The 57,671-nt window shown below is 56.6% G+C and carries 44 protein-coding genes and 9 pseudogenes (1 of these 53 running past the window's edge); 22 read left to right on the forward strand and 31 right to left on the reverse strand.

Annotation, left to right across the window (positions count from 1 at the left end):
- The 3 genes from L0U81_RS32240 to L0U81_RS32250 form a co-directional block, all read right to left on the reverse strand.
- On the reverse strand, positions 1-929 hold a 929-nt coding region (locus tag L0U81_RS32240), incomplete at its 3' end, for a hypothetical protein (protein WP_233810131.1).
- A complete protein-coding gene (locus L0U81_RS32245; RefSeq protein ID WP_233810133.1) occupies positions 929-2,389 on the reverse strand; it encodes an acyl-CoA reductase in 1,461 nt (486 codons plus the stop codon). The genes L0U81_RS32245 and L0U81_RS32240, both read right to left, overlap by 1 nt.
- A gap of 77 nt (positions 2,390-2,466) precedes the next feature.
- Positions 2,467-2,964 carry a MarR family winged helix-turn-helix transcriptional regulator gene (locus tag L0U81_RS32250; protein ID WP_233810135.1) on the reverse strand — a complete coding sequence of 166 codons (498 nt, stop codon included), beginning with the start codon at positions 2,962-2,964 and terminating at the stop codon, positions 2,467-2,469.
- A 189-nt stretch (positions 2,965-3,153) separates the two neighbouring features.
- Here L0U81_RS32250 and L0U81_RS32255 point away from each other — a divergent pair, with 189 nt between their 5' ends.
- The 16 genes from L0U81_RS32255 to L0U81_RS32325 all read left to right on the forward strand — a co-directional run bounded on the left by L0U81_RS32255 (position 3,154) and on the right by L0U81_RS32325 (position 20,173).
- Entirely contained in the window at positions 3,154-4,215 is a 1,062-nt protein-coding gene (locus tag L0U81_RS32255; protein ID WP_233810137.1) for an ecdysteroid 22-kinase family protein, read from the forward strand.
- Positions 4,216-4,373: 158 nt separating this feature from the next.
- Positions 4,374-5,192, forward strand: coding sequence for an SDR family NAD(P)-dependent oxidoreductase (locus L0U81_RS32260; protein WP_233810139.1), 819 nt, complete (start codon positions 4,374-4,376; stop codon positions 5,190-5,192).
- Between the two features lie 84 nt (positions 5,193-5,276).
- A complete protein-coding gene (locus tag L0U81_RS32265; protein WP_233810141.1) occupies positions 5,277-6,233 on the forward strand; it encodes a MarR family transcriptional regulator in 957 nt (318 codons plus the stop codon).
- A 418-nt stretch (positions 6,234-6,651) separates the two neighbouring features.
- The gene (locus L0U81_RS32270) at positions 6,652-7,590 is read left to right on the forward strand and encodes an alcohol dehydrogenase catalytic domain-containing protein (protein WP_233810143.1); all 939 of its coding nucleotides are present in this window, start codon (positions 6,652-6,654) and stop codon (positions 7,588-7,590) included.
- On the forward strand, positions 7,578-8,744 hold the full coding sequence (locus tag L0U81_RS32275) for a DUF1214 domain-containing protein (RefSeq protein ID WP_233810145.1): 1,167 nt from the start codon (positions 7,578-7,580) through the stop codon (positions 8,742-8,744). The genes L0U81_RS32270 and L0U81_RS32275 overlap by 13 nt, the downstream gene beginning before the upstream one ends.
- Positions 8,745-8,772: 28 nt before the next feature.
- Positions 8,773-9,942 carry a sulfotransferase family protein gene (locus tag L0U81_RS32280; protein WP_233810147.1) on the forward strand — a complete coding sequence of 390 codons (1,170 nt, stop codon included), beginning with the start codon at positions 8,773-8,775 and terminating at the stop codon, positions 9,940-9,942.
- Complete coding sequence (locus tag L0U81_RS32285; protein WP_233810149.1) at positions 9,942-10,451, forward strand: VOC family protein; 510 nt, start codon at positions 9,942-9,944, stop codon at positions 10,449-10,451. Before L0U81_RS32280 ends, L0U81_RS32285 begins: the two co-directional genes overlap by 1 nt.
- A complete protein-coding gene (locus L0U81_RS32290) occupies positions 10,448-11,221 on the forward strand; it encodes a 3'(2'),5'-bisphosphate nucleotidase CysQ (RefSeq protein ID WP_233810151.1) in 774 nt (257 codons plus the stop codon). Before L0U81_RS32285 ends, L0U81_RS32290 begins: the two co-directional genes overlap by 4 nt.
- A gap of 24 nt (positions 11,222-11,245) precedes the next feature.
- A complete protein-coding gene (cysD, locus tag L0U81_RS32295) occupies positions 11,246-12,148 on the forward strand; it encodes a sulfate adenylyltransferase subunit CysD (protein WP_233810153.1) in 903 nt (300 codons plus the stop codon).
- Positions 12,148-14,073 (forward strand): sulfate adenylyltransferase subunit CysN, encoded by a 1,926-nt coding sequence (gene cysN, locus L0U81_RS32300; RefSeq protein WP_233810155.1) that lies wholly within the window; start codon positions 12,148-12,150, stop codon positions 14,071-14,073. The genes cysD and cysN overlap by 1 nt, the downstream gene beginning before the upstream one ends.
- Before the next feature lie 207 nt (positions 14,074-14,280).
- Positions 14,281-15,951 (forward strand): electron transfer flavoprotein-ubiquinone oxidoreductase, encoded by a 1,671-nt coding sequence (locus tag L0U81_RS32305; protein ID WP_233810557.1) that lies wholly within the window; start codon positions 14,281-14,283, stop codon positions 15,949-15,951.
- Positions 15,952-15,987: 36 nt separating this feature from the next.
- Positions 15,988-16,824, forward strand: coding sequence for a pantoate--beta-alanine ligase (gene panC, locus L0U81_RS32310; protein WP_233810157.1), 837 nt, complete (start codon positions 15,988-15,990; stop codon positions 16,822-16,824).
- A 99-nt stretch (positions 16,825-16,923) separates the two neighbouring features.
- On the forward strand, positions 16,924-17,778 hold the full coding sequence (locus L0U81_RS32315) for an SDR family oxidoreductase (protein WP_233810159.1): 855 nt from the start codon (positions 16,924-16,926) through the stop codon (positions 17,776-17,778).
- 106 nt (positions 17,779-17,884) lie between these two features.
- Complete coding sequence (locus tag L0U81_RS33920) at positions 17,885-18,208, forward strand: TetR family transcriptional regulator (RefSeq protein ID WP_442793488.1); 324 nt, start codon at positions 17,885-17,887, stop codon at positions 18,206-18,208.
- 340 nt (positions 18,209-18,548) lie between these two features.
- Entirely contained in the window at positions 18,549-18,935 is a 387-nt protein-coding gene (gene panD / locus L0U81_RS32320) for an aspartate 1-decarboxylase (protein ID WP_233810161.1), read from the forward strand.
- Between the two features lie 389 nt (positions 18,936-19,324).
- Positions 19,325-20,173: a 3-hydroxybutyryl-CoA dehydrogenase gene (locus tag L0U81_RS32325; RefSeq protein ID WP_233810559.1), complete on the forward strand. Its 849-nt coding sequence runs from the start codon at positions 19,325-19,327 to the stop codon at positions 20,171-20,173.
- A 776-nt stretch (positions 20,174-20,949) separates the two neighbouring features.
- Here the strand turns inward: L0U81_RS32325 and L0U81_RS32335 are convergent.
- The 4 genes and pseudogenes from L0U81_RS32335 to L0U81_RS32350 all read right to left on the reverse strand — a co-directional run.
- Positions 20,950-21,637 (reverse strand): annotated as a pseudogene (locus L0U81_RS32335) (purine-nucleoside phosphorylase); the annotation flags it as partial.
- A gap of 219 nt (positions 21,638-21,856) precedes the next feature.
- The gene (locus tag L0U81_RS32340) at positions 21,857-22,141 is read right to left on the reverse strand and encodes a type II toxin-antitoxin system Phd/YefM family antitoxin (protein WP_233810561.1); all 285 of its coding nucleotides are present in this window, start codon (positions 22,139-22,141) and stop codon (positions 21,857-21,859) included.
- A gap of 582 nt (positions 22,142-22,723) precedes the next feature.
- Positions 22,724-23,934 (reverse strand): IS3 family transposase gene (locus L0U81_RS32345; RefSeq protein ID WP_233810563.1). Its coding sequence is split into 2 segments (ribosomal slippage): positions 22,724-23,628 and positions 23,628-23,934, totalling 1,212 coding nucleotides; the frame shifts between segments, so codons are not numbered across the junction.
- 47 nt (positions 23,935-23,981) lie between these two features.
- Positions 23,982-25,376, reverse strand: a pseudogene (locus tag L0U81_RS32350) (IS30 family transposase).
- Between the two features lie 92 nt (positions 25,377-25,468).
- Here L0U81_RS32350 and L0U81_RS32355 point away from each other — a divergent pair.
- Positions 25,469-25,779 (forward strand): annotated as a pseudogene (locus tag L0U81_RS32355) (integrase core domain-containing protein); the annotation flags it as partial.
- Positions 25,780-25,819: 40 nt separating this feature from the next.
- On the opposite strand, the pseudogene L0U81_RS32360 reads toward L0U81_RS32355, so the two are convergent.
- From L0U81_RS32360 to L0U81_RS32390, 7 genes and pseudogenes are all read right to left on the reverse strand, one after another.
- Positions 25,820-26,044, reverse strand: a pseudogene (locus L0U81_RS32360) (ISKra4-like element ISBusp5 family transposase); the annotation flags it as partial.
- A 210-nt stretch (positions 26,045-26,254) separates the two neighbouring features.
- A complete protein-coding gene (locus L0U81_RS32365) occupies positions 26,255-27,997 on the reverse strand; it encodes a ClcB-like voltage-gated chloride channel protein (RefSeq protein ID WP_233810163.1) in 1,743 nt (580 codons plus the stop codon).
- Positions 27,998-28,053: 56 nt separating this feature from the next.
- On the reverse strand, positions 28,054-28,869 hold the full coding sequence (locus L0U81_RS32370) for a porin (protein WP_267957419.1): 816 nt from the start codon (positions 28,867-28,869) through the stop codon (positions 28,054-28,056).
- 11 nt (positions 28,870-28,880) lie between these two features.
- Positions 28,881-30,782, reverse strand: coding sequence for a glycosyl hydrolase family 79 C-terminal domain-containing protein (locus tag L0U81_RS32375; RefSeq protein WP_233810167.1), 1,902 nt, complete (start codon positions 30,780-30,782; stop codon positions 28,881-28,883).
- A 218-nt stretch (positions 30,783-31,000) separates the two neighbouring features.
- Positions 31,001-32,170 (reverse strand): porin, encoded by a 1,170-nt coding sequence (locus tag L0U81_RS32380; RefSeq protein WP_233810169.1) that lies wholly within the window; start codon positions 32,168-32,170, stop codon positions 31,001-31,003.
- A gap of 56 nt (positions 32,171-32,226) precedes the next feature.
- Complete coding sequence (locus tag L0U81_RS32385; protein ID WP_233810171.1) at positions 32,227-33,510, reverse strand: MFS transporter; 1,284 nt, start codon at positions 33,508-33,510, stop codon at positions 32,227-32,229.
- 240 nt (positions 33,511-33,750) lie between these two features.
- Positions 33,751-35,232, reverse strand: coding sequence for a sulfatase-like hydrolase/transferase (locus L0U81_RS32390; RefSeq protein ID WP_233810173.1), 1,482 nt, complete (start codon positions 35,230-35,232; stop codon positions 33,751-33,753).
- A gap of 118 nt (positions 35,233-35,350) precedes the next feature.
- On the opposite strand from L0U81_RS32390, the gene L0U81_RS32395 reads away from it, so the two are divergent.
- Entirely contained in the window at positions 35,351-36,259 is a 909-nt protein-coding gene (locus L0U81_RS32395; protein ID WP_233810175.1) for a LysR family transcriptional regulator, read from the forward strand.
- Between the two features lie 321 nt (positions 36,260-36,580).
- Positions 36,581-37,606, forward strand: coding sequence for an IS110 family transposase (locus L0U81_RS32400; RefSeq protein ID WP_233810177.1), 1,026 nt, complete (start codon positions 36,581-36,583; stop codon positions 37,604-37,606).
- Positions 37,607-38,137: 531 nt separating this feature from the next.
- Here the strand turns inward: L0U81_RS32400 and L0U81_RS32405 are convergent.
- The 5 genes and pseudogenes from L0U81_RS32405 to L0U81_RS32430 all read right to left on the reverse strand — a co-directional run.
- Positions 38,138-38,425, reverse strand: a pseudogene (locus L0U81_RS32405) (DUF2827 family protein); the annotation flags it as partial.
- Positions 38,426-38,588: 163 nt separating this feature from the next.
- Positions 38,589-40,154: a methyl-accepting chemotaxis protein gene (locus tag L0U81_RS32410; RefSeq protein WP_233810179.1), complete on the reverse strand. Its 1,566-nt coding sequence runs from the start codon at positions 40,152-40,154 to the stop codon at positions 38,589-38,591.
- A gap of 236 nt (positions 40,155-40,390) precedes the next feature.
- A complete protein-coding gene (locus L0U81_RS32415; protein WP_233810181.1) occupies positions 40,391-40,930 on the reverse strand; it encodes a MarR family winged helix-turn-helix transcriptional regulator in 540 nt (179 codons plus the stop codon).
- A gap of 672 nt (positions 40,931-41,602) precedes the next feature.
- Positions 41,603-41,925 (reverse strand): annotated as a pseudogene (locus tag L0U81_RS32425) (IS701 family transposase); the annotation flags it as partial.
- Positions 41,926-42,001: 76 nt separating this feature from the next.
- The gene (locus L0U81_RS32430; protein WP_233810185.1) at positions 42,002-42,265 is read right to left on the reverse strand and encodes a DUF4148 domain-containing protein; all 264 of its coding nucleotides are present in this window, start codon (positions 42,263-42,265) and stop codon (positions 42,002-42,004) included.
- Positions 42,266-42,782: 517 nt separating this feature from the next.
- On the opposite strand from L0U81_RS32430, the pseudogene L0U81_RS33925 reads away from it, so the two are divergent.
- Positions 42,783-43,013 (forward strand): annotated as a pseudogene (locus tag L0U81_RS33925) (helix-turn-helix domain-containing protein); the annotation flags it as partial.
- A gap of 217 nt (positions 43,014-43,230) precedes the next feature.
- Here L0U81_RS33925 and L0U81_RS32435 read toward each other — a convergent pair.
- The 6 genes and pseudogenes from L0U81_RS32435 to L0U81_RS32460 form a co-directional block, all read right to left on the reverse strand.
- Positions 43,231-43,932 carry a GntR family transcriptional regulator gene (locus L0U81_RS32435; protein WP_233810187.1) on the reverse strand — a complete coding sequence of 234 codons (702 nt, stop codon included), beginning with the start codon at positions 43,930-43,932 and terminating at the stop codon, positions 43,231-43,233.
- 887 nt (positions 43,933-44,819) lie between these two features.
- A pseudogene (locus L0U81_RS32440) lies at positions 44,820-44,957 on the reverse strand (integrase core domain-containing protein); the annotation flags it as partial.
- Positions 44,958-45,348: 391 nt separating this feature from the next.
- On the reverse strand, positions 45,349-46,785 hold the full coding sequence (locus L0U81_RS32445; protein ID WP_233810189.1) for a DHA2 family efflux MFS transporter permease subunit: 1,437 nt from the start codon (positions 46,783-46,785) through the stop codon (positions 45,349-45,351).
- Positions 46,782-47,855: a DctP family TRAP transporter solute-binding subunit gene (locus L0U81_RS32450; protein ID WP_233810191.1), complete on the reverse strand. Its 1,074-nt coding sequence runs from the start codon at positions 47,853-47,855 to the stop codon at positions 46,782-46,784. Before L0U81_RS32450 ends, L0U81_RS32445 begins: the two co-directional genes overlap by 4 nt.
- 802 nt (positions 47,856-48,657) lie before the next feature.
- The gene (locus tag L0U81_RS32455) at positions 48,658-49,167 is read right to left on the reverse strand and encodes a DoxX family membrane protein (protein WP_233810193.1); all 510 of its coding nucleotides are present in this window, start codon (positions 49,165-49,167) and stop codon (positions 48,658-48,660) included.
- 19 nt (positions 49,168-49,186) lie between these two features.
- The gene (locus tag L0U81_RS32460) at positions 49,187-49,711 is read right to left on the reverse strand and encodes a hypothetical protein (RefSeq protein WP_233810195.1); all 525 of its coding nucleotides are present in this window, start codon (positions 49,709-49,711) and stop codon (positions 49,187-49,189) included.
- A gap of 590 nt (positions 49,712-50,301) precedes the next feature.
- On the opposite strand from L0U81_RS32460, the gene L0U81_RS32465 reads away from it, so the two are divergent.
- Both L0U81_RS32465 and L0U81_RS32470 read left to right on the forward strand, forming a co-directional pair.
- Complete coding sequence (locus L0U81_RS32465; RefSeq protein ID WP_233810197.1) at positions 50,302-51,396, forward strand: porin; 1,095 nt, start codon at positions 50,302-50,304, stop codon at positions 51,394-51,396.
- A gap of 87 nt (positions 51,397-51,483) precedes the next feature.
- Positions 51,484-52,576: pseudogene (locus L0U81_RS32470) on the forward strand (IS3 family transposase).
- Positions 52,577-53,097: 521 nt separating this feature from the next.
- Here L0U81_RS32470 and L0U81_RS32475 read toward each other — a convergent pair.
- The 6 genes from L0U81_RS32475 to L0U81_RS32500 all read right to left on the reverse strand — a co-directional run.
- Positions 53,098-53,286: a hypothetical protein gene (locus tag L0U81_RS32475; protein ID WP_233810199.1), complete on the reverse strand. Its 189-nt coding sequence runs from the start codon at positions 53,284-53,286 to the stop codon at positions 53,098-53,100.
- Positions 53,287-53,297: 11 nt separating this feature from the next.
- Complete coding sequence (locus L0U81_RS32480; RefSeq protein ID WP_233810201.1) at positions 53,298-53,816, reverse strand: hypothetical protein; 519 nt, start codon at positions 53,814-53,816, stop codon at positions 53,298-53,300.
- A gap of 307 nt (positions 53,817-54,123) precedes the next feature.
- Positions 54,124-54,636, reverse strand: coding sequence for a hypothetical protein (locus L0U81_RS32485; protein WP_233810203.1), 513 nt, complete (start codon positions 54,634-54,636; stop codon positions 54,124-54,126).
- A 70-nt stretch (positions 54,637-54,706) separates the two neighbouring features.
- The gene (locus L0U81_RS32490) at positions 54,707-55,879 is read right to left on the reverse strand and encodes a mandelate racemase/muconate lactonizing enzyme family protein (RefSeq protein WP_233810205.1); all 1,173 of its coding nucleotides are present in this window, start codon (positions 55,877-55,879) and stop codon (positions 54,707-54,709) included.
- A 66-nt stretch (positions 55,880-55,945) separates the two neighbouring features.
- On the reverse strand, positions 55,946-57,283 hold the full coding sequence (locus tag L0U81_RS32495) for an MFS transporter (protein WP_233810207.1): 1,338 nt from the start codon (positions 57,281-57,283) through the stop codon (positions 55,946-55,948).
- A gap of 34 nt (positions 57,284-57,317) precedes the next feature.
- Positions 57,318-57,671, reverse strand: partial view of an FAD-dependent oxidoreductase gene (locus L0U81_RS32500; RefSeq protein WP_233810209.1) — the 3' portion only. It continues 1,209 nt past the right edge of the window; the window shows 354 of its 1,563 coding nt (coding positions 1,210-1,563); the start codon falls outside the window, past its right edge; the stop codon is at positions 57,318-57,320.

Genomic DNA, 57,671 nt, shown 5'->3' on the forward strand with positions numbered 1-57,671 from the left:
GCGCCTTTTTTCCCGCCTCCGATACTGATGATGGTATCGGGATGAAAGTCGCCGTCGGCAATGCCTCGTTCGCGGCCTGTGGCCACGATCTGGTACAACATGCCCAGCATGCCCATGATAAACATGGGCTCGTGGCGCCGATCGAGCAATTGGTCGATGAACCGGCCGAAATCGGCTTGTACGCGTTCGCTCCGTTCGCGGCTTTCGTTCTGAAACGCCTCGATTTCGCTTGGCAGCGCGGTGCCGTCTGCGATCGCTCGTCGCATCCGTCCCATGCGCGTCATTTGCGCAGCACTCTGAGGCACATCCGACATATAGTGAAGGTCGCCCGGCATCGCAATCGATTCAGCAAACTTGGCCATTCGTTCCGTGCCGGTATAAGAGCCGGAAGAAGGCGTCAAGAGGAACACGGGATAACGCCGTGACGGATCACGCATACCGCTCGCGGCCCACCGAATGCCCTGCGCGAGCAGCCGCCATCCAAGTTCCCGGTCAACTTCACTTTGGTAAATGAACGATTGTTTGCCCGACGTTCCGCTCGAACTCATAACGTAGTGCCCATTGCGGCGCAGCTCGTTGATCCAGTCGTCGAGATCGCGAATCGCGTCATAGTCGAGTCCGTCGATCTTGCGCGTCGTGAGCGTCTGCAGCCACGCAGTGAGATGGCGCCATTTGCCCTGCTCGATGAATGAATCCGGATAGCTCTTATATACGGCGTCAGCGAAGAGCAATGGAACTGCATCGCTCATGCTCTGCACCTCGACGACGCCAGCTTCGCTGGCCCGTTTGTCCAGGATGCGGATCTGCTGCCTTCGCTGTGCGAAGCGCTCGCCGACCGCCTGCAGTTGCATTGCATGGAGGTTTTCGGGGACATTGCGGAAAGGATCTGCAACGTCTGTGAGCGGTAGTAGCGCAGAAAGGGCTTGCATCACCGTGTCTCCTCCAGATTCGGACCGGCTTCTTCCGATACCCATTTCATGAAGCGATGGATTGGGAACATGCCGTCATGGGGATAGCCGCCGACACCGTCGGAGATCGACTCGCCCAGCGCCACCATGCGCTGGACGCCGGCACATGCCAGCGCATCGCGTACCTCGGTCACCCGGTGGGGCGGATAAATCCCGACCGTCTGCGTGGCGACGGTCGCGTGCCGGGCGCCATCGCGCAGACTTGTCACAGGAACAACGTTGACGGTCTTGCAAATGGGGTGGAAATCCACCATTTCGTCAGAACGAATGACGAGCCCCTTGCCGTTATAACCCCCGAATACACGATAAAGCGGCTCCATTTCACGCAGCACGTCCACGGCCTCGCGAATGTCGGCGGGCACGAGCGGACCTTGACCGTCGCCGTACCGATAGTCTTCGCCAAGTGCGAGCGCGAGGTGCTCGCAGTAGCGGTCGGCATCGTCTTCATCGCCTTCGACGAATTGATACCGGCTCGCATTGCACGCGTCCTGATTGAACGACAGTACGTCGGCTGCACCCGCGCGTGCGACCTCGCGCAGTACTTCATCGGATGCAAATGCTTCACGGCCGATCAGCGAGATCGATACCTTTGGGTCGAACGCAACCAGTTCAAGGCCGGGTCCAGCGTAGCGCATCGCATGCCGAACTGCGCTCTCGCCGCCCCATACAACAATTTTGTCGAAGTACTGCGGACGATAAAGGATCGACTCGACGTTTTCATCCCCACCGCGCCAGTATGCGGCGGAAAACGATCTGGTGACCGGATGATCCGGGTCGATTTCGGCCATGGTGCGCAGGATTGCAGTGGCTGTGAAAAGATCGTTCGAAGGCAGCTTGAGCAGGTGAACGCCTTTCGTAAGCGCTGAGCGCATGACGGTCATGGCTGCCACCATCGGCGAATTGCCTGCGAGGATGTGGACGAGGCGCGGTGGAAACGCGCGCAGGCGACTCGGGCGTCCACGCAGAGTGCGTGCCACCCAACCGTCGACAAGGCGCGCGTCTCCAAGACTCACGCGCAGTTCGTCCTCGATCACCTCACGTGCGAAAAGATTGGGAATGTCGCGATAGCAGTTTTCGAGGATCCGTCGCCCTAGCGGACTAACCTTGATCATCGATTCAAGCGCGGCCTGCATCAGCGGATTGACATCGAGGTGCAAACGCGGCCCGAGCTCAACGAGAAAGTCGATGATCTTCGAGACAGGAACATCGAAAGCAGGGCCGGACTCAGCGCGCGGCCACACAAGATCGTCCAATTCGATCCTGGGCGTGCAAAAACCTTGCCCCAGATCACGCGAAACGTGTCTGATGGCGCATCCTGTGACGGTGCGCCCGCGGTACACGTGAGGAACCGGCAGTGGTGCGAGGTCGGACTCCGGCGCAGGTATCGCGCTTTGCTTTACCGTTGTTTCGGTGTGCTCCATGAACAACTCCTTTTCAGTAGCAGGTACCCGTCGACTTCGGCGCCGACGTTGTTCGATTCGGAGGTTGATATCGCCAGTCAGCTCAGGTTGGCGACCATCCGATCGAGCAGGGTTCGGACAGTGTCAACTTCATCGACCGCGAAGCCGCGAAGCTGGCGATTGCTCGTTTCGACGATGAGCGGCAGAGTCTCTCGCAGCAACTGGCGGCCACTTGCCGTCAGTGCGAGCTCGACAGAACGTCTATCGGAAGTGCTACGGATCCGCTCGATCAATCCTCTTTTTTCGAGCGAATCGAGCTTGCGGGTCATGATGCTGCCGTCAGCGAGAAGTATTCGGCACAAGGCGGTGGGTGTACGAGCACGCTCGTCGAACAGCGCTTTCAAAATTCCCCACTGTATTGCTGAAAGTTTGCTCGCAGCGAGCTTACGGTCGATTTCCGCGCCAAGCAGAAGATGAACCATGTTCATCTTGAACGCGACGCTCTCTTCAGTACGGTATTCGTTCGGAGCGAGCGTATGTGCGGGTTCGGCGCCAGCGATGGCCCTCTCAAGCGTGGGGAATTCGGGTAGGTTCATCGATTACCTGCAAAAGGAATTTTTGCGTTTGCAAGCAACTATATGCACGTCATTCAAAATATGCAACGCACGGATAGGTGTGGTTTTCCCCATGTTGCGACCTGAAGGCCGTCTGCGCGACGATGCGCACGCGTGCTTTATCCGCAATCTTCGGGAGGAACCTTGTCTGAATCTGGTGTGATAAGTGACATGAGCTTGCCTGTCACTGTCGAGGCAGTGACGGCAGAGTGGCTTACTTCGGCGCTCGGATTCCGATTCCCCCGCGTCGAAGTGCGCTCGTGCAAGCACGTGGATGTACTACCGGGCACGTCGACCAAGGTCCGCGTGGCTCTGGAGTACAACGACGCGGGTCATACGATGGGGCTGCCGTCGCGAATGATCGTGAAGGGCGGCTTTGAGGAACATAGTCCGTCGATGAAGGAGATGTATCGCAATGAAATGCGCTTTTATCGCGACATACTCCCGTTCGTAAACATGAACGCACCGAAATGTTTTTATGCCGGCGCTGATCCTGACGCCTGGCAGGCCGTCGTGGTGATGGAAGACCTGACCGAACGTAACGTTCAGTTTTGCCGTGCTCAACAATCTCAGCGTTACGAACAGGTGGCCTTGCGTCTGAGTGCGATGGCGCGATACCACGCGCAAACGTGGAATAGCCGGGAATTCGACACTGGTGGTCGGCTTGAATGGGTCGGAGGGCGCTTTTCGGACTGGTCGTTGGAATACCAGAACCGCTACCTCGAGCCGGATGTCTGGGCGCATTACGTATCGTTGCCAAGAGGAGCGGCAGTAAGCCGGTATCTGCACGATCGGGACTGGATGGTGGCGGCGCTCGGACGCATTGCGCGCGAACATAAGCACAAACCGGTGTGTCTCATTCACGGCGATACGCACCTTGGAAATCTCTACGTCGAAGCTGACGGAGCACCAGGCTTTTTCGATGCTCAGGTTAGCCGCGCGCCCTGGAGCCTCGAGGTCGCTTACCACATAGGGTGCGCGCTCGATATCGAGGACCGCCGTTTGTGGGAGCGGTCGCTGCTTGAACACTATCTTTCGCAGTTGGCACTTAACGGCGTCAAAGCACCGGATTGGGACGAGGCGTGGGTCGACTATCGACGCGATCTCGCGTACGGATACTTCATTTTTTCGATCAACGAAACGCGTTTCCAGACGGAGGCGGTGAACACGGCATATGCGGCACGCTTTGGTGCCGCATTGGTGGATCATGGCGCGGTGGGCAAATCAATCTGATCCAAAGCCTATAATGCAACTAAAAGTTGCATTATAGGCTTGACAAGACTAAGCTCGACTATCAGCAGCGTCCTGGCGAGTGACGGATTGAACGGTAACGCGTATCTGCTCGCTCGGCCGCTCCAGATGACGTTCGACATAAATCAACCAATTACAGCATGCCCGCTCCGAGAATATTTCACCAACGTTTAAGCGGCAAGATCGCGATCGTGACCGGCGCAGGGTCGCTCGGTCAGGGTTTTGGCACGGGCAAGGCAATTGCCTGTCTTTTTGCGGCGGAGGGCGCGTCTGTCTGTCTCGTCGATCAGCAATACGAGCGGGCAGCGGAAACGCTCGCGCTGATCACGGAAGCGGGCGGCAGCGCGTTCGTATCTACCGGCGATATCACTGACGGCGCTATCTGTGCGCGCATTGTCGAAGAAACCGTTGAGCGGTATGGTGGTCTGGACATTCTCGTCAACAACGTCGGGGTCTCAGGCGCGCCGGGTCGGTTGCAGGATGTCGACGAGGTGTCCTGGGATCGCGTGATCGACGTCAATCTGAAGAGTGCGTTTTTGATGAGCCGAAGTGCGGTGTCGAAGATCGTGGCACGCGGAGGCGGGGCAATCGTCAATATCAGTTCGGTCGCGGGCATCCGCAGCCACGGGTCGGCGGCATATGGCTCGTCAAAGGCCGGAATGGTCGGTTTTACGCGTGAACTCGCGGTGATGTACGGCCGCGATCATGTTCGCGCCAACGCCATTGCTCCGGGGCATATTTTTACGCCGATGGTGCAGAGTATGCTTAGCGATAATGCTCGCGAACGCCGCCGCAAGATCGCACCACTTCCGTTGGAGGGGGATGCGTGGGACGTCGCAGCCGCCGCGCTGTTTCTCTCCAGCGATGAATCGCGATTCATTACCGGCACGTGCCTACCCGTGGACGGTGGTGTGACGGAAGTCGCGGCACTCGCGGCATACGATCTGGTTCAACAATAGCGGTCGATCTGTCGAATGTGTGCCTGGTCACCCGAAGCGGCTATTTGCGCGGAGCGTTCGGGGCGTCTTTTCTGGTAACTTAGCGTGGCTGAATTGACCCGCGTTACAGGAAACGGCACCTGTTTGGCGCTGGCACGGACCGTGAAGTTGCGCTCCATGCCAATCGCCGATTCGCTCGGCAACGCGTTTTTGCTATCCGACGAGCGGGGGTCTGAACCGATCGATAATCGCATGGGTGCTCGCAAGACTGCAGATTCGCTATTTGCCGCGTTAGCGGATGCTTCCCGACGACAACTGTTGACTCTGCTGAACGCGGGTGCGCGAAGCACAGCGGTACTGGCGCGTGAACTGAATATATCGCGTGCAGGAGTGACGGGGCACGTGAATGCGCTCGTCGAGGCTGGGTGGCTCGATGTCGCTTATGACGAGAATGGCGAGGCGTTCTATTCGAAGCGTTCTCAGGCCGAAGCCCAACTCCTGGCGGAATGCGTAGCGTTGCAGAAGCCCGAAGGTTCCGGGGCTTGCGATGCGTTGGACGAGAAGGCGGAGGCTTGGGCGCGCGAGTGGCCAACGGAAGACCCGAACGTCTATCTCATAGGGCAACGACTTCTACGACTGTCCGCCCACATCGATCGCGCACTCAAGGAAGCCGCCGCGAGTCAGGGCCTGCTTGCGGCCGAGCTGTTGCTGTTGGACACGCTTCTGGTTTCTGGGCCGCCGTACACCCAGTCTCCAACACAACTACAAAAACCACTGGCGATGACGCTCGGCGGCATCACGAAGTGTGTCAGCAGACTTGAACAGATGGGCTTAGTTGAGCGCATGCCGGATCCGGCGGATGGGCGTGGAATTCTTGTGCGAATGAAGTCGCACGCGCGCAAAGTTTTAAGGAATATTCTTCGTGAGAAGGAGTATGGAACCGACTGGGTCGCATCTAGTCACATGGCGCCTGAGCGGCGTGCGGCGCTCTCGATTTTGCTGCGAGAACTCCATCTCTTTGCGGACGCGGAAGCCGCACGTCGGTGTGTAGAGCGCGGCTGATCTAGTTTCGGCGATCACCGCTGCGTTGACACAGACTGACTCATCGCATCGCAGCTAGCAATAAGCGCGCAAGACACACGACCAGTCTCCGGCCAGCGTTCTCAACCGGCCCTCTTCTCCCCATTTGTTGCCTCGGACGCATCCGGTGGCAATCGACCACTCCAGAACAACGATGTGCTTCGGAGCGATAGCTCCGCGCCAACGCAATGGAGCGGGTGCTTTCTAGTGCTCTCTCGGTACAAATACCTGGACGAGCCACGATACTTTCCTAGTAAAGTATATTTCAGGTGCTTGATGACGACCAGGACATTCACGTCAAACGGAGATCCGAGCGATGAGGGCCGCATATTTCACGAGGGTAGGTTTGCCGATAGAAGTTAGGAGTGTTGCCGATCCTACTCCGGCATCTGGAGAAGTTGTGCTGAAGATTCACCGCTGCGGTATTTGCGGATCGGATCTTCACATGACGGATGGACACGCGCCACATTTCACGCTCCCGGAAAATTCGACACTCGGTCACGAATTCGCCGGCGAGGTGATTGCCGTGGGAAAGGGTGTAGAGAAGCTGAAGATGGGCGATGCTGTTACGGCGCTGCCGTTCGTCGGATGTGGGCATTGTGCGACCTGTCTTTCAGGGAAGCCCAACTTTTGCGCGGAGTTCAAAGGTGCCGCCGCCGGTTTCGCGCAGTATGCAGTCGTTGCCGAGCGTGTAACGACCCGGCTCCCCAAGACGCTGAGCATGGAGGACGGCGCACTGATCGAACCGATGGCGGTTGGCTTGCACGGCGTTGCGCTGGCAAAACTCCGGCCGGGCGCGAAAGTACTCGTGATTGGCGCGGGTCCAGTCGGGCTTGCAGCGACGTTCTGGGCTCGCCGCCTCGGTGCCGGACGCATCGTCGCGACCGCATCCTCCCGGCGTCGTGAAGCGCTTGCGCGGCAGATGGGCGCAGATGAGTTCGTGGTTCCGGAACAGGGGCAGGATCTTGCGGCGCTGGCTGGCGACGCTCTTAAAGGCCCACCAGACGTCGTTTTCGAGTGCGCAGGGCAGAAGGATCTGATTGCGCGGGCGATTCATTGCGTTAAGCCGCAGGGTGACGTCATAGTGCTCGGCTTCTGTACGGTGCTGGACCAATTTGTTCCCGCGGTTGCGGTGTGGAAGGAAGTGCGAATAAAGTTCGCTGTCACCTACAGCATGCACGAGTTCACTCACGTCGCAGACGTGTTCGACGCGGGTTGTGTCGAACCTCGGGCGATGATTACCGATCGCGTCTCTCTCGACGCGTTACCCGACGTGTTTGAAGCGCTGCGTGATCGCTCGACGCAATGCAAGGTAATGGTGAATCCGTGGCTGAGCTGAAATCCTGGCGCGACTATCTCTCCCAATTGGCAAACGCCGAGAGTCTGCTGGACTTGACAGAGACACCCAGCGATCCACAAACGCGCGCGGAGCTGTACCGGCAGTTCCAGATGAATCTCTCGCTTGCCTACTTCATCTACTTCCAATCCGATCCGCTTCATCCAGACTGGCTGCCTTTCCTCAATTCGGTCTTCATGTTGCAGCCGAATCCGGACGATACCTATTTCGTCGCACCTTTGCGAGGAGATCTGCGATACCGGCTAGTTGGAGAACGCGGCAGCGTGCATCTGCTGACGCTTGACATCGGCCGCGGCATCATGGGAACTACCGACGAAATTCACCCGCCCCTCGGTCAATTCGATTTCGATGATCTCGAGATTGGGGACGACGGCAGCTTCGAGATCCTGTTGAGCGCGCAGCGTCCTGCCGGGCACGACGGCAACTGGCTTGAACTGCACCCCGAAGCAGACTTCGCAATGCTGCGCCAGCGCTCTTATGCATGGGGAGCGGAGCGGGACGCACGAATCGCCATCGAGTGCCTCGATGCTCCTCTGATGAAGCCGCGGATGGACCACGAGAAGATCGCGACACGTACCAGCGAGCTGATGGACTACGCTGCGCGCTTGTCACGCCGATGGCTCGCGCATATGCAACAACTGCGCTCGCGAATCAATATAAACGAGTTCGAGTTTTTCGCCTTCGGTGGCGGTCTAGCGAAGCAGGCGTACTGGCAGGCCATTTTCGACTTCGATGGTGAAGAAGCGCTCATTCTCGAAACCGCGTTGCCGCAAACTCGCCGCTATTGGAATGTCCAGTTGAACGACGCTCTGTTCAACGCGCTTGACTATATCGATCACCAAAGCAGCCTCAATGGAGTACAGGCGCACGTCGACGAAGACGGTCATTTTCGCGCGGTGATTGCTCATCGGGATCCCGGTGTTATCAACTGGCTGGACACATGCGGGGTCAATCGCGGGACTGCGATAGGCAGATGGTATGGGTGCAGTTCCGAGCCAGTTCCGACGCTCAAGCGCGTGCCGCTTTCCGAGTTGCGCGATCACTTACCGGCCGGCACTCGCTTCGTAGAGGCAGGCGAGCGCGAGCGACTTCTGCGCGCGAGGCGCATAGGTGCGCAGCTACGACGGCGTTGGTAAGGACCGAATGGTTTTCAGGAGACAATAGATGTCACTACCAAAACGATTCACGGGCGCGGAAGAGGAGCTCCACGAGAGCGCGAGTGGGGCTGCTGGTTTAAGCGATTTCGGCTCGAGCGCTCAGTACATGCCGGGTCTGACGCAGCTTTTGAACGCCCTCGACGAGGACGGGCCGCGCTTTGCGCCGGGCGGACGCGAATTTGCATGGAATGCCGTTGTCGGCGCTTTAGTCTCGCGGCTGATGCTTGTAGAGGGCCTGCGCAAACATGCCGATGTTTGTTTGCAGACGCCGCGACGTCCGCTCGTCATCACTGGCATACCGAGAACGGGTACAACCGCTCTGCACAAGCTGCTTTCGGTGGATCCGCAATTTCAAGGCCTGGAAAAATGGCTCACTGTTTTTCCGCAACCACGGCCGCCGCGGGATACTTGGGCCGGCCATGCTCACTTTCGGGCGACCGAAGCCGGGCTCCAGGCCTTTTTCAAGTCGGCGCCAGAGATGCGAGCAGCGCACAACATCGTAGCCGACGAGGTAGATGAATGCCTCGAAATACTGAAGCAGGGCTTTTGCAGCAATCTGTGGGGCTCATCGTTCCGCGTACCTCAATATGACCGCTGGTGGCGCGAACAGAGCGAATTGCCGGCATATCACTATCTCGCAAAGACGATTAGTCTGATTGGCGTGTCCGACAGCGGAAAGACGTGGCTTTTGAAAAACCCAGGCCATCTGATGCAGTTGCCCGCGTTGTTCGAAGTCTTTCCCGATGCATGCGTCGTGCAGACTCATCGTGATCCAGTGGAGGCGCTGCCTTCGCTCGCTAGCGTGCTGGCGATGGCGCGTCGCGTTTCTGAGGGCGATCAGGTCGACAGGCAAGAGATCGGCAGGCGTGAACTCGATAACTGGGCGAGCGCCAGCGAAGCGGCGATTGCGGCGCGCGCATCGTTGCCGAAGAAGCAGTTCATCGATGTCAAGCAGGCCGACCTGCACGCCGACCCGATTGGCACAGTGAGGCGTATCTACGGTTACTTCGGCTTCCGATTGACCCCCGAAACGGTGGACGCGATGCGCCGACGCATTGAGGAGAGTCCTGAACGTGCCTATGGTGCGCATAAATATGCGGAGGACGAGTTCGGCCTTGCACCCGCTGCGGTCAGGGAACGCTTTTCCTGCTACATGACTACCTATGGGCTGCACTGATGAAAACGCTCTCGCTTTCGCCGTTCTCCGGTTTTCTACAGATTGCGTACGTCACAACAGATGTGGACGAGGCAATTGACCGATTCCGCACGCAGCAGAACGTGCCAATGTGGGCGCGTTTACCGGGCATTGAAATCGAGTCCATCGTGGGACGCCGCTGCAAGCTGAACATCGCTCTTGCGTTTGTCGGATCGATTCAGCTGGAATTGATTGAGCCGCTTTCGGGCGACGACCGCGTTTATCGTGATGCGCTGCCTCAAGACGGCTTCGCGATCCGCCATCATCACATAGCGCAGTTGATTGAGAGCGAAGCCGCTTTCGATACACAGCGTGAGGAAATGGCCGCCGCCGGTGTGCCGATCGTCGTCGACGGTCAGGCACCGGGCTCCGCTCGCTACTTCTACACAGATCATCGGGCGACGTTGGGGCACTATGTCGAGCATATCTGGTACACGCCTGCCGGGCTTGCTGCGATGGAACAGGTGCCCCGCAATGGAGTAGTCCAATGAACACTGTCAGCACCGCGCATTGGGTCGACGATGATCACCGCCTTGCGGTGCACATCGCTACGGTGGCTGGCAGCGCCTTAAATGCGATACGTGCGTCGGCAATCCTCACGGGCACACCGTTGGGAGCAGTTGGCGATGCAACCGCGAACGAACTCATTGCACACATTCTCGCTCAGACCCGGCCGGAAGACGGCTTTCTGTCGGAAGAGTCCGCGCCGGATCCAAAGCGATTAACCCTCGATCGTGTATGGGTGATCGACCCGCTCGATGGAACGCGCGAGTATGGCGAACGCATCGAGGGGCGCGAAGACTGGGCGGTTCATGTGGCGCTGACAGTTTGCGGCGAGCCTCGCGCTTGCGCCGTGGCGCTTCCGGCTCGTGGCGTGACATTTGGGACGCTGTCGCCGCCTGCGGTGCCGACACCGCCTGAAGGGCGGCTGAAAATTCTCGTGAGCCGTTCGCGCGCTCCGGAGCTGGCAAAGAGGGTTGTGCAACGCCTGGACGCTGAACTTATACCGATGGGCTCCGCAGGCGCAAAGGCAATGGCAGTACTGCGTGGCGAGGCTCACGCGTATCTTCATGCCGGTGGGCAGTACGAATGGGATTCGTGCGCACCGGTTGGCGTCGCGCTTGCGGCTGGCCTTCACGCCAGCCGCATTGACGGCAGCTCATGCATCTATAACGGGACTGACGTCGCGATGCCCGATCTACTGATTTGTCGTCGGGAAATTGCCAAAGTGATGCTCGGTGCCATCGCTGCCGCGCAGTGAAACTCCCTTGTACAAGGATTTTCCATGCCTTCATTGACTCATCTGCGGCGGCTGGAAGCCGAGAGCATTCATATTTTGCGAGAAGTCGTCGCCGAGGCGCAACGTCCAGTGATGCTCTACTCGATCGGCAAGGACAGCGCCTGCATGCTGCATCTGGCAAAAAAGGCGTTTTATCCGGCGTTCCCACCGTTTCCGCTTCTCCACGTCGATACCACCTGGAAATTCCGAGACATGTACGCGATGCGTGACCGCGTGGCTCAGGAGAGTGGGATGGAGCTGATCGTCCATCAGAACCCGGAAGCGAAGGAATTGGGGATCAACCCGTTCGATCACGGTTCGCAGGTTCACACCGACATGTGGAAGACGCAAGGCTTGAAGCAGGCGCTTGCCAAACACGGCTTCGATGCCGCCTTCGGAGGGGCTCGCAGAGACGAAGAGAAATCGCGTGCGAAAGAGCGAATCTTCTCGTTCCGTACGGCTACCCACCAGTGGGATCCGAAGAACCAGCGACCCGAATTGTGGCGTCTGTACAACGCGCGAAAGAGTAATGGCGAGTCAATTCGAGTGTTTCCTATCTCTAACTGGACCGAACTGGACGTCTGGCAGTACATCTACCTCGAAAGTATCCCCATCGTGCCGCTGTATTTCGCGGCGAGACGAACTGTGGTGAATCGGGACGGCACGCTGGTGATGGTGGACGATGACCGCATGCCGCTCAAGCCACGCGAGAGGGTCGAGGAAAAAATGGTGCGCTTCCGCACGCTTGGTTGCTATCCGTTGACCGGAGCGGTCGAGTCGAACGCCACAACCTTGCCGCAGATTATTCAGGAAATGCTGTTGACGACGACCTCCGAGCGACAGGGCCGCCTGATCGATCATGACGGCGCCGCATCGATGGAGAGGAAGAAACAGGAGGGGTACTTCTAATGGCACACGTCTCTGAACTGATCGGGACCGACATTGAACGGTATCTGACGCAGCACGAAACAAAAGGTCTTTTGCGTTTCATCACATGCGGGAGTGTGGATGACGGAAAAAGCACGCTGATTGGCCGATTACTCTACGAATCCAAGATGCTATTCGAGGACCAGCTCGCCGCGCTCGAAGCCGATTCGAAAACGGTCGGTACGCGTGGCGGAGAAATAGACTACGCGCTGCTGCTGGACGGCCTTGCCGCAGAGCGCGAGCAGGGCATCACCATCGACGTTGCCTACTGGTTTTTCTCGACCGACCGCCGCAAGTTCATCGTGGCCGATACGCCCGGGCACGTGCAATATACCCGGAACATGATAACCGGGGCCTCCACGGCCGATCTGGCCGTCCTCCTGGTGGATGCACGCAAAGGCGTGTTGCAGCAGACCCGCCGGCACAGCTACCTTTTGTCGCTGATCGGCATCCGCAACGTTGTTCTCGCGGTCAATAAAATGGACCTCGTCGCTTACTCGCGGGAACGATTCGACGAAATTTCGCGCGAATATGACGAATTTGCCGGAAAGATCGGCATACCAGGCGTGGTCGCAATTCCGATCTCGGGCGTGAATGGTGACAACATTGTTAAAAGAAGCACGAAGACGGCATGGTATGACGGGCCGTGTTTGATGCATCACCTCGAGACGGTCGAGATCGACGAAGCGCACTTGCAGACACAGCCATTGCGTTTCCCAGTGCAGTGGGTTAACCGCCCCGATCTTGATTTCCGCGGGTTTGCCGGAACAATTGCGTCCGGCGCGATGCGTGTCGGACAGCGTGTACAAGTACAGCCCTCGGGCTGGGAAAGCACTGTGGCAAGAATCGTGACGGCCGATGGTGATCTTGACGAGGCGTTCGCGCAACAGTCCGTGACGCTTGTGCTCGCTGACGAAGTGGATGTATCTCGCGGAGATCTTATCTCTCCGTCCGATTCGCCGGCACAGATTGCAGACCAGTTCGAAGCAGCCCTCGTGTGGATGAGCGACCAGCCCATGCTCCGTGGACGCAGTTACTTGCTGAAGATCGGCACCCGCACCGTTACGGCAACGATATTGCCGCTGAAATACAAGCTGAACATTGATACGCTCGACCATGTGGCTAGCGAGACGCTGGCCTTAAACGAAATCGGCGTCGCAGAATTAGAGTTTGACCGCCCGATAGCCTTCGATCCATACGAGCAGAACCACGAAACGGGCGGGTTCATCGTGATTGACCGTATGACGAACATCACGGTCGGTGCCGGCATGCTGCGTTTCGCACTGCGTCGTGCCAGCAATATTTGCTGGCAGACCCTCGCGGTCGATAAACGCGCGCGCCAGGTGCTGAATGGGCACCAGAGCGGCGTTGTCTGGCTGACCGGACTTTCTGGCGCGGGTAAATCAACAATTGCCAACTTCCTTGAAAAGCGTTTGCATGCGATGGGAAAGCGAACCTATCTTCTCGATGGCGACAATGTTCGGCACGGATTGAACAAGGATCTCGGATTTACAGCCGAGGATCGGGTGGAAAATGTCCGCCGCATTGCCGAGGTGGCGAAGTTGATGGCCGATGCGGGGGTGATCGTCATTACGGCCTTCATTTCACCATTTCGTGCAGAACGGGCGCTAGCGCGCGAGCTCATGGAGGACGGTGAATTCATCGAAGTCTTCGTCGACACGCCACTGGAGGTGGCCGAGGAGCGCGATCCGAAGGGGCTGTACAAGAAGGCGCGCAGCGGGGAGTTGAAAAACTTCACAGGAATCGATTCGCCCTATGAGCCTCCGCAGGCTCCTGAAGTTCACATTAATACCACGACTGTTTTCCCCGAAACGGCTGTTGAGGTGATCTTCGAGAAACTTCAAGCCGTGGGATTCTTTGACGTCTCGAGGGGAGCGCCGCTCTGAGATGGCTGTGGGGCGCTGGTTTCCGTCGAGCGATACGGTCCCATCGCCAAACGTACGGCGTTCATATTGTTATACGACATTCATTTATGTATACTCCTTGCTGTTGGCTACGGGAGATGCCGAGCGCAATTCCCGGGTCGGCGGCGCCCTCGACGGGCGGCAGTCCAACGAGTATGGCGACGTTACGAGGCCAAGGAGACAGCGGGGATGGTGGAAGAGAATCAGCAAGGGCACGGTCCGCGCGAGTCGATGGAATACGACGTGGTGATCGTCGGCGGTGGTCCTGCGGGGCTCTCTGCGGCGATTCGCCTGAAACAGCGGGCGGCAGAAAAGGGCGCCGAGATTGGCGTCTGCGTTCTGGAAAAGGGTTCAGAAATTGGGGCGCATATCCTCTCGGGTGCGGTCATGGACCCGCGTGCGTTGAATGAGCTGATTCCCAACTGGAAAGAAGAGGGCGCGCCGCTAAACGTGCCTGTGAGCAAAGACCGCTTCCTCTTTCTTTCGGAGACAAGCGCGAGGGCGGTGCCAAACTGGGCATTGCCGGGCAACTTCAAAAACCACGGCAACTACGTGATCAGCCTCGCGAACGTCACGCGCTGGCTCGGCCAGCAAGCGGAGGCGCTGGGGGTCGAGATCTTCCCGGGCTTCCCGGCCGCAGAGATTCTTTACAACGACGACGGCTCGGTAAAAGGTGTTGCCACCGGCAATGTGGGCATAGGCAAGGATGGAGAGCCCACCGAGAACTTTCAGCTCGGCATGGAGCTGCACGCGAAATACACGCTGTTCTGCGAAGGCTGTCGCGGTCACCTTGGCCGCCAGCTCAACGCGAATTTCAAGCTCGGCAAGAACGCCGACCCCCAAGTTTACGGCATCGGCATCAAGGAACTGTGGGAGATCGATCCTGCGAAACACCAGCCGGGGCTGGTGATTCACACGGCTGGCTGGCCGCTGCAGTCGGACACCTACGGCGGATCATTCCTGTACCACATCGACAACAATCAGGTGATGGTGGGCTTCGTTGTGGGTCTCGCGTATCAGAACCCCTACCTTTCGCCGTTCGAGGAGTTCCAGCGCTACAAGACACACCCCGAAATTCGGAAAATCCTGGAAGGCGGCAAGCGCGTGTCGTATGGTGCGCGCGCGATTACGGCCGGCGGCCTGATGTCGCTGCCGAACCTCGTCTTTCCTGGCGGCGCGCTTGTGGGTGACGATGCCGGCTTCCTGAACGCATCGCGCATCAAAGGCAGCCACGCGGCGATCAAGACCGGCATGCTGGCCGCGGATGCAGCGTTCGAGGCGTTGCAGGCTGGCCGGCAACACGACGAACTCGCGGCTTACCCGGAAGCGTTCAAGCAGTCGTGGCTCTACAGGGAGTTGTACAAGGCGCGCAACTTCAAGCAGTGGATGAGCAAGGGCCTGCACATCGGCACACTGATGGTGGGAATCGAGCAGAAGGTGCTCGGCGGCAATGTGCCTTGGACGCTGCATCACCAGCATTGCGATCACGAAATGCTGAAACCCGCGTCGCATTGTAAGCCGATCGAGTATCCAAAGCCTGACGGTAAACTCACATTCGATCGTCTGTCGTCCGTTTTCATTTCGAATACGAACCACGAAGAAAATCAGCCGGCGCACCTTACGCTCAGGGACGCGAGTGTGCCGGTGAACGTGAACCTTCGAACTTATGCCGGTCCGGAATCCCGCTTCTGTCCCGCCGGCGTCTACGAGTATGTGAAGGACGATCAGGAAAAGGACCGTCTGCAAATCAACGCGCAGAATTGCGTGCACTGCAAGACCTGCGATATCAAGGATCCGACACAGAACATCGTGTGGGTCACGCCGGAAGGCGGCGGCGGGCCGAACTATCCAAACATGTGAGTAGACGATAGCCAAGTCTTAGAGGTAAGTCTCAGAATGAAGCTGATTCGGTCCATCGACGAACTGCGCGCGCAGCTGCGCGGGCAAAACCGTACCGCATTCGTGCCGACCATGGGCAATTTGCACGAAGGGCATTTGTCGCTTATCCGCCTCGCCCGGCAGCATGGGGATCCCGTCGTCACGAGCATCTTTGTAAATCCGCTGCAGTTCGGGCCGGGGGAAGATTTTGCGCGCTATCCGAGAACGCTGGAGGCAGACGTTGAGAAGCTTCAGAAGGAGAACGTTTATGTCGTGTTTGCCCCCACAGAACAGGATCTATACCCGCAGCCGCAAGAATATCGAGTGCGGCCACCGGGCGGCATGGGCGACATGCTGGAGGGTGAGTTTCGGCCCGGTTTTTTCCAGGGCGTATGCACAGTGGTGATGAAACTGATGTTGTGCGCGCAACCGCGTGTAGCAGTCTTCGGAAAGAAGGACTACCAGCAATTGATGATTGTTCGCGAGATGTGCAAGCAGTTCGCGATGCCAACCGACGTTGTGGCGGGTGAAACCATCCGCGATTGCGACGGCCTTGCCTTGTCCTCTCGCAATCGCTTCCTGACACCCGAAGAGCGAGTTGAGGCGCCAATGTTATATCGGCTCATGAACCAGGCCCGCGACAAGATCTTGAGCGGAGAGAAAGATATTCAGGGAATCGAACGACGCGCATTTTCCATGTTGATCGAACGAGGTTGGCAGCCGGACTACATTTCGGTGCGCAAGCAGGCCGACTTGCGGTCACCAACCGAGCAGGAGGTCAGTAATGGCAAGCTGGTTGTCGTCGCGGCTGCGCGCCTCGGGAACACCCGACTGATCGATAACCTGGAAGTTTGATTTTCCCATGCTTAGCGTTGCCGCCGAGCTTTCGGACAAGCAGGGTAGCGTGCCAAATCCGAAGGCTTGCCAAGCGGCTTCCCAATTCGACCGTTGGAAATGATCAAATCAGCCTCGGATCACGGCGGGTCGTCCCGCCCCGCTGTACTCGTAACAGGAGCCGCTAAACGGATCGGACGGGCGCTTGCCCTCGGCTTCGCCGCGCGAGGATGGGATGTCGCGGTGCATTATCACAAATCAAAGGACGAAGCCCGAGCGGTAGTCGATCACATCAAATCTCAGGGGCGCAGATCAGTCGCGCTGTGCGCGGACTTGGCGATCGAGGAACAAGTTCGGCAACTGGTACCAGCGTGCGTGAAGACCTTCGATCGACTTGATTGCGTCCTCAACTGTGCATCACGATTCGATGAGGACACCGCGCAAACATTTGGTTATACGCGGCTCCTGGAACTTATGGCGATCAACGTCGCCGCGCCTCTCGCGTTGGCACGAGGCCTTTTCGAGGTGGTGCCAGACAGCGCGGTATCGGACGAAGCGAAGCGTGGCGTAGTCGTGAACGTGCTTGACCAGAAGCTTTTCAACATGAACCCCGACTACATCTCATACACGGCGACCAAGGCTGCGCTGGCCAACGCGACCATCGCGCTCGCACAAGCTCTCGCACCGAAAGTCAGAGTGGTGGGGCTGGCTCCTGGATTGACGCTAGTGTCTGGCGATCAGACACAGGAACAATTCGATACCGTCCACAAGATGACACCGCTTCTGCGGGGTTCGCGGACTAGCGATATCGTCGAAGCTGCTGCGTACCTTGCCAATGCGCATGGCATCACTGGGACGACATTGGTTGTCGATGGAGGGCAGCACCTTGTATCGAGCCGCCGCGACGTATTGTTTCTGAACTCGGAGGTCACAAGCCATCCGGCGGTCGCATGTCTCTCCGCAGACGGACGGTGAATAGTCGATGACGAGAGAAACGTACATTCTCCGACTATCGAGGGTAAGCAATGAAGCGGAAATTTCAAGGGATTGTTACTTGCGAGAAGCTTCTCGATAGTGCGGAATCTATTTTTTTGAGCGTAGCGTCGCGTCGACGACCCTTGAGGACATTGCTCGTGCGAGCGGTATGACTCGCGGTGCTATCTGCGGTCACTTCACGAACAAATGGTCGATCGTAAGTGCCCTATTCGAACGATCGGCGCTTCCGCTTGAACCATTCGCTGTCTCGACCGAAGAAGTGGCAACGGCAACCGTCGACGCGTCGCGTGGCGAGTTCGAACAGCGGTTAGCTGATGTGCTACGGCCAGGCACGAAGCGGCGTCTGGATTCGATTGTGCCGTCCACTCCGAAAATTCAAGGCGACTGCATTTTGTCGGCAAGATGTTGAGGGAGTCGGCGCTACTTGCGCAGTCTTCGATCGAGGCAGCACTGGCTCTCTTCGCGAAACCTAAAGCTATATCTGAGCATCTCGACTACGGGCTGGAGGCGATCTTCATTTACGCGTGCCTGACAGGGTACTTCCGCCGCAGCTTGATCCTGTCGCCTCCAGCCGGCGCCGAAAAACTACTTGCTCGGGAGATAGTGCGAAAGACATTTTTCAACAATGTTTATAGAAGACCATCGATCGCCCCGAGACATCTTGATGTGCACTGACCCCAGCAGTGTCATGGCTCATCATCTTGGTGCAAAAGCCTCACGTCTAATCCGTATCGCGAAAGGGAAATCACATGCAACGTCATATGCTCAGGTCAAAGATTCATCGCGCGGTTGTCACCCACTGCGAACTTCACTATGAAGGATCGTGCGCGATCGATGAGGACCTGCTGGATGCTGCGGCGATCGTTGAAAACGAGCGAATCAATGTCTGGAACATCGACAACGGCGAACGCTTTTCCACATACGCGATCAAAGGCGAGCGAGGAAGCGGCATGGTGTCGCTCAATGGCTCAGCCGCAAGACGCGCACACACCGGAGATCTCGTGATTATTGCGGCATTTGCATCAGTCGATGAGACGGAGCTCGCGGCGGGTTGGCGTCCGAAGCTGGTATTCGCCGACGATAGGAACATGATTAAGGGTTGCCGCGATCAAGTGCCAACGCAAAACTTGTCCTGAAGTTCCTCTTCAAATCCGTGTGACAATCTCCGGGTGAAAAACCATAACGCACGCCGAATGAGATTCGATTACATATTTTAGAGTCTGCGGGACACACGATTGGATACGAAGAAATACCATAAACGGCGCAATTTTTTCTGGATTTATTGACATGTTCAATATCTATTTGTCCGTCATTGTTATTCACCCCGAAAATTCGCTGTTCTTTCCGAGCACTGCGTAAATTGAGGCCGCTGAAAGCGCTGATTGGTCATGGATGAAAGGTAGTCCACACCAAGATTCGATGGGCAACGAGGCGCCGTTGGTTGACCGCGTACAACTCGTGCACGCAATGTTAGTTTGACGCTGGACTTCGGTAACTTTCGCCAATCTGTTGAAGAGGGAGCATGATGATTTTCAAAACGCTAGGCGTAGTCGGTGCCGGAACCATGGGCAATGGCATCGCGCAAGTCGCCGCGGTAGCAGGTCTGAACGTGGTTATGATCGATGTCAATGAGGCGGCGCTCTCAAAGGGCCTAGCAACGCTAACAGCGAACCTGTGTCGTCTCGTCGACAGGGAAAAGCTTGATACAACATCGCGTGATCGTGCCCTTGCTCGCCTCGACATTTCCACTGACTACCAACGCGTTTCAACTGCGGACATCATTATCGAAGCAGCAACCGAGAACGTTGAACTGAAGGCTCGCATCCTGAAGCAGATCGAGTCGGTGGCGCGCGCGGATGCGATCATCGCCTCAAACACGTCGTCGATTTCGATTACCGCACTCGGTGCCGTGCTCTCTGATCCAACCCGCTTCATCGGCATGCACTTTTTCAACCCCGTACCGATTATGTCGCTTGTGGAGGTCATCCGTGGGCTACAAACAAACGATACCACCGTCAGTGCCGTGCGCGAGTTGACTGAGCGGCTCGGCAAGTCGCCGATCGGCGTGACCAACTCGCCAGGTTTCGTAGTCAACCGGATCCTCGTACCGATGATCAATGAGGCATTCTTCGTGTTGGCAGAAGGTATTGCAACCGCAGAAGAGATCGACGCCGGCATGAAGCTTGGTGCGAATCACCCGATCGGCCCACTTGCGCTCGCGGATCTCGTGGGGCTTGACGTTTGCCTTTCCGTTATGGATGTCTATCTAAAAGACTTCGGCGATTCGAAATACCGTCCTTGTCCGTTACTGCGAGAGTTGGTGTCAGCCGGGCGCCTGGGACGAAAAACGGGTTGGGGCGTCTATAGATACTAGGGCAGACTCCCAACATTAGATGCCTCTAGGGCAGGCTGGGTGCGTTTCCCGTGGCTGTTTGCGGTAACTCCAATGCCAATGGCAGCTGGAGCAAAGACGTCCTAGTGTACTGCGTTATAAATTGATCGAGTGATTTGCTGTCTGTAGTGCCGTGTAGTGGGAGCCACGGACACCAAGGGGCGGTGATAAGCGGAAGACCCAAGGTGGAACTCGTGTTGAGCGAAGCCGAACGCGAGTAGCTCAAGGCTCTGACTATGCGCCGTAAGACAACGCAGGCGGTGGCATTTCGAGCGCGGATCGTACTGGCCTGCGTCTATAGGTCTATAGCATCGACAACAAGACGGTCGCGGCGAGACCGCGGGTCACCGAGCAATCGGTATCGAAGCGGCATGCAAGCTACGCATCGACGCGATGGCCTGCTCGATGCATCCGTCCCGGTGCGCCCAGAACGATCGAAGATCCGCGTGTAGATGCCGCTATTGTGAAGACGCCCGAATCGGCACCTGGGGAGCGAGGCGCCGGAGTACGCGCACCATGGCTCGGCAGCTGGACCTCTCACAGGCACGTCCTTAGCGGGCGCCCTCGGGCCTCGCGAATTTACACGGGCGATGGAGGAAGGCGGCTGCAGTCATTGGAGCGAGCGCGCCCGAATCGCGTTGCTGACCCGCCGGTGTGCGTTGGCGTATGCGTTGCCACGGCAGCTGAGGACAACGGTGGACACGATCCGATCGCCGGCCAGACCGGTACGCGGTAGGCTTCACCCCGCCGCAAACGCGCTACCGCTGGGGTACGCCGTCGCGCCACTCGCCCCAATGCGTGACAATGTCCTGTACGAGCGGATTGCCCGTGAGAGACAGATTGTCGATCGCGATCGCGAAGCCGCCCTGCGAAGAGTAGTTGAGCAGGTTGTCGGCACTTGATTGGCCCGCGTACGGGCGGTCGAAGTCCGAGCCAGCGCGCAGCACCGCAACACGGTTCAGGTCGACGCGATGCACGGTCGCCCCGCGCGTCAGCGCCTCGAAGGTGGCGTTGTCTTCCTGCTGCGTCGTGCAATAGGTGCCCTTGCCGTCGGTCAGGATCTTCGTCCATTGCCGCGCGCGCGCCAAGGTCGGTGCCCGACCACCAGGTATCGCCCGCCAGGGTGTCGCATTGGATCACGGTCGGCGGGCGGTTCGCAGGCGCATAGCTGTATTTGGCGCGGGCGGCCTGCGCCAGGGCGTCGTCGGTCAGCGTCACGTTGCGCGATAGCGCGAATGCCGCGTTCGAGAGCGCCGGATTGAGCTGGAACACTTCAGTGCGATAGTCGAGCGGCGGCTTCTGCGTCGGGCCTGTCGTGTTGATGCCGAGATAGCCGGTGTTCCAACCCGGCGGAATTTCGCGCCCGTCAATTTCCCACTGAATGCCGAAGTCGACGAGCCAGTTTGCCCAGGCAGCGGAACCGACGGTCCCTTGCTGTCGACTGACGTCGTGGTTCCTTGTCGGCGTGCAGCGTGGGGCCCGGGCGCTAGCCGTTCAGGCGACAGTGAGTATAAGCGCAAAGAAACGGGTATTGACTAGCGGTAGCAATCTTCGACACGGACGACACGACGAGGTGCGGCGGGAATATTGGCGGGTCGCTGACGATCCGACTTCCTTTGCGCGCCGGCTAGCTGAACGTGCTGTATTTCAGCGGCGGTCCCGCCATCAGCGGAGCTTTTCCTGGCGGTCGAGCTCGTTGAGCTCCGCAAAGAACGCGTCGCCATCGACGTGATCCCCCCGCTCGATCTGCTTCTGGCCGATAGCCAGGATTTTCAGGAGCGCGATGGTCTGCTGCGTCGATTCGTAGGTTCGCACATCCTGGACGACGAGCTTCGCCTCGCCGTTCTGCGTGATGATGAGCGGCTTTCCCGACTCAATCAGGTCCTTGACGATTTGCGCCGCTTCGCTTTTAAGGTAGCTGATCGGCTTCACATGGTCGGCGAGACGCATCAGGCGCTTCATACAGGGCCAAATTTAAACCATTAACGGTTCAACGCCGACCGTCGGTGCAAGTAATTTTGTTACCACTAGGCGGCCGGATTTAGCGGCAGACACGTCCATCGGGAACAAGATTGCTTGCACACAATTCAAGCAAATTTGTTCCTTCGGCCGACAGTTCAAGCAATCTTGTATCCTTTTCGTCACCGTGGCCGATCTTTGCCCTGCACTCCTGCGAAAGACGCTCAATGGTTTTATAGGCATCTGCCCTTGGCTATGTCCGTTGTCGGTCCCCCGGACGGGGCACCTCGCAGTGGGCCGCCCCGATCGACGAGCACGACGCACCGGAAAGCGCATCCCTGGTCAACGGCTTAGGGGCCTGGGAACAAAATTGCTTGCAAAACGGGAACAAAATTACCTGAACCAACGGTTGGCGTCCGATCCAGGTAGATCGGAATCCCACATTTGACATAATTAAGTTTATCACCTGTTATGTATGTAGATAAAACAGTTGTCAATTAGGATTATGTAAAATTTCAGCCAGGTGAGGGCGGATTCAACCGTGGATTTGCCCCCGTACCTCCGGACACCGCCTCACACTTGAGTTGATGAACCGGTCCTACGCCTGAACTCGCGTGGCGAGCGATATTTCAGTGCGCTATGAGGATGCTGCTCGTTGTAGTGCTCGAACGCGACGGCAAGGTTGCGCGCAGCGGTGGCCGCATCGGGTTTCGGCATGAAGGCGACATAATCCCGCTTCATCGTCTTCACGAAGCTTTCGGCCATCCCGTTACTTTGCGGGCTGCACACCGGTGTGGTCAATGGCTTCAGTCCAATGTCAGACGCGAAGGCTTTGGTCTTCGCCGCCGTGTACCCCGAGCCATTGTCGGTTAGCCATTCGATTTCAGCCGGCGCCTTACTGACGTCACCGAACCGGTTCTCGACGGCTGCCAGCATCACATCGCGCACGACATCGCCGCTGTGACCGCCTGTCGTTGCGGCCCAGCTCATCGCTTCCCGGTCACAGCAATCCAGTGCGAACGTCACGCGCAACGGCTCGCCGTTGTCGCAACGAAACTCAAAGCCATCAGAACACCAGCGTTGATTGCTCTTCGCCACTGCGACCTTGCCATCGTGCCGGCGCTGCGGCCGTGGCGGAGAGGGTCTGCGTTGTAGCAGCAGGCCGTGAACGCGCATTACCCGATATACGCGTTTGGCGTTGACCGAAGCGATGCCTCGATCCTCCCGCTGACGACGCAACATTCCCCAGACCCGGCGATAGCCATAGCTCGGCAGGTCAGTGACGGTCAGCCGTATCTCTTCGACCAGCCCGGCATCGTCCGTCTTCCTGGCACTGCGTCCATCCTGCCAGTCGGCTGGACGGGCAAGCCTTGCCGCCACGTTTGAGCGCGCTACACCGAGAACGTCGCAGACCTGCTTCACTGCTCGTCCCCCGGCAATGAGGGTGAGCGCGCAATCCATTTTCGCGACTTCGCCACCTCCACCGCTTCACGAAGAATCTCGTTCTCCATGGTCTTTTTACCGAGCAGCCGCTGAAGCTCCCGGATTTGCTTCAGCGCATCGCTCAGCTCCGACGCTGGTACGACTTCCTCGCCGGCACTGACTGCCGAGAGGCTGCCATCCTGATACAGCTTGCGCCAATGGAACAGCTGGTTCGGATTGACGCCGTGCTGGCGTGCAACCATCGAAACCGATTTGCCCGGCTCGAAACTCTCTCGCACCATTGCCAGCTTCTCATCGGCTGACCATCGCCGCCGGCGCTCCGGCCCCGTCAACACTTCCATCACTTCTTGCTTGTTGTTAGTCAGAAACACAGTCGTATGCCTACCCGCTATTTTAAGTGGGAGACCGTGTCCGGTGATTCAGGGGGCCGTTCCAAACCGGTCGTCGCAACACTAGATTGTTGAACAGATTTTAGATATTCGTCCAGGGATTCGGCAAGAGTCTTCCATCCAAGCGTTTTCCGGGGCCTGGTATTCAGTGAATTGGCAACGGCCTGGATCTCTCGAGCACTTCAACGGGATAGGTCTGTGCCCTTTGGAAAGTATTGTCGCAGAAGGCCGTTCGCGTTCTCGTTCGTGCCGCGCTGCCATGGACTGTGCGGGTCGGCGAAGAATACCTTTACCCCGGACTCGACGGTAAAGCGGGCGTGATCGGATAGCTCCTTGCCACGATCCCAGGTCAATGACCGCCACCACTGTGCAGGCATGTCAGTCACGGCCTTCTTGAGCGCATTGGCCATCGTGAAAGCTCCGTAGCCAGCCAGCGCGGGGCCGTTCTTCGTCCGGGGAGTCAACCCATAGCCTTTCTCCCGAGGCAGGTGTACGAGCATGGTGAAACGGCTTGATCTCTCCGCCAGCGTGCCAATAGCAGATCGGTTCAGGCCGATGATGAGGTCACCCTCCCAATGCCCTGGCACAGCACGATCCTGCGCTTCTGCAGGCCGGCTGGAGATCATCACATCCTCGCTAACGTGCGCCCAGGCCGTGGCTTGTGCCCTAGCCCTCGGTACGCGCAACGCCCGCCCAGTGCGCAGACAGCTGACCAGCTCGCGCTTGAGAGCACCGCGGCCCTGGATATAGAGCGCTTGGTAAATGGCTTCGTGAGATATGCGCATGGATTCGTCATCCGGGAAGTCGATCTGCAGCCGGTTGGAAATCTGTTCGGGCGACCAGCCATTGACCCATTTGCGGTCACCGCGATGCGGTTTGTTTCTTCCTTTGAACGGCGCTTGCCGAGGCCCAGAAATCTCACGGCCATCAGCGTCGCGAACCTTGCCCTCCAAACGGTCTTGCACGTGGTGGCGCAGCCGTGGGTTAGTCACCAGTTTCGGCGGTTCGGGTCTTTTGGCAACCAGTTCCGCCTTCCACTGCGCAACCGAAGCCCGATACTCAAGCTGGCCGCTACGAGTTGCAGCGTTACGTGTCAGTTCCCGGGAGACCGTTGACGGGCTGCGTCCGATACGGCGAGCGATCTCGCGTACTCCGTCGCCTTGGAGCGAAAGTAGCCCAATCTCTTCTCGCTCCGCGAGCGACAAGTACCTACCAGATATAGGGTTCGACATGAAAAGTGGCATGCCGCCACGATAGCGGAACCAGCGCGCGCCCACCGCCTGAGATACGCCAACCGCCTCTGCTGCTCTCTCGCTCGTGATACCGGTGGCGATCTGCTTCCAAAATAGACGCTCGATCTCACGCCGATGCGACGGTGCACCTGGCGAGCGCATCGCTCATCGCCCTGTCAACTTATGCATCCACCCCGCTGGTCGTCCCATAAACACCTCCTCGATTAAAGGTGTTGCGACGACCGGTTGAATCCGCCCAATACGTCAGCATTCGCTACAGCGAGCGGCTGGCAGAGGCTGGCATCGAGCCGTCGGTCGGCCGCCGGTGCGACAGCTATGACAATGCGCTGGCTGAAACGATCAACGGCCTGTACAAGACGGAACTGATTCATCGGCGCGCCGCTTGGAAAACGAGGGAATCCGTCGAGCTGGCAACGCTGGAATGGGTGGCCTGGTACAACCATCATCGGCTGATGGAACCGCTCGGCTATATCCCGCCCGCGGAGGCTGAGGCAAACTACTACAGGCAACTTAGAAAACCGCTGACATACCCATATTAACTTAAACCAACCAGCCTCCACGATTCCCGGTGCGGTTCAATGCTATACGCCGCAATCCACACAAGATCTACGCGACGCGCAAAAACGTTCGATCTGCTCAACAACGAACTCCTGCTGCACACAATTGAGCAAAGACTTGCCTTCAGTGAGTGACAGTCCCACGTCTCCGGGCGTCTGGTCTTCGATGGACCTGTGGAACCGCATGACCTCAACCCGCTTCACCACACTCCCATCGCCGCTATCGAACTCAAGAACGATCGTGTATCGCATGGTGGCTCCTGATCTCGTCGTTAGGGATACGATACCCCGCCGTGCGCTCGCCTCCCCGCCTTTTTGACGGCTTCCGTCAACAACAGTCCGCCGTCATCTGCATCGGCGACAGAAGGAGCCTCACGTTATTCGCAACTTGTTCAAGGAAAGGCATGTCCGTTACGCCGCCGAATAAACAGGGAAATATTTGATGCACCCGTCAGTATCTGGCTAGACCAGCGATTCGATTGTCGAAAGAAGATCAGCCTTTGAAACTACGCCGAGAAACTTCTTTTTGCCGCTACGGCATACAACGGGTAATCGCTCTCCCTCGTGCCTGAGGAAGGCCTGTAAAGCCCGGAAAATCTCGTCATCCGGGTAGAGCACGGGAATGTCGTGGTGAGCGATCAGACTTGCCGGCTGGCGTCCCATATCAATGCCATCCACAACCAACTGGTTGTAGTCCGACAGCGCGATGCAGCCAACCAACTGTTCTGCATTATCTAGTAGATAAATGTATTTGACCGTTGTCGATAGAAAGAGCCGGCCCGCCTCTTCGACAGTGGCCGTCGACGACAACGTCTGTCGCGTCGACGTCAGGATATCGCGAACACGGGTTCTTCGCGCCCTGTCCGCCAAAGCTCGTTTTTCGTTGATCCTTCGTGTTGCGTCGTACATTGGACGGGTAACAACTGATCGGCTGCAGACAAACGCGACGACCGTACAAAGCATGAGCGGCAACATGACTTCATAGTTGAGCGTCATCTCGAAAATCATCAGGATCGCCATCAAGGGTGCCTGGGTGGCGGCGCCCAGAAATGCTCCCATACCGACGATAACGAAAAGCACCCGAAACTGGCCAATATCTACGTGCAGCAAGGTCGCGAGATCTGTATAGAGCGCGCCAAGGGCTGCACCCACAAAGATCGTCGGAGTGAACACCCCACCGACAGCACCGGAGCCCGTCGAAATTGCAGTCGCAATCACCTTGAATATTAGGACCGCTGTGACGAACGACCATCCGGCGGGTTGTCGTATCAAGTCGTTGACTACGCTGTACCCGTTGCCAAGTGTTTCGGGCAGAATGATTGAAATAATGCCAACACAAAGTCCCCCTACGCCAAGGGCGAGTGGATACGGCATGCCCATTTCCGATATTCTCTTCTTCCCAAATTGCAGCAGTGCAAGATAAAGCGGAGCACTAAGCCCCAATACCACGCCGAGCGCCGCGAACATCATCATATCAAGCGGACCCAGCGCATTGATCGCATCCTCTGCGTGCAACATATAAGGGGGGTGATAGCCAGGCAACATACGCATCGTCAGGTTGGCCACAACCGACGATATGATGAGAGGCGCCATTCGCTCGGCTACGACCGAACCGAGCACGATTTCTGCGACAAAAAAGGCGCTGGCAATCGGCGCGCTGTAGGCTGATGCGATGCCGGCAGCGGCCCCGCACGCCACCATTGTTCTCACATCGACCAGCGGCCACGACCTAGCTCTACCCATAAGCGAGGCGGCAAGTGCTGCGAGCTGCACCATCGGTCCCTCCCGTCCGATCGAACTCCCCGAAGCGATGGAGCTCAAGGCAGACAGGGATCGAATGAGCGTCACGCTAACGGGAATTTTTCCGTCACCGATCGTAATCGCCTCCATGTATTCTGGATGGTCAATTCCCGACACTCTTCGTGACGACGTCCAGAGTAGCGCCCCCGCCATCACGCCACCAGCCGTCGGCACGAGCAACCTTATGTACCACGCGCAATGACGTGCAATCTCGACCGGATCGCCAGACCGGGAGAAGATCAACGCTTGGGCGATTTCGATTGCCTCACGAAATGCCACGGTCGCAAGCGCACCCGCGAAACCGATGGGCACCGCCCAAAGCAATGCCCAGTAGCCGTCCTCAGGACGTAGCCGTTCTGCTAGCCACAGTCTGAATTTTTGGATCGTCGTAAGTGTGTTGGTCAAGACGGTTTCACCACCGCTATCAGGAGAGAGCCCCCTCTCCCAATGCGGCTGCTCCTTCAAAACTTGTGGCGGATACCGATGCGGGCTACGGCCTGCTTCGCGCTACCCGGCGACTGGATCGACGTCGACCCATTGCCATAGATGTAAGCGAAAGTGGCGTCACCAGCGGCCTTCTGGAATGCACCCAGCAGGAAAACGTCAGTACGCTTTGAGAGTGCGTCATACAGCATCAGGTTGACCTGATGCCACTTCGGATCCGTCGTGGCGCTTCCCGTGGTCTGCCGGCCGTCGGTGAACGTGTAACCGCCCGCCAAAAAGAGAGCTGGTTTGATGTCATATCGCGCATTGATCTCGTAGTTGTCCCGTCGCAGATAGTTTGCGACGATCGGGCCGGACGTGACGCCGTCGATGACCATGCGTGTCCACTCGAGACCTACTTTCAACGGGCCAATCGCATAGGTGCCGCCGACGCCGAAGATGCGCTGACGTCCTGCCACGAACAAGGCATCTGCCGTCGACGAAACCGCACCATCCGTGTTCGCATCCGGAATATTGAACTGCTCATAGGCAGCCCCAACACTCACGGGCCCGTTTTTGTATCTGGCCCCGACGCTCCGCGCCTCGCTCTTGTTCGTCGCCCCCGCCTGATTGCTGAAACCGTACAGGGCGCTCATCGAGAAGCCGCCGTAGTTCACGCTCTTGAACTTGACCGAGCTGTCGACGCGCAGGTTGTTGTCGCTGTCGAACATGTGGGACAAGTAACCGCCACTGTACGTGCCGTTCGCCGTTGCGGGAGCAAGGTAGTCGTCGGTGCTCCTTAACTGGCCGTGCCGCGCGACGTGCCTCGCAGATTGCCACCGAACCGGCGGCAATCCACCCTTCCCTATTTCGACAAGGTAACCAGAACTGCACTAGTAGGCTCAATCGCAACATTGAAGGTGCTACTTTGCTCAGTCAGTACCTCTGCGTATTTTGTGCCGACAGGGGTGCCATCCACGCTGCCATCGAACGTCTGCCCACCAAGCGTGATCCCGCTCTTTGACGTAAAGGCAGGCGCACGCATCCGCTCAATTGCAGCACTCTTGAATCCTGGTACGGTTACGCTGATGTTTCCGTAGTCTTGCTGATCCTTGTTGATGACCAGGACGTTGACCTTGCCCGTCGTCGGGTCTAGTGTCGACCACGCCTTCAGATTTGCAGAAGTATTCAGCGTCACGGGTAGCAAACTAGACCCGTTCTCCGCAGCTTCTGCGAACAGGAGCATGCCATAGTACAGCGCCTGGATTGTCCGGATCGAGTAGCCATTCGACCATTGGATACCTGCGGGGGGCGTCCACGTCTTGACTGCAATATTCGCCAGGTTGTCGTACTGGCTCTGCGGCAAATTGAAGTTGAACGCACCATACACATCCCAAGCACTGAACTTATTCCAGTTCTTCGAGATCATGTTCACTCCAGTTGCACCCGCTTTGGCGTATTCAAACATCACATCGGGCGCCCAAAGAGCCTCCTCGAACGCGTTGCTGACGCCATCCTGCCCCTCGCAGGAGATCGAATTCATCTCGTCTATCCGGTACGGCTTGTTTGCGGCCTTTGCTACTGCCGCAAACGGTACAGCATATGACGGATCGGAAGTTGATGAAGACGGCTTAAGAAGCAAACCCGAGGCGGCCGATCCTCCACAGGCTGTTCCTGTAGTGATGTAGGAATGTTGACTTACATTGGCAATGACCGAGCCGGACTGGCTCAGCAAATTCGTCAGCCCTCCGACAGACAGGAATGGTGGCAGGAGCGCGCCTGTTGCCGGGTCCTGAGGATAGAACGCCGCGGAAGGTCCCGTAAATAGCGGACTATTCGGTACTTTGCTCAAAATTGCCTGTGTAATCGTCTGGACCTCGGTTGTGTACTGGTCAAACGAGTAGGGTGAGGGTCGAACCTTCTGTAACACATATAAATCTGGCTCGTTACCCAGTTCGATCGACTGCAACGCGCCCGCAGGCATATCACTTGCGTACTCGCTGACTTGGTCTGACGCGAGCGTCGCATTCTTGGCCGCGAAATTGATGCCGAGGATAAATGTCGCGCCATATCCCGCCGCCGACAGATCATTCGCAAGTTGCGCGAATGGGCGCACGGTACCCGAGTTTGGCTCGGTCGTCGAGTCACTCACGGTTCCACCTATTCGGATTGATACGGGTCCACCGCCGAATTTCGTTATGTTTTTCAACAGCTGCCGATAGATCGGATTTACACCGATTGCAGGGTCGCCCATCAATAGTTGAGCTTGTCCCCACGGATGTGAGAAGCCGATGTAACCACTCGGGATTTGTGTGCCCGGATTAGTTGGGTCGACTGTGACTGTCGCCATCGGGGTGGAGCTGGCGACGCTCACGGTTATCGTCTTCGTAAATACTCCGCCAGACGAATTGGTCGCGGTCAGGGTATAGGTGGTGCTTTGCGCTGGTACGACGACTGCCGAGGATGCCGGGGTTGCTGACACGCCACTTAGCGTGACGCTTTGGGCGTTGGGGGCGCTCCACGAGAGCGTGACTGCTTGTCCTTGGCTAACGGTGGTTTTGTCTGCGGAAAACTGAGCTATAGGATCGGTTTCGATATCCGAGCCACCGCAAGCAGTCAAGAGGGTCGACGCGACAGAAATTGCAAAAAACCACGGGTACGGCCCCCACCTTTCGAGTGAAAGTCCGGCGCGCATAGAAGCAGCCGTGAGCTTGGCCTCGCATGAGGCAAGCTGACAATTTGAGACTGATGTTTTCGCGTTCCTCATAGAATCCTCCTGAGTTAATTTGATTTTCTGTCTGTCTCGAAAATTTTTTTTTGCACCTTACCGCCCGCCTTATCTGTGACTGTGGTAAGACAAATCTTCTGTCTTTCTGGGAATAAATTGAAAAATTCCCCACTGAGATTCATAACGGAACGGGCGGAGTCGGTGGTGAGGTTTCCACCCATTAAATTTATTGTGTAGGTGTACTATTAATTTAAGTCCTAAAATTTACTTGCGATACCGATCATAACTACGACCTGATTCGGTGTCGACGATGGTGTGAGATTTTGAGAATCGCCGACAACTGGAGCAGCGGTCACAATTGTCTTGATACCGCTGACACCGAGGGTCTTTCCGGTCGCGTGAGTGAACCCTTCGAGCGCATAGAGCGTCGTTCTTTTGGAAAGCAAATAGGCCTGCTTAAGGGAAAACTGAAGATATTTTGCGGGATCTTGAATAGTGTTGGCCCTCGAAGCGACCGTATAGCTCACTGCAGCGGCCGACTCCAGGTCCGGACGAATGCGATAAGTTCCGAAGATGCCGTAATTATTAAAGACCACGGTGTCAAGGAATGCCGACTGGTTACCCGCGAGATACCGAACGTTCGCATAGACAGCTCCGAGTCGGAGAGCTCCGATGGTGTAGTTTGCCGCGATCGCCGCATCCTCAATCCGGCTGGCCGTAAGGTAACCTTGATTGACGACCGTAGTTCCCAATGATGCACTTGAAGTTGATCCGAACACGACGCCCGGCTGTGCATTCTCCATTCGCAAGTAGCCCGCTGCGACTCCAAGCGGGCCGGACGAATACTGTAGTGCAGCGCTGATAGTCTGTCCGCTACCGATGCTACCGGGGTTCCCGCCAAAGCCATACATTGCGCTAGCCTGAAGGCCGCGAAGGACCGGCGAGGTGTAGGTCACAGAGCTATTGGCGCGCGTGGTCTTGTCCAGGCTGTCGATGTCGCCTGGGCGCGCTCCCACCGCACCAGCCATGGTCGCAGCGGGTGCAAGAGGACCGACGAGCAAAAAATAGGGGGTGTACTGACGTCCCATCGTGACAGTCCCGTATTTCCGGTCCCTCAGCCCCATGTACGCTTGTCGATTGAAGATGAGGCCAGATGTCGTCGCAGCACCAGAATTCATGTCAAAACTCGACTCGACCTGGAAGATCGTTGCCAAGCCACCGCCGAGGTCCTCTACCCCATTTAATCCCCAGACTGAGGTCGTGAGATTTCCCGAGCGCATGTAAACGTTGGAATGGCCTTTCTGATTGTTCACATACGTGACTGCATCATCTACCGCACCGTAAAGCGTTACGCTACTCTGGGCGAACACATTGGTGCCGTACATCGTTGCTAACAGCACAGCGTGGCTCAGTGTCTTGCTTTTCATCTACTCGTCTCTCGTTCTATGGATAATTAATTATCGAAAGTGTCTTGTGTGCTGAGTCAAGTCTGCTGGCCTAGCCCGTTGATCTGAATCTCGTTATTTCTCTTGGAAGGAACCATTAGCCAGAGGACAATGGCCCCGAGCACGTCGAACATTACGAGACAGGCGAACAACGGGTTGTATCCAATCTTTGTCGCGAGCGCCCCGATGATCAGGGAGAAGACAGAGCTTCCTAACCACGCAGCCGTGCCTGTCCATCCGCTGGCCGTCGCAACTTCTTCGCGCGGGAAGACGTCAGCAGGAAGTGTAAGAAGTGCCCCGGAAAGGGCTTGGTGCGCAAAACCGCCGACACAGAACAGGAGAACTGCTACATATTTATCGGCAGCCAAGCCGATGCACGCGGGTCCGATCATCAGGAGCGCGCCAAAGACCACCACCAGCTTGCGCGAGGTCACAAGATGAACGTTAAACCACTTCTGAAAACTCGGGCAGAGGTATCCCCCCACGATGCTACCCAAATCTGCCGCAAGGAACGGCAACCACGCAAACATGCCGATCTCCTTGAGGCTCATGTGCCGAACGGATGAGAGGTAGATTGGAATCCAGAAGCTGAAGGTCGCCCAGGCCGGTGCTGCGAGAAACCTTGAAATCATGATTCCCCACAGGACCCTAGAACGCAGCATGACGGTCCAGTGGGCTTTTACCTTGCGAACGATCGCTTGCCCTCCGATGATGGTCGAGCGCTCGCCGGAGCTAAGCCATTTGTGCTGTTGGGGAACGTTGTAAACTGCGAGCCATACGACGACCCAAATCAAGCTCAGCCCTCCGGTGACGATGAACGCCATTTGCCAGTTGTAGTGGAGGATGCACCACACGACCAACGGTGGTGCGAACATGGCTCCGAGAGATGTTCCTGAGTTAAACCATCCCGTCGCAATCGACTTCTCCTTGTCGGGAAACCACTCAGACACGACCTTGACCGATGCTGGAATCACTGCAGATTCTGTGGCACCAAGGAGTCCGCGGAAGAACGCAAAAGAGATCCAACCCGTCGCCAGACCATGGAGCATGTTCGCCAGTGACCACGCAACTGCGAATATGGCGAAGCCAATTTTTGTCCCGACGATATCGAGCACGTATCCGCATAGAGGCTGAACAATCATGTATGCCCCTTGGAATGCGGAAACGACATAGGAATACTGCTCAGTCGAAATGCTGAAATGCTTGTTAAGCTCCGGAATGGCCACGGACAACGAACTCCGTGAGAGGTAATTCAGCGTTATGCCCGCCGATACTAATCCTATGATCCACCATCTAAGCCCTGAAACCATTCGCTGCTTCATTCGTAGTCTCCGTTCTCTCTTGATTTGAGTTCTTTTGGCTCGATCAAGCATCCGACGGTTAGCAAGGGCAACCTCACTAATTTTGTCTGGGTGTCGTCGAACCTCATATGTCTTGGTACGGCTTCCCCTAGGTATAGGTCGCCGTCGTGTCAGAGGTCGGTTTGTTCGCTGAGGTCGATGCCGTGACTTCTCTATCCGCTGCCCGCCAACTAGTGGGCTCCCTAGTGCACACAAAGCAGCCTACTTGGCCATTGCTCCGCTCTTCTCGGGGTTGACCAGCGGCGGCGGCGGATAATGAAGGCCCCGCTGGTTCGCGAAAGTGCGCGAAGCCTCTGGCGTGTATTCGTCCGGCTGATATCCGATGAGGCGCCCATCTGTGGCCCACGCTTCGTCGCATCCGTACAGGCTTTTTGCGAGTTCATGCTCGAGTCTTGTTCGAACTTTGACATACGCCGGATCACTCGATAAATCGACCATTTCAGTTGGGTCCGCGGTGAGATCAAAAAGCTGTATATGGTTCCCCGCGGGATACCAGATCAACTTGTGTCGCCCGTCGTGCATCATGCGGGTCGCGCTTCGCATCTCTCGGCATTCACCATAGAGAAAGTCGCGGCGCTCGGCGCCGACGGCTGACATACCGTCGAGCGTTCCCGGAATTGGAATGCCGGCAACATCGAGCAAGGTCGGCATGATGTCCTGAAGGGCAACGAGACGGTCGTCGGTAACACCGCGGCCGATCCGCTTGCAGCCGGCCGTTCCGACGAGGATGAACGGGATATTCGCGGCGCGTTCATAGAACACACACTTGCCCCAGAGGCCATGCTCGCCGAGCATGTCTCCGTGATCAGAGACGAGTGCGATCAACGTGTCGTCAAGAATTCCCTCGTCACGCAGAGTACCGATCAGTACCCTTATCTGGTGGTCGATGTGGGTGCACAAGGCGTAGTAAGCCTGCCGGATTCCCCTTAAAACATGGGCGCTATGCTCCGCCGGCCAGTATGCGCGCACGACCTGAAGAGCCTGCGGTAGCGTTTCAAGCCTTTCGGACCAGATACCGGCATTTGGTTCGTCGATCGGTAACCTGTCATACATTTCGATGTAGGACGCGAGCGGCGCCAAAGGTGGGTGCGGATGCGTGAACGATACGTGCCAGAATCCGGGCCGGTCCGGATCTCGGCGCTTGATCGCCCTCGCAGCCTCGCGCGCCGTCCAGTTCGTGACGTGGTGTGCCTCTTCCAAATGCCACGGACGGAACATGTAGTCGTTGTTCGACATGCCGTGCATGAATTGCTCGCCGGTGTGCCCATGATCGGCGAGATAAATATCGTAATCGTCGGTCGTGCCGAGTTCGATCCGGCCTTCCTCCGCGAGAATTGTGTCGTCGAAGCCGATTCGCGCGCGTTGCGGGAAGACGTGAAGCTTGCCAATCGCCGTTGCCTGATAGCCGGCATCGCGAAAACATTGGGCTAGGAGTGGCTCCTTGGGAAGACGCTCTGCAGGCTTGAACGAGCGGTCACCGTGCCCTCGCGGACTCAGTCCCGTCATCATCGATCGCCGTGCGGGGATACAGATTGGCGATTCTGAATATGCCCGGGTATAACGCGTGCCGAGGCGGGCAAGATGATCGATAGTTGGTGTCAGCACGGAGGGATGCCCGGCACAACCGAGCAAGGCTCCAGGCCACTGATCAACCGCGATAAACAATACGTTCGGCTGTTCCACGTCGCTCCTCATAGATCGTCAGAATTTTTACAATGCCGCCAGGTGATAATCTAACGATCAGAGCGCCATCCACCTAGATGCAAGATGGTCAATCCAGACATAGCTTGAAAGGTATTTCATGGACATGGATGTGCAGTTATGGAGACTGTTTGTGCAGATCGTGGAGTATGGAAGCGTTACCCGCGTAGCGAGCGCCCGCGACGTGGCGCAGTCCGTCGTAAGTCGCCAACTTGCGACAATCGAGAAGATTTGCGGCGGCAGGCTTTTCGAGCGAACTGGACGCGGTGTCAGGCTCAACGAAGCCGGCGCACGTATATACCCACGAGTTGTTGCGTGGTTAGAGGAAGGCAATCAGCTTTCGCGCGACGTACGCCGCGCCGCGAACGTACCGGCGGGAACGGTTAAGGTGGGCATACTATCGTCAATTAGCAGAGACTTTACGAGTTCCCTTTATGAGCGGATCACCAAAGCGTTTCCGGAGATCCACTTGCACATTTTTGATGGGCCCGGGCGACAAATATCTGAGTGGCTTGAGGCTCAAGCAATCGATTTTGGCGTTGTACTGAGAAACACAAAGGAGGAACGGCGCTCGGACATACGCATTGGTCCGCTGTCGACCGCCCTGATTGGCCCCCCGGGTGATGTCCTAACGAGTTCGGCGACCGTTGAGTTTTCCAAGCTAGCCAAAATACCGTTGGTTCTTGCAGGGCATCCAAATGTCTCCCGGGATCTGCTGGAGCATCATGCCCGTAGGAAAGGAATCGAGATAAACGTGCCAATCGAATGCGATTCGATTCCGCTTCAAAAGCATCTAGTGGCTACGTCTCACATCTATGCAATCCTTGGGCGACATGCTGTCCGCGAGGAACTGCACGCCGGCCAACTCCAGGCATCGAAGATCGTGTCCCCGAGCCTCACACGTTCAATCGTTTTGAGTTACGTGGAAGGACGCACGCCTAGCGCTGCTTCCCAAGCGGTTATCGATATCGCCCGCGCGATCCTTGTTCCCATGATCACTGAACCGTAACCGCCGAGCGCCATGGCCTTCAGCCGTTGGCTGCAATTGTCGTCCACGCAACTTCCGCGGGCGAGCCACGGTCGTTTACTACGGGACCGATTGGCGCTATCCGGGGTATTCGTACTTTCCGTGTATTTTCTGGCGGTTTTCACGAAAAATCTCTTTCATATCAACGAGTTGAAGATCCATCAAATTGCAAAAGCCTGTGAGGCCGCACAGCCTTGCTACAGGCGACTTCTTACGCCGCTACCGCCAGATTTTACTGAGATGGACCCGGCGCCCCCCTCCAGGGGACACTAACGCACTCACCGAGACGTGCGGAGGTTCATCATGGAAATCGACGTTCTCGGCATTGATCTCGCGAAACAGGTCTTCCAGCTCCACGGCGCCGATCGTCGAGGTCATGTTGTGCACCGGTCGAAGGTCTCACGCAGTTCATTCTTCGAATCCGTGCGCACCTTGAGTCCCAGGGTGGTCGTGATGGAACCCTGCAGCACGGCCCATCACTGGGCGAGGCGTTTCCAGTCGATCGGTATGGAAGTCCGGCTGATCAGCCCGCAATACGTCGCACCGTTCGTCAAGACGAACAAGAACGACCGCAACGATGCGGAGGCGATCGTCGAGGCTGCCAGCCGGCCCACGATGCGTTTCGTCACGATCAAATCCGTCGAGCAGCAGGACATCCAAGCCGCGCACCGCATGCGGGCTATCCTGTTGCGTCACCGTACTGCGCTGATCAACCAGATACGTGGCCTGCTCGGTGAACGCGGACTGGCCATCTCGCGCTCACCGGAAGCCTTCAAGCGTGCGATACCGGAATTCCTGCGCACGAGCGCAGATGAACTGACTCCGTTTTGCCAGACGCTGCTCACTGAGCTTCTGCAGCACCTGGGCACCATCGAGGAACGTGTTCATCTCATCGAGGCATCCATCCAGTCATTCATGAAGAAATCCATGCTTTGCAGGAAGATCGCCGAGATCCCCGGTATTGGTCCGATCACCGCCACAGCCATTGTCGCCGCGGTCGGCGACGCCACGCAGTTTCGCAACGGCCGGCACCTGTCTGCCTGGCTGGGGCTCGTGCCCCGACAGTATTCGTCTGGCGGCAAGCCGCGCCTGCACGGCATCAGCCGACGCGGCGACACCTACTTGCAGACCTTGCTCATTCATGGCGCGCGGACTGTTCTGCGTTACGCACCGAAGAAAACTGATCCTCAGAGCATCTGGCTTCAGGCTTTGATGGCTCGACGCGGGCATAACTGCGCGGCGGTCGCATTGGCCAACAGGAACGCGCGGATCATCCAGGCACTACTCAGCGGCGATGCAACCTATATGGCGCGAAGCGCGGCAGCATAACCTCAAAACCGCTTGCAGGAAGGTAACGCCCACACACAGGTTTGCGAAGCTTCTCAAAGCGATGACGAAATAGGTTGAACCAGCATCCTGAAGCCTGTTTTTCGTGCCGGCTGCCACCTGTGGCAAGCCGCGATTTTGCTAAGGACGGGGTGCGCGGATCTCATCGAGGCTGCGGGCGTGCTTCGGCAACGGCCCATCTGGCAAGCCGGATACATGCATGCAGACCGTTTCGACATCACGAACAAGGAGCTTGCAAAAGGCGTCGGGTCCATACAAGCACGAAAAGGACGAATACCCCGGAGCCCGATTCCATCTGCATGCCACCGTTCTGCAGAAAAACGTTCCACTGACCTTGACGACCTTAGGAAAATGGGTGTTCGGTGGTTTCCTCGCGCTCGGTCTGGTTTCGACAGTGATAGGGCCCGTGCGGCGCAGAGCGCTATCCGCTCGGCGTGAGTTGTAATCTGCTGGGTCCGGGCATAGCTTTGGCATGAACCTCTCGCCGTTTAGCGGGAGTCGTCCATCACATCAGAGCCCGGGGTTGTGGGTCAGCGGATAGTCACCGTACAGCGCGTCGAGGTAGCTGTAGTTCTGCTCGTTGCGCCACTGATGCGAGACGACCGCGTCCGCATGTTGAACCATGAAACCGACGATATCGTCACGTCCGTAAAACACAGCCTTGTGTTCGCGCACCAGATTCATCGAGTTCGCGAAGTACAGCATGGTCGCGTGGTCCTTCATGTGCAGCGTATTCAGTACATGCGTCACGCGCACCGAGGCGGGATCGGCACGGTAGGCTTCGTCGCAGACCAGCATCGGAATGCTCGACGAATTGTATCCCCGATCGCGGAGACGTTCCGGCGCTTGGCGAATTCTTGCCCGGCTTCGACTCCGAGAAGTAATAACGTCGCAGTAACGGAGTCTTCGTCGGTATAAAAGGAGCCCTCCCTCGTCGACCTTTTTTGTGCCTGGAAATTGTGATTTAAATAGCGCGTGCAATCTTGAAGTTAGAAACCAGTGTCTGAAGGCGTTCTGCTTCTGCATGAACGCCACGGGCGGCAGCAGCGGCCTCTTCGACCAAGGCTGCGTTGTGCTGGGTCACCGTATCGATTTCGCCGATCGCCTTATTTATCTCCATGATGCCCCGGTGGCCGTCATCGGATGCATGGGTGATCTCCTTCATCAGCGTCGATACGTGGGCGAACTCACTCACCACCTCGTTGATTTTGGACCCGGCATCGTTCACCAGTTGAGATCCTTGACCAACGCGGGTGACCGAATTGCTGACCAATTCCTTGATCTCTTTGGCGGCCATTGCTGAGCGTTGAGCCAGCGTGCGGACTTCCTGGGCGACGACGGCGAAACCACGACCTTCGTTGCCGGCACGTGCGGCTTCAACCGCCGCGTTAAGGGCCAAGATATTGGTCTGAAAGGCGATACCCTCGATAGTCGCAATGATGTCGGCGACTTTCCTGGATTGATCGGCAATGCCTGTCATGGTGGTCACGACATGTTTCATCACCTCGCCACCGCTGTTTGCCAAATCGGACGTAGTCTGCGCGAGTTCGAGTCCCTGTCTGGCATTCGCCGCGTTGTTCTGCACGGTCGCCGTCAACTGCTGGATAGAAGCTACCGTCTGTTCGAGAGATGCCGCCTGTTCCTCGGTGCGTTGGCTCAGATTCTCGTTACCTGCTGCGATTTCGGATGCACCGATCAGTACCGCCTCACTACCGGACCGCACCTGCTTCACTATATCGGCGAGACTCTCATTCATGCTGCGAAGCGCACGCATCAATTGGCCGAGTTCAGTATCGGAATGGACCCTGACTTGCGACGTCAGATCCCCCGACGCGACTGCCTCAGCAATTTTTACGGCGTCATTTAACGGGAAGATGATCGACGTCGCAACCGTGTTGCAGACATATACCGTCGCAACGATAGCGAAAAATATTACGGTGAACGTCAGCACCAGAGCCATATCGTATTCGTGAATGGCCTTGTCCGTAGCCTGATCTGCCTGCTTCTGAATGAAGTCCATATGGGCGGTGAGCGTGTTCTCAGTGGATTTGAAAACAGCAAAGATCTTGGTGTTGGCGAGCACCCGTTCGGCAGCAAGATCGGGGTTATCAGACATTGCAAGAGCGTAGAGTTCTTTGTTGATTACCGCGTACGCAGCAATAGCTTTCTTATCGTTCTCGAAATACTGACGATCCTCACCCGGCAGCGCGTGTTTTTCATAGCGATCGACACTCTTCCTCAGCTGGTCCAAGGCTCCGGCCCGAATCACAGCATTGGTATCTTTGGCTTGTTTGGTATCGGACAAAACAAGACCCAGCGTGGAGCGACGATCCGTACTCAGGGCCAGACGAAGATCAGCAACCGTTTTGACTGACTCCATCCAATTCTGCTTAATGTCGAGCAGATGTGATTGAATCTGATGCGCCTGGAAGAGCGCAAAACCCGCGGCGCTGCATAGCAACAGGATAACGATTGCGAAGCTAACAAACAGCCGGTTGCGCACTTTGAGATTGCGAAGAAGCAGGAGCATGTTTTCTTGTTTAAGTTGATTGTATAACCGAAGATATCGGCATGGCCCCATCAGTATCGATAGGGGCAAGCATGCTCTCTCTCCGTCAGTCGAATCAAACGAAGTGCTTGTCATCCAAAGAACTTTGGGAACGTCAGATCGAAAAGCGCAGCATAGAAAGCACGATACTCATCGATCGCTTCCGCGTGCTGATTATGGTCCACATATCCGACGAGCAAGGCCGGGAGCGGTGTCGTTCACACCGGTGCGCCAATGGCGCCGGAGGGTTTTGGGCTGCCCCTCAGGGCAACTGCCGAGGCGCCGGCTGGCCCATGGGCTGCAGAATTGACAAGTAAGCGCTTGAGCAATCCAACAAAACTTTCCACTTCATCCTCGGTTAAGAGGCTAATCAATCTTTCGTCGGTTGCCCCGAGGAAAGCTGTAATTTTCGCCACCATGGCCACTCCGCTACCCGTAAGCTGAACACACCAGCAGCGACAGTCGTTTGGATGCCGAGACCTCATGACAATTCCGACGTCCATGAGACGCTGAATGACTCTGGATAGCGCCCCCATATCGTATTGCAGCCGGCGGGCGAGCTGAACCTGCGTCGTGAATTGCCGCCCAGCGAGACATGCGACGACCTTCGCCTGCGCAAACGAAATCCCAAGCGATGATTTCAAATGTCGATCAGCGCCCTCGAAGATCGCCTTGTCGACTTCGATGAAACGGGATAGCCAATTTAACGCTGAGACTTCAGCTACATGGCATAGGGGTGGATTCTCCTCGCTCTTCATCTTCGCTGCATCTCCTACAAATGTGGCCGGAACCAGTAGTTGGGTTTCTACCTATACGTTCGAACCCCACCTCTTACTATGGTCAATTGTTCTGTTCTGTGCCGCTGCCGCGGGTCCGGCGCACTGAATTGCTCTCATCTCGTGGGGGGAACCGTGTCGATGTATTTTGACTTGTTTATATAATTCTAAAATGTATACTATCATTAATATCGACGGAAAGCACATGGTGGTACTTCTGAGCTTGACGGGGCAACTCCCCCTCGAAAATCGCCGTGACAATCCGAAACCGGATCAATCACGGTACCCTGGCAACGGGTTCGCAATTGCGCCAGTCATACCTTGACGAGCGACCGCTTCGGAACCGGCCGTGTACCGGTCCAAGAGGCGCTGAAGCTGCTCACCGTGGAGGGCATCATCGAAAATGATCCCTACCGCGGCTATTTGGTTGCATAGCTCACCAGCGAAGAAGCACGGCGTATATAGCCATTCGAAAAGACAGTGCTCGTTTTTGGGGGCCGCGTATCCGAAGCTTCTGATGCGACTTGCGAGCTCTGTCGCACTAACTAACCCGCCGCGCTAGTCTTACCGTGTCACAAGCTGAAACTCTGATTTGAGCGGTGGCAGCATGGACACAACGGGAAGCTGAGTTGATGGCGAATCGTGGTAGTCGAATCAGCTACGTGGCGCTGTGCGCGCAGGGCTCCTCTGGGGATGCAATCCGCGGGAAGCGAAGTTGCCTGGAGGGCGGCAAGGTTTGTTGGCGCTGACGGAACCGCCAGCAGTAAGTCGTTCAGAGACGAGAAACCCGTACGCCACGATACGTAACGCGGCATCGTGACGCAAAGCCTCGCCATCCTCGGTCTTCGATGCCCGACTCCCGGTTCCTGCATCAAGTCCTGGCAGTCGCGCCCGATACGCCAGCGCAAGTGCGCCTGGGCGACCAGTTCTTCCAGTGCAACGTCAGCCGGAAGGGTCGACAACAGGTACTTCAACGGGACGGTGAACACGACCTACCACCGGCGTTGGCCCTTGCGCCCGATGCCCGATGACTGCGGTGTTGCGGTGACGTTACTACTGGGTCATTTGACCGGCAGCAGTGCCGGCCGCCGCACGCCGTTGCGCCACGATCGCGCCTGCGCGTTGCGCGCTTTCCGGGTAGTCGGACCAGTCGTCGGACTGATCGTAGCCCGCCTGCCGCCATTCGATCAGGTCGGCGCGCACCTTGGCCCGCGTCAGCGGCGCCGTGGAATCGTACGGTTGAGCCAGCGCCGCAACCGACGCAATGCAGCACGCTGCAGCAAGGATGCCGAGCACTACACGCGGAAAGGAGTTCATGGCAAGTCCTTTCTTATCGGGAATATCCCTGAAAGTATAGGCGCTGTCTTCATGAACGAAAGACAGATCGAAACATCTTCACTTCTCGCGTAGTTCACAGGCGGGGCGCGAGAAATGTGGTTCCGGCGGGCATGTACCAACGAGGTGATCTACATCATGTGCTGGCGAAGCAATCTTCGAGAGGCTGGCGGCTAACGGATCACTGATTGCGTAACGCTCGTCGCCGTCCTGCGTTCACGCGAGAATTTTCACCACGCGGCCACTGCCGGAGCGAGACGTTCGATGGATCGCTCAGCATCGAGCCGTGCCGCGATTGTCGAAAGAATGCGCGGCGGAATCCTCTGGCTGCCGTCCATCGCAAAGGACCGTGACAGGCGGGACGCTCGCGTCGCATCTTCAAAGCGGCGGACCGGATGACGGCATCCGTCGCCCCTTGTCCTGGACACAGCTGGTGATCGATATCTTCAGGACATGGAAGTCCTGTCTCGACGAGCGCGGCATCGAGGCGTTGTGCGTCATGGCTACAGGCCGGCGAGCGCAGATTGATGGGGGCCAACTGCGGGGTTTGCCCGTGGCGCCGCCGCAAGGTCCGTTGGCACATGGCTTTGGCATCCGGCTGTGGATACTCACACGCGTACGAACGCTCATCGAACGGTTGTATCGCATCAGCTTCAGCGAGGTCCATGTCTGGCGAGTGGTGGGCGCGCTGGGTTTCAGTTCCAAAAAGCCGGAACGTGAAGCGACCGAACGCAACGAGGAACCCGTGCTGAACGGCAAGCGCAAGACCTCGCCAGCGCTCAAAAAACTTCGTCGAGGTTTTCCGGGGACCGCGGCGCGGATTTTGAGGAAAAAGTACCCTTCGTCGCGGTCCCCGGAAATCCACCATGAATCAAACAATATCCCGCGCTTCGAAAAATGCGAGCTTGGCCGGCAGTCTGGCGGAACTGCGGGTCCCCTTCCGCTGATCACATCTCTCTGGCCGCAAGCACCGCCATCAAGCCGCTCAATACTATTGATCGCCCCTTTTCGTAAGTCGCGAGCAGCAAGTCTTTATCCCTACTTTGTAACGCCTTCACCAACCGCGCCTCGATATTCGCAGTGCGGTGTTCAGGGTTCGCTGAGATATCTGCGGCCAATGCACGATAGCGATCGGTCAATCGCATCAATCGCAACGCTTCACGCTTGAGCACCTTGTTCGGCGACAGATCGAAAATCATGTCATGGAACGCGCGGTGTTGCTCGATCCAGCCCTCGCGATTGCCCGCCCCGAGCAAATGCTCAAGATCTGTGAGCATTACCTTGAGTTGCTTCATCTGCACCGGCGTCGGCCACTCTATGGTCATCAGCAATTCAGCTTCAAGCAATTGCCGCATCCGATATAGTTGCCGTGCCTCGTCGCTCGACAGTTGGGCGACAAAAAACCCACGATTCGGATCGTGTTCAATGATGCCTTCAGCGGCCAGCAGTTTCAGCGCCTCACGTACGGGCACTCGACTAATCCCGAAGCGCTCGGCAAGATCAGACTGACGCAGCTGGACACCGGGTGCAAGCACTCCCCGGTTGATCAGTTTGCGTACCTCTGCCGCCACCTGAGCCGGGAAGTCACTGCCGTCCAGTTCCAGAAGTTCGCCGGAAGTCACTCGGCCTAGGATCGAAACCGTATTCATTTTCGTATTAAATCCAAGATTGTCCGGGCGCGAACGTCAACGTCCACGACACAGACCCTCGCTGCCCTGCGCGTTGCCCCGGCCCGCGAGAATTAACCTTGCATATTACTATGCACTTAACTGTAATTGGCCGGTACTAGAGCGGTCAGACTATGTCCGCGGAGATGTCGCCCGGTCCCCGCGAGCGGAATGATTCTCCGGGACGAATCGAACCCAAGCGTGCGCCTGCGGCACACCGCTTCGCGACTTCGGGCTCGACCTTTTCCTGACTCCGAAAAGCACCGGGTCAAGTGCTGCCATCTACCACTTAACCGAGAATTCCTGCACCATTTAGCATTTTATGTTGGCCTTGATTTTAAATGCAATCGATCTAGGTCAAGCAACGAAGTTGGTTGCATAGACGATGCTCGCCCATTCCGTTTAACGAGATTCTCGCTCCCTTTGCCCACTCGGCAATGAAACCATCGTCGTCGAGCCCCGGCGCTCGACACGCTACCTGGACCAGCGACCTGAAATCTGAAGATCAAGAGACCCCTGATGAGCGCCGGCCTGACATCCCAATAACGGGCGCCGCTTGCCGCAGGGCGGAGACGACGGTCCTTCTGCGCAGCGGAGTCGAGGTGCCGCGGTTTGCAACCTGCCCAATGGCGGCACGGGCGCGCAGCCGCAACACTGCCGCTCGTCATAGTAGGCGGCGCCCGCCTCGCTCTTTGGATCCGGCGACCCGTCATAGTCGTCCGCATTGAACTGCGTTGGTCCTGGACATGCTGGAGCGTTAGTGTCCGGTCTTTCGTAAGCCTTGCGATAGGGCGAAGGCTCTACCGGCGGACGTATTCATCCGGCGTCACATCCTTCAACTCCTTGACACGAATCCTTCAAATTCGTGACGCCACGTGACACCGAGTGGGACGGTAGACCCGACGCCAAGCCTCAATCTCGCGTTTGGTTTCAGCTAGGGATTCAAACTGATGCAGATTCAGGCATTCGTCCCGGAATGAGTCATTGAATGTCTCAACGAAGCTGTTAGTCGCTCCGCAAATCATGACATTCTTAGTATTCGCGATGCCAGGATTTGAGAGGATTCTTTGTCGGGTACCCCCAGTTGTCGAATGGTCGCTCTGATGCGCTTACCCAGTCTTGAGTAGAACCGAACCGCTCGAATGCGATCTTCGGCGAGTACCTGAACAACCTCCAGATAGTCCAAGTTTTTCGTCGCCCCTTGACGCGACTTTTCTTTTAACGGTTAGGTCCCAGGTGATCTTCCACAACGTCTACTCGACAAGCAGATGGGGCCGAGTATGAGGCATGGGAAGTGACTGTCGCGTCGTGGCCACTAAAATGCTCGCTCAAATCCCATCCATAATCGTTGCTGACTGACGGTGCAATTGCGCTATTCATCGTTTTATCCTCGATTACTTACCGCAGTTCAGCGCCTTCATCGGCCGGAAGACGGATGAACGCGGCCACTGACAGACAGCTCAAGGCCCCGACGATAAAGAACGTGATCGGAAAATCGCTCATCGTCAAATGCTCTGCACTATGCCCATGAGCCCGCGCAGTGATCGTCAAGCAGGAAGTACATAGTGCAACACCAAAACTCATCGACGTCTGCTGCATCATAGTCGAAAGTGCTGTTGCCTTACTCATAATAGCCGTCGGAATGCCGGAAAATCCGACCGTATTCATCGTAATCATTCCAAGCGAGTTGACGATGCCCCCCATGAATAGCACAGCGCACATGAAATAAATTGACATGTCAGGCGAAAACAAACCATAGGTAGCAAATGCAGCACCAGAAAATACACTCGCTGCAATCATAAGAGGCTTCACTCCGAATTTACTAATAGCCCGGCGCATGATTGGGCGAATTCCAAAGGCACCAACCGAAAGCCAAGCGCTCGTCAATCCCGATTGAATAGGCGTGAATCCCACGCCGATTTGCAAAAGCAGCGGAACGAAAATAGGAGCCGAACCAACCGCTATTCTTAACGGCATACCACCGATATTTGTTATACTAAATGCTTTATATCCGAAAAGGTTGAGCGGAATGATCACGTCAGAACGATCTCGGCTATAGATCCAATAGGCGATCGCCGCCACTATACCGATACTCGTCGCGAGAATTGTAAAGCTCAGAGGAACAAAATTGTGCCCGATAGTTTCCAGGCCGCAGACTATCCCTGAAAGTCCGATCGCCATCAGAACGAAACCAGTGCGATCGAATCGCTCGGTTTTTTCCGATCGTGAATCCGGCACGAACCTTAGCGACAACAAGATTCCCAAGAGGCCGAAAGGTACGTTGAGCAGGAATATCCAGCGCCATGACGTCAGCGTGACGATGAAGCCTCCGAGAAGCGGACCCAAGACACGACCGACGGTCCCCGGCACGGTAAACCACAACATCGCCATTACCAACTGCGCAGGCGGGATGCTGCGCAAGAGGATCAACCGTCCAACCGGCACCATCATTGCGCCGCCGAGGCCTTGCAATATCCGAAACAGAACGATTTGAGTGATAGAGGTTGCGGCTCCGCACAGTGCCGACGCTAGCGAGAATATCGCGACTGCCGAACAGAAAACACGACGGGTACCGAAGCGATCCGTGAGCCAGCCGCTCGCGGGCAGAAACAGTGCCAAACTCAACATATACGCGGTGACGGCGAAGTTGAGGTGAAGTATCTCAACATTCAGCGACGCAGCAATCGACTGAAGCGCCGTACCCAGTATCGATGTATCCACTGCCTGCAAAAACATCGGCACAGCGACGATCATAGGAATCAGTCGCGTCTGCCAGGAGAAAGACGCCAACTTTGTGTCCTGTTTTTTTGCCAGGGTTATTCTTTCGTCAATCATCGAATCATCTCGCGCTTTGCCATCTGACGCCTATAAATGTCGAGAATTTCGGGATCGTAGTTGCGGAAGAATCTCTGCCTGACGGGCTCTGTCATCGCTTCCATCTTTGCAATCTCTTTCGGCGAGAGGCTATAAACAATCATCCCGTGATGTTCCAGTGTTTCACTGTCCGCCTTCGCCTGTTCTCGAATCAGATCGCGCTCGTAGGACCCTGCTTCCACCGCCGCTTGTTGTAAAACATTTCGATCCCGGACCGACAACCTCAGCCATACCGCGGAATTGGCAACGACGGCAATTGCGCTATAGGAATGATTCGTTATCGTCACGGCCGATTGAACGTCATACAGGCGTCCGACCACGATTTGTGAGTAAAAATTGTCTTGAGCCTCCACTCGCCCCGACTCGAGAGCCTTATATAGATCGGAATACTGAATACCGACGACCTTGGCACCCAAAGCCTTAAACGTCTCGACGAATGCCGGTTCCGGAATTACACGAACCGTACGGTCCGTCAGATCATTGGCGTGTTTGAAAGACCGCCCCGACGTCGTGATCTGCCGGAATCCATTTTCCCACCATGCGAGACCGATCAGTCCATGGCCCTGGAGACCCGACATCAATTTCTTCCCGAAGGGACCGTCCAGCAGTTCATGGGCCTGGCTATCGCTGTGGACCACGTAGGGAAGGTCCATGATTTCGAACTCAGGTTCGACATGACGCAGTGCCGGCGTAACCAGCAGCATAAGATCTGGGGCACCAGGACCACCCTCTTGCAATGTCTTGATCTGATCTTCGGGCGATCCCGGAACCGTCGCCCCACTCACTGTCACGGCCAGGCGGCCGTTGGATCCTTCGTTCACGAGTTCCGCGAACTTGATCATGCCGCGCACCGTAGGTTGATCGGAGTTCAAGTGAGACCGATATTCCATGATCGTGAGCGTTTGGACAGGTTGAGCATGTGCCCATAGAGGCTGCGCAACCAAAAGCGTTCCGAACAATGCCCCGGTAACGTCATTGCAAATTTGGTTCAGTGACCAGCCTGATTTGAAACGCGCGAATCGCTTCATCATGTTTCCTGCATTCTTCAAGACGGTGAAGTGACGGTATAGATGCGTTGTGGACGGCACATCTATTCATTAATCGTTCCGACGACGGGGCCCGCGATCGTCATTGCCAAAGCGATGATCACAGCTCAAGTGAGCACCATATTCATAAAGACCCAAATGACGCACGAAGACGATCGTCGAAGTATCAGCATTACCGCCCTTCCGACCGAACAACCACGTTGAACTCCTTCTTCATGACTCACTCTTCGGCCCACGTCAATCGCGTTTCATCCCATCCCAAACCCAAACCGGCGTCGTTCTATTCCGAAAACGTTTGCGAAATATCCACCAGTGCCAGCAAGAGTGCATCGTTCAAGAGCAACTCTCCACGGGCCGAGGAACAATTCACGCGGATCAGGTAAGCCAAAAATTCAGCAAAACGATCATTACACTGATGGCCGCCATGACGCTGAGCGCCAGCGGCACCGCGATATCGAATAGCGGCAACGTACCGGGCATGACCTCAAGATATCCGACCATTGTTGGAGCCCGACATCTGCTATCGCACGGATATCAACTCGAACTTCACTCGCTTCGCTGAAATCCGGCATATATCAAAAAATTTTGCAGCAACGGCCTGACACAAGATAGTGGAAATGCGAAATACAACCTCGCTCACGTGAATCGATACATCCAAGGTGACTCATATGCCCCCTCTATCTTGCTTTCCTTTTATGTAGATAAAAAAGGCTACGTCACCTATGCAACGTAGCCAACCCTCACTCCAGTACATCAATTGAAAATTCTGTAAATCGGATTTTCTGACTTACGCGACGTCATGCTTGAAGATGTTCGGCAACTTCTTCCAGTCGGCGATACGACCGATGGTCGGCTTGAACGTCATCATCGGGAAGTAGTACTTGATGTACCACACCATCAGGATCAGATTCATGTACAGACAGCCGACGCCCATGTAGGGCGTCAACATCTTGTCGAACCGATGGTTCAACACGATCGCGTTGTACCAGACCACGAACGACACCGGCAGCAGCATCAGCAGGCCCACGGGTACGAAGCAGCCGGTAATCAGGCAAATACCGCCCAGGATTTCGCAAATCTTCACAATATGGAAGAAGTGCGTGTGAACCATCGTGACCAGCAGTTCGTTCGATGCGTGCAGCGTGCCGAACGGTTGCGGGAAGATCGGGGCGTGACCCGTAGCCACGAGCCAATAGCTTGTGCCGCTGACGCACATCCACCCGCCGAGATACAGGCGACAGAACAGGAGAATCACTTTGCCAACGAGTTGCGGCATCGTTTTCTGATCGTTATCCATTATCTACACTCTTTATTGGTTATTGCGCAGCCTTGACCGGTACTTCCACTTTCGCCGGAGCAGGGACGCTGGTCTGTGCGACACGATCGTGGCGGATGATCCAACCCGACCCGCTGATTTCGTAGATATCGACGACGTCTTGCGCAGACTGACCGCGCGCGGCTTCGATCGTTTGGAATACCGCGACGTCGTTACCTTCGACGATCAGTTTCTTCACCGTATGCGGGATCGGTTCGCCGTCCTGGTGATCGATCGTGTTGGGCGCCTTATCTACGGCATTCTCTGAAAAGTACGTCTTGTACGCATCGACACCCTTACCCTGTCCGTAAGCCTCGTTCATGAACTCCGTCACGATTTCATGCGGTAGCTTGCCGGTGCCAGCGTGCCAGTGCCAACGCGGGTCTGAGTGGAGTTGGTGAGCGATCTGGAGGATGAACAAGACGCCCAGAAGCGCGGTGATCACCCGTCCCTGCAAACTGTCGAGCCACGCGTCTATACGCGGCGCAGTGCTATTCGAGGAGAGATCCTCTTGGTTGACCAACATCCTGCCTCCTTTGAGAGCATTTTTATGAAAAGAGGAACACGTAGCCCGCATTTTTGTATGCAATTTAGCCTACTGAATTGTATGGTCGGCCGACGAATCATGTAAACGCCGGGAAAACCCCCAATGCTCAATCCAGCGCAACCTAGCGCGGCAGCGTCGCCGATCACAGCCTGAGCTGTAGCTCGTAGCCAAGAGGCACTCGCTTTGGCCACTAGCCAGCCAAGGCGTTGGCCGAACATGTGGGGAATGACCGAAACCGGTGATCCGGGTCGGCCTCGTGGGCAAGAGGCACGGTCCACTTACGTCGGGCAAGCGGCATGACACCGCTATCGGAAGTTCGGAGAGTGTGGAACGCCACGCTCCCCTTCTTCTGATATTTGCTTCGCTCTCCTACATGAATCAGATGCATAAGTCGTTCTTATGGATCATCCAGGGAATACCCTTTGGACACAACAGTTTTTAAATACCTACCATCCGGTAGGCATAATAGAATATTATTATGCATTCGTACCGTCGCCGCAGACTGCTCCCCAGTTGCAGGGTGGTCCGCACTCTACGAATAAATATCAAATACGTAGGAGATACTTGAATTGCGTAAACTGCTCATCAGCGGCGCTGTTGCCGCAGCATTCGCGCCTGCAGCGCACGCGCAGAACAGCGTGACCCTGTATGGCGTTGCCGATACGTTTGTCGGCTACTTCGCTAACTCGACCGGACAACACGCCATCAGCTTGAACAGTGGCGGTGCCGGTGGATCGCGCTGGGGCCTCCATGGCTATGAAGACCTCGGTGGCGGTCTTTCTGCAATTTTCACCCTTGAAAGCGGCTTCAACATCAACAACGGCACGTCCGGCCAAAGTGGCCGCCTGTTCGGTCGCCGCGCCTTTGTCGGCATCAACAGCGAGCTATACGGTCAACTGATCGCCGGTCGCCTGCAAACGATGGGTTACGATTGGGGCGGCACGTTCGATCCGATGTTGCTCGCACCGGGTTCGCCGCTCGGTTCGGTGGGGGGGGAAAGCCCTCGTCCGTGGCTGTACAACATGCTGCAAGACCCGGCACGCTCGGACAACTCGATTCAGTACTCGTCGCCCGAGTTCCACGGTTTGAGCAGCACCGCTACGTACTCGTGGGGTGACAACCAAGGCCTGCAAACTGCGCAGCATTTCCAGTTGGTCACCGTCCGTTATCAGAACGGTCCGCTGCTGACTGAATACGGTTTCGGCCACAGCCTGCAACCGTCTGCTGCCGTTGCTCGCAACACGTACGAAAACGTGCTCGGCATTCGTTACAACCTGAACTTCACGGAACTGTACGCTACGGGTCAGATCCGTACGAACGATCCTGGCCGAGTGGACAAGGGTTGGCAATTCGGTTTCACGGTGCCGACCGGCCCCGCTGGCACGATCCGCGTCTCGTATGGTGGCCTGAGCGATCAGAATATCGGTCCTGACGGCAAGCAGTTGACCACGAACAACTTCTACGGTAACTGGATCATCCGCTCGGCGGCTATTGGCTACACGTATTCGCTCTCGAAATCGACAATGCTCTATGGCTTCTACAAGAAACTGTGGAACAGGGGCATCGCGAACCAGGCAATCTATCCCCCGGGCGGTCTGGGTGCGCCGGCCGGCTTACACACCAACGTGACGGCAATTGGCTTGGGCATGGCAACCCGTTTCTAATGTCAAATGAACTGCCATAGAAATCCTCGACAGAAATGAGTGCTAGTGTTTCGGAGCAATCTTCCCAATGCGAGTGGGAGGTTGGCGATGAAGCGCAAGCACTATTCGGTAGAGCAGATCGTGGCCGCGCTCAAGCATGCCGAGTTGGGCATGCCGGTGGCAGACCTGATTCGGCAACCAGGTATCTCGAGCAGACGTGTTACAGTTGGAAAGAGCAGTACGCGGACCTGGAATCGAACCAGGTCCGCGTACTCAAGCGGTTGCAGAACGAGAATGTCCGGCGCAAGAAGCTGCTCGCTGAGCTCGGCCTGGACATGGTAATCCTGCGGGATATCGCGACAAACAAGTGGCTCCGCCCAAGCTGAAAAGGCAGGCCGTGAGCTACATCGTGGATCACTACGGTCTCAACACGCAGCGGGCGTACTGCTCGGCGCAACACGCGCGCGGCGCCTTCTACTTGCGTCAAGGATTCCCCAGACAGCGGTGCGCCATCGCATGCGCGAGATCGCACAGACCCGTGTGCGATACGGCTACCGGCGGGTGCACGTGCTGCTCAAACGCGAAGGCCGGTGCGTGGGCTGCGACTGGGTCTACCGGCTCAACGCTTAAGAACAGTTGCAAACTGCTTGGGCGACGCAGATTGTTCGTGTCGCGCCGCGAAGGGTGCATACCAAGGCGCCTCGATGAGGTCTCAAGTCTCGACTTCGTGACTGACCTGTTGGCAGACTGAACGCGCCTGCGGGCCCTGACGGTCGTGCACGTTTTCAGCCGCGAAGCGCTCGCCATCAAGTTGGAAAGCGCCTGCGAGCGGACGACGTCGTATCGGTGTTGAACCGGTTGGTAGCTCAACGTCGGGCGCCCCGCTTCATGTCGGCCGATAACGGTAGCGAGCTCTCCGGTCGTCTGCTCGACATGCGGGCGTATCACCACAAGGGTGCAGGTCGACTTCGGCCGCCCCGGCAAACCAACGGCAAACAGCTTCATTGAGACGTTCAATGGCTCATTCCGGGACGAACGCCTGAATCTGCACCGGTCCGAATCCCTGGTTGAAAGCAAACACTAGATTGAGGCTTGCCGCCGGGACTACAGTCAGACTCGGCCTCACATGGCGCTCAAGGATTTGACGTCGGGTGAATTCGTCCAGCAGTATAGCCTTCCCCCTATGGTCGAAGGCTCATGAAAGACCGGACACTAACGCTTTGGCGTGTCCTGGTCCAGAGCAGTTCACAGCCCTCTTTAGCCGCAGCTACAAAACTGTCCAATCCTGCCGGGTCGGATCAAAGGTAATTTTTGGGCATTCCTTGACCGTAGGTCTATCGCCAGCGGCCCAGCGCCCGCCTGCACTATTTCTCTATTCAAGTTGCCCTGCGAACTCGTCTCAGCACATGAGGCGACGAAAAAATTGTACAGCCTTCTCGATACCGGGACGATCAGTTGAACGATTCGTAATGGGGGATCATCCGACCATTGCGGATGTCGCCGCATGTTCCTGAATTGCACCTGCACCTGCACCTGCACCTCCACCTCAAAGGCAAGTATCCCTCGAACCTTATACGAACTTGCCGTATGGCTCAGACACGTCGCAGCCCTTCCGAAATTATTCCGATGCCTACTCCGGTCAGTTATTGACTGGTCGAAAACCAAAATGAAAAAAGCCCGGAGAGCTGCCTCCGGGCTTTTCAGAATAGCCACCACAGCAGCTTAGGCTTCGCCCCTGATCCTGTCGCGGATAAGCACGAAGATGAAAAGTAGCCATGAAATGCCGAGACCGAAGTAGTCGAAGTTGCGCAGCGGACGGTAGTCCGCCCAACCCCAACCCGTCGAGCCGTCGATGGCCAGCAGCGTCAGAGCGATACAGATGGCGATTGCGATCCAGGTATTCTTTTTCATGCAAATGCTCCTTAAGCCGTTTCCTTTACTTCGACAGACACGCCGACCAAGCTCGGGTTGGCGTTCATCAGGCCACCCTTACCCTTCAGGTTAAATCCCTTCCAACCGTCCCATAACCACATCGGATTCAGGCTCGGACGGAAGCATGCCGCCATGTAGCCGCTATACGCGAGCAGGAGCAAACCGTTCATCAGCAGTTCTTGCGGGCCCGAAAACAATTGACGCGGCGTCGCTGAAATGAACGTATTTAGCCAGAAAATAGTGACAGTGGTCGGCATTTCGAGAATCAGAGTCAGAAGAACAAAACGGTTCGTCAAAAGCAGGAAACCATAAATCGCCTCCATATATTTGACCCAGTGATACATACCAATTGCGTCGGCACCGGCCAGATACTCACCGGCGAGCCCCGGTACCATCGGCACGTAGCCGTCGATTACGAATCGAATGCCCGAGAAAAAAAGGTGTGCGCCGAAATAAAGCCGAAGCCACGTAATGACGTACTTCCAAGGGGAAGAATTTGCGCTTTGCATAGGAGAATATTTCCGAGAAGTTAATGCAGCACTGCGACGAAATATGCCTGTGGCAGGCATATCCCAAAGGGGGTGGTCCAGACCACCGCCTGAGAGCCCGTTAAACGATGCCTTTGCGACGATCGCGAATCAAAACGACGATGACGCAAATCCAGGGAATTGCTAGGCCGAACATATCGCGCGCGCGCAATTCCCGATATTCGGTATAGCCTAGTCCTGTGGATCCGAAGAATACCCAGCACGTCATGATCAAGCAGCAGACGAGGCCGATATAAAGATTCCGATTGCTTTTCATTTGCGCTCGCCCTTAAGCAACATCGCTCGCTTCTTCAACAGTAACTGCCGCTCTAGCACCTTCACTTAGCCTCAGGTGCTCCTTCCAGACATCGACCTTGAAGCCTTCCCATAGCGCGAGCGGCTTGTTGGGCTTAAACACACTTGCCATGTAACCGCCATACGCCAGCAAAATGAGGCCATTCATCAGCAGCTGATTCGGCCCCGAGAACAATTGGCGCGGCGTCCCAACGATAAATGTATTGATCCAGAAAATCGAGATCGATGTCGGAAACTCGAGAATTGCGCCGAGCAACACATATCGGTTCGTCAGCAGCAGGATACCGGCCAGCATTTCCATTGCCTTCACCGCATAGAACATATGAATGGCATCGAGTGCCTGCACGTATTGACCTGCGATACCGGGAATAAATGGAACCCAGCCTGTGGAGAGATAGCGGAAACCAGACCACAAAAGATCGGCACCGAAATAAACCCGAAGCCAGAGTACCGCATATTTCCACGGTGGAGAATTAAGTCCCTGCATCGAATATCTCCTCTATCAGCGCATGGTTATACAGCGCGGCAAAATCGAGTCCGCCCCCCGTGCTTCGAAATTACGCTTCGACAACCCGATGCTGCTGTCCGGGCGTATGAATCCTAACGAGCAACTCTTGATTCAATTCGAATCCGAATCCGACGCCTTCACTCGGATATGCAAAGCCGCCACTAAAACGCTGGCCACCGATAGCCAGGTCCTGATCGACGGGAATGTCGCCGCTGTTCCATGCCGCGTGAATCGCGAGCGGACCCATGCTCTCGCTCATGAACTGGCATGCCCAGTCGTTTGCGACCATGAGATGCGTGCTCGGCCCGGATTCGACGCCGGATCCGATCAGAGTGCTGCAAAAGACGGGAATGTCGTACATGCGACATGCGGCGAGGAATCGCTGTGCCTTGACCAGTCCGCCCACCTTTTGGATCTTGAGAACGACGCCATCGGCCGAACGGCGCTCTGCGATTTCACGCAGATCGCCCAACTCTTGTGCCCCCTCATCTGCGTATATCGGCGTGTTGATACGCTCACGCAGTCTGGCCAAGCTGTCGCGGTATTGATGCGCCAGTGGCTGTTCCATGAACGACAGGTCGTATTGATCGAGGCGTTTCATCGTCGTCAACGCCTGCTCGTAGTTCCATGAGCCATTCGCGTCCAAGGTGATCTTGGCATCCGGCCCGAGTGCCGCTCGCACTTCGCGGACCGTAGCCACGTCGTTGTCGAACGTATGACGGCCGACTTTGAGCTTAAACGCCGAGAAGCCATTACTTCGGACGTGGACCGCCAGCTCTGCGACCTTTTCGGGCTCACCCGCCGACAATACCCAACCGAGCGGAATCTTCTCGCGAGTGCGACCACCCAACAGGCTGTAGACTGGCACGCCCAGAGATTTTCCCTTCAGGTCATGCAGCGCACAGTCAACCAACGCCTTTGCCTGATTGTTGTCGCGTGCGAGTTGATCCATCATGCCAACGATTTTCTCGATATTGCTCGGATCTTCACCAAGCAAGATTCGCGGCGCGAAAATGTCGCAAATCATCGCCGTCATGGATGCCTGGCTTTCACCGCGGTACCAAGATGACGTGTCGCCCGATTCCGCATACCCGACGAGACCGTCATCGGTTGCAATAGCCAAAAGAAGCGTGTTCAGGCAGGTGATTGTCACATTCGGTAGCTTAATCGGCCTTTTCAGAGGCATCGAAATCGGGATGCACTCAACGCTTGTAATCTTCACTTGATTTCAACCTATAAGAACTCGTAGAAAGCGCGTCAGAAATGACGCCCCCAAGACGACTATCCGTTATTGAGCAACCGGCCGACGCAATGCACCGCAGACACGGATCAGCAGAATCACTGCCAATGCCACGGAGACCACGTAGCAGATCACGAACGAGGCGCCAAGTGCATTCGGACCGTCGAAGAATTTAGCGACGAGCGCCACCACTGTAGGGCCGAGTGCCAAACCGACGAGGTTCGTGATCAAGTAATAGATGGCAGTGATTTTGCCCATCATGTTTCCGGGCGTGAAGTTGGCATTCGTTGCACCGCCTGCCACCGCGAACATCGCAAACATGAACATCTGGATGAAGTAGAGGACGACGCCCACCCTCATCGTATGGACAAGAGGGAAGCATGCCGTTGCGACTGCCGCGATTGCCGTTGTGACCGCCGCCACTCGAACAGGGGCATCGACCATACCGCGCTGGCGCAGCCGGTCCGCGATACTGCCGCAGACCAGCAGACCGAGCGGGGAAGCGAGAAGTGCAACGCCGCCGATCGCCTTACCGATTTCCGGACGCGCAACATGTAGCGTGCGAGCGATGATTTCCGGAAGCCACGCCATCTGCGAACCAACGGCAATACCGTAAAGACAAATCGCTGCCCAGAGTTGAACGTACACGCCGCGATTCTTCCATACGAAGCACATGGTCTGCTTGTACGTCACATCGGAAGTATCGATCTGAAAGCGCCGGGCCGGCTCACGCAGCAGCCAAAGTAGAATCGCGAACGGAATCCCGATGATGCCCGGCACCAGCAGCACAAAGTGCCACGGTTTCATGCCGCCGACGATGGGTAGGCTATCGAATGCGCCTGCCGATGCTGCCTTCAACAGGACGGCACCGAGGGCCATGGACAAACCTGTACCCAACATCGGGCCAATATTGTAGATACCGAAAGCAACGCTACGACGATGCGGCGGAAATGCGTCACGAATCATCGACTGCGATCCGGGGGCAAGCGCCGATTCACCGACACCGAGACCAACACGCGTAAAGAACAACTGGAGATATGTCGTGCTTAGACCACACAACATCTGAACCACCGACCATGCCATGATCGCGCCGCCGAGGAGCGTCTTACGCTGGTACTTATCGACCAGTATGCCCATCGGAATGCTGAGCACGCTATACAGCAACATGAAAGAAAGGCCTAGCAACAGGCTGACCTGAAGATCGGAAATTCGGAGGTCTTCCTTGATCGGCCCGACAACGAGAGCCAGCGCCCCACGATCGATGAACGAGACGACGTACGTGGCCGTCAGGACAATCAGCATCCACCATGCACCTTTGGACGTCTCTGAATCTTTCACGTTTTCGGCCGGTGCCGACTTCGCTGGTACTTCCAATATCTCACTCACTACGGTGTCTCCTTCTTATTATCCGGATATCTCTTTAGCGATTTTCCTGCGCGTCACCGTCGGCGAGCGCAGTTCTTGCCGCGGTTACGCCAGACACTATGAACTCGGCGATATCGCCCATCGAGTTGTAATACGGACCCCATAGCGATCCACACTCCCCGATTGCATAAAGACCGCCAATGGGCTTGTTGTGGTGATCGAGAACACGCTGACCGGCGTCGTGTTTCGGACCGCCGTGAGTATTCAGATATGTCGGCAGCATCGGGCCGATCGCATAGTACGGGCCTTCATCATTGAGCGGCACGAGGAACGTTTCGCGACCGCAATCCTGATCGACGTTGTTGCGGCACTGATCGTTGTAGCGCTCCACTGTCTCGCGAAGTGCGGC

It is taken from the genome of Paraburkholderia sp. HP33-1, from assembly GCF_021390595.1.
GTDB lineage: Bacteria > Pseudomonadota > Gammaproteobacteria > Burkholderiales > Burkholderiaceae > Paraburkholderia.

Coding starts and splice junctions, on each gene's coding strand:
- panD (WP_233810161.1), top strand. CDS start 18,549: ATGCAACGTCATATGCTCAGGTCAAAGATTCATCGCGCGGTTGTCACC.
- L0U81_RS32340 (WP_233810561.1), bottom strand. CDS start 22,141: ATGCGTCTCGCCGACCATGTGAAGCCGATCAGCTACCTTAAAAGCGAA.
- L0U81_RS32415 (WP_233810181.1), bottom strand. CDS start 40,930: ATGAAGAGCGAGGAGAATCCACCCCTATGCCATGTAGCTGAAGTCTCA.
- L0U81_RS32315 (WP_233810159.1), top strand. CDS start 16,924: ATGATCAAATCAGCCTCGGATCACGGCGGGTCGTCCCGCCCCGCTGTA.
- L0U81_RS32380 (WP_233810169.1), bottom strand. CDS start 32,170: ATGAAAAGCAAGACACTGAGCCACGCTGTGCTGTTAGCAACGATGTAC.
- L0U81_RS32450 (WP_233810191.1), bottom strand. CDS start 47,855: ATGATGAAGCGATTCGCGCGTTTCAAATCAGGCTGGTCACTGAACCAA.
- L0U81_RS32455 (WP_233810193.1), bottom strand. CDS start 49,167: ATGGATAACGATCAGAAAACGATGCCGCAACTCGTTGGCAAAGTGATT.
- L0U81_RS32385 (WP_233810171.1), bottom strand. CDS start 33,510: ATGAAGCAGCGAATGGTTTCAGGGCTTAGATGGTGGATCATAGGATTA.
- L0U81_RS32285 (WP_233810149.1), top strand. CDS start 9,942: ATGAAAACGCTCTCGCTTTCGCCGTTCTCCGGTTTTCTACAGATTGCG.
- L0U81_RS32485 (WP_233810203.1), bottom strand. CDS start 54,636: ATGCAGGGACTTAATTCTCCACCGTGGAAATATGCGGTACTCTGGCTT.
- L0U81_RS32480 (WP_233810201.1), bottom strand. CDS start 53,816: ATGCAAAGCGCAAATTCTTCCCCTTGGAAGTACGTCATTACGTGGCTT.
- L0U81_RS32305 (WP_233810557.1), top strand. CDS start 14,281: ATGGTGGAAGAGAATCAGCAAGGGCACGGTCCGCGCGAGTCGATGGAA.
- L0U81_RS32445 (WP_233810189.1), bottom strand. CDS start 46,785: ATGATTGACGAAAGAATAACCCTGGCAAAAAAACAGGACACAAAGTTG.
- L0U81_RS32260 (WP_233810139.1), top strand. CDS start 4,374: ATGCCCGCTCCGAGAATATTTCACCAACGTTTAAGCGGCAAGATCGCG.
- L0U81_RS32395 (WP_233810175.1), top strand. CDS start 35,351: ATGGACATGGATGTGCAGTTATGGAGACTGTTTGTGCAGATCGTGGAG.
- L0U81_RS32245 (WP_233810133.1), bottom strand. CDS start 2,389: ATGGAGCACACCGAAACAACGGTAAAGCAAAGCGCGATACCTGCGCCG.
- cysD (WP_233810153.1), top strand. CDS start 11,246: ATGCCTTCATTGACTCATCTGCGGCGGCTGGAAGCCGAGAGCATTCAT.
- L0U81_RS32375 (WP_233810167.1), bottom strand. CDS start 30,782: ATGAGGAACGCGAAAACATCAGTCTCAAATTGTCAGCTTGCCTCATGC.
- L0U81_RS32475 (WP_233810199.1), bottom strand. CDS start 53,286: ATGAAAAAGAATACCTGGATCGCAATCGCCATCTGTATCGCTCTGACG.
- L0U81_RS32400 (WP_233810177.1), top strand. CDS start 36,581: ATGGAAATCGACGTTCTCGGCATTGATCTCGCGAAACAGGTCTTCCAG.
- L0U81_RS32255 (WP_233810137.1), top strand. CDS start 3,154: ATGAGCTTGCCTGTCACTGTCGAGGCAGTGACGGCAGAGTGGCTTACT.
- L0U81_RS32410 (WP_233810179.1), bottom strand. CDS start 40,154: ATGCTCCTGCTTCTTCGCAATCTCAAAGTGCGCAACCGGCTGTTTGTT.
- L0U81_RS32280 (WP_233810147.1), top strand. CDS start 8,773: ATGTCACTACCAAAACGATTCACGGGCGCGGAAGAGGAGCTCCACGAG.
- L0U81_RS32290 (WP_233810151.1), top strand. CDS start 10,448: ATGAACACTGTCAGCACCGCGCATTGGGTCGACGATGATCACCGCCTT.
- L0U81_RS32430 (WP_233810185.1), bottom strand. CDS start 42,265: ATGAACTCCTTTCCGCGTGTAGTGCTCGGCATCCTTGCTGCAGCGTGC.
- L0U81_RS32325 (WP_233810559.1), top strand. CDS start 19,325: ATGATTTTCAAAACGCTAGGCGTAGTCGGTGCCGGAACCATGGGCAAT.
- panC (WP_233810157.1), top strand. CDS start 15,988: ATGAAGCTGATTCGGTCCATCGACGAACTGCGCGCGCAGCTGCGCGGG.
- L0U81_RS32460 (WP_233810195.1), bottom strand. CDS start 49,711: ATGTTGGTCAACCAAGAGGATCTCTCCTCGAATAGCACTGCGCCGCGT.
- L0U81_RS32435 (WP_233810187.1), bottom strand. CDS start 43,932: ATGAATACGGTTTCGATCCTAGGCCGAGTGACTTCCGGCGAACTTCTG.
- L0U81_RS32250 (WP_233810135.1), bottom strand. CDS start 2,964: ATGAACCTACCCGAATTCCCCACGCTTGAGAGGGCCATCGCTGGCGCC.
- cysN (WP_233810155.1), top strand. CDS start 12,148: ATGGCACACGTCTCTGAACTGATCGGGACCGACATTGAACGGTATCTG.